This is a genomic window from Paracoccus sp. S4493, assembly GCF_000967735.1.
Lineage (GTDB): Bacteria > Pseudomonadota > Alphaproteobacteria > Rhodobacterales > Rhodobacteraceae > Paracoccus > Paracoccus marcusii.
Map to the genome: position 1 here is coordinate 1 of NZ_JXYF01000002.1, position 54,884 is coordinate 54,884.

Annotated in this window: 58 protein-coding genes and 3 tRNA genes (1 of these 61 running past the window's edge); 33 read left to right on the forward strand and 28 right to left on the reverse strand. The window is 67.9% G+C overall.

All coding sequences use genetic code 11. From position 1 onward, the window contains the following. A partial coding sequence (locus tag TW83_RS00405; RefSeq protein ID WP_343251959.1) for a D-alanyl-D-alanine carboxypeptidase family protein occupies positions 1–993 on the reverse strand: 993 nt, incomplete at its 3' end. 331 nt (positions 994–1,324) lie between these two features. On the opposite strand from TW83_RS00405, the gene clpS reads away from it, so the two are divergent. The 3 genes from clpS to TW83_RS00420 are packed head-to-tail and all read left to right on the forward strand — an operon-like array spanning position 1,325 to position 3,463. Continuing rightward, entirely contained in the window at positions 1,325–1,642 is a 318-nt protein-coding gene (gene clpS, locus TW83_RS00410) for an ATP-dependent Clp protease adapter ClpS (RefSeq protein ID WP_045980873.1), read from the forward strand. A gap of 4 nt (positions 1,643–1,646) precedes the next feature. Beyond that, positions 1,647–2,660, forward strand: a complete 1,014-nt coding sequence (locus tag TW83_RS00415) for a class I SAM-dependent methyltransferase (RefSeq protein ID WP_045980799.1) — start codon at positions 1,647–1,649, stop codon at positions 2,658–2,660. Further along, positions 2,657–3,463: an SDR family oxidoreductase gene (locus TW83_RS00420; RefSeq protein WP_045980800.1), complete on the forward strand. Its 807-nt coding sequence runs from the start codon at positions 2,657–2,659 to the stop codon at positions 3,461–3,463. Before TW83_RS00415 ends, TW83_RS00420 begins: the two co-directional genes overlap by 4 nt. Here TW83_RS00420 and TW83_RS00425 read toward each other — a convergent pair. After that, on the reverse strand, positions 3,460–3,876 hold the full coding sequence (locus TW83_RS00425) for a hypothetical protein (protein ID WP_045980801.1): 417 nt from the start codon (positions 3,874–3,876) through the stop codon (positions 3,460–3,462). The genes TW83_RS00420 and TW83_RS00425 overlap by 4 nt on opposite strands. Before the next feature lie 62 nt (positions 3,877–3,938). On the opposite strand from TW83_RS00425, the gene hemF reads away from it, so the two are divergent. Then, positions 3,939–4,805: an oxygen-dependent coproporphyrinogen oxidase gene (gene hemF / locus TW83_RS00430; protein ID WP_045980802.1), complete on the forward strand. Its 867-nt coding sequence runs from the start codon at positions 3,939–3,941 to the stop codon at positions 4,803–4,805. A 10-nt stretch (positions 4,806–4,815) separates the two neighbouring features. Here the strand turns inward: hemF and TW83_RS00435 are convergent, their stop codons facing one another. From TW83_RS00435 to TW83_RS00450, 4 genes are all read right to left on the reverse strand, one after another. Then, complete coding sequence (locus tag TW83_RS00435) at positions 4,816–5,139, reverse strand: YnfA family protein (RefSeq protein ID WP_045980874.1); 324 nt, start codon at positions 5,137–5,139, stop codon at positions 4,816–4,818. Further along, a complete protein-coding gene (gene parE / locus TW83_RS00440; RefSeq protein WP_045980875.1) occupies positions 5,139–7,100 on the reverse strand; it encodes a DNA topoisomerase IV subunit B in 1,962 nt (653 codons plus the stop codon). Before parE ends, TW83_RS00435 begins: the two co-directional genes overlap by 1 nt. Positions 7,101–7,200: 100 nt before the next feature. Further along, positions 7,201–7,860, reverse strand: coding sequence for a glutathione S-transferase family protein (locus TW83_RS00445; RefSeq protein ID WP_045980803.1), 660 nt, complete (start codon positions 7,858–7,860; stop codon positions 7,201–7,203). 63 nt (positions 7,861–7,923) lie between these two features. Next, on the reverse strand, positions 7,924–8,883 hold the full coding sequence (locus tag TW83_RS00450) for an alpha/beta hydrolase (RefSeq protein ID WP_084697148.1): 960 nt from the start codon (positions 8,881–8,883) through the stop codon (positions 7,924–7,926). Positions 8,884–9,037: 154 nt separating this feature from the next. On the opposite strand from TW83_RS00450, the gene TW83_RS00455 reads away from it, so the two are divergent. Then, a complete protein-coding gene (locus tag TW83_RS00455) occupies positions 9,038–9,703 on the forward strand; it encodes a DUF1007 family protein (RefSeq protein ID WP_052714515.1) in 666 nt (221 codons plus the stop codon). Beyond that, positions 9,700–10,608, forward strand: coding sequence for a hypothetical protein (locus TW83_RS00460; protein WP_045980805.1), 909 nt, complete (start codon positions 9,700–9,702; stop codon positions 10,606–10,608). Before TW83_RS00455 ends, TW83_RS00460 begins: the two co-directional genes overlap by 4 nt. Positions 10,609–10,624: 16 nt before the next feature. Here the strand turns inward: TW83_RS00460 and hisG are convergent, their stop codons facing one another. From hisG to hisS, 3 genes are read right to left on the reverse strand one after another with little or no spacing between them, the layout of a single operon-like run. Then, on the reverse strand, positions 10,625–11,320 hold the full coding sequence (gene hisG / locus TW83_RS00465; protein WP_045980806.1) for an ATP phosphoribosyltransferase: 696 nt from the start codon (positions 11,318–11,320) through the stop codon (positions 10,625–10,627). After that, entirely contained in the window at positions 11,317–12,375 is a 1,059-nt protein-coding gene (locus tag TW83_RS00470; RefSeq protein WP_045980877.1) for an ATP phosphoribosyltransferase regulatory subunit, read from the reverse strand. Before TW83_RS00470 ends, hisG begins: the two co-directional genes overlap by 4 nt. Beyond that, a complete protein-coding gene (gene hisS, locus TW83_RS00475; protein ID WP_045980807.1) occupies positions 12,375–13,856 on the reverse strand; it encodes a histidine--tRNA ligase in 1,482 nt (493 codons plus the stop codon). Before hisS ends, TW83_RS00470 begins: the two co-directional genes overlap by 1 nt. A 58-nt stretch (positions 13,857–13,914) precedes the next feature. On the opposite strand from hisS, the gene TW83_RS00480 reads away from it, so the two are divergent. From TW83_RS00480 to ispG, 5 genes are all read left to right on the forward strand, one after another. After that, the gene (locus tag TW83_RS00480; RefSeq protein WP_045980808.1) at positions 13,915–14,130 is read left to right on the forward strand and encodes a SlyX family protein; all 216 of its coding nucleotides are present in this window, start codon (positions 13,915–13,917) and stop codon (positions 14,128–14,130) included. A 164-nt stretch (positions 14,131–14,294) separates the two neighbouring features. Further along, complete coding sequence (locus TW83_RS00485) at positions 14,295–15,587, forward strand: adenylosuccinate synthase (protein WP_045980809.1); 1,293 nt, start codon at positions 14,295–14,297, stop codon at positions 15,585–15,587. Between the two features lie 87 nt (positions 15,588–15,674). Then, complete coding sequence (locus tag TW83_RS00490; protein WP_045980810.1) at positions 15,675–15,884, forward strand: DUF2842 domain-containing protein; 210 nt, start codon at positions 15,675–15,677, stop codon at positions 15,882–15,884. An 11-nt stretch (positions 15,885–15,895) separates the two neighbouring features. After that, complete coding sequence (locus TW83_RS00495; protein WP_239441252.1) at positions 15,896–16,555, forward strand: thiamine diphosphokinase; 660 nt, start codon at positions 15,896–15,898, stop codon at positions 16,553–16,555. Between the two features lie 62 nt (positions 16,556–16,617). Beyond that, positions 16,618–17,751 (forward strand): flavodoxin-dependent (E)-4-hydroxy-3-methylbut-2-enyl-diphosphate synthase, encoded by a 1,134-nt coding sequence (ispG, locus tag TW83_RS00500; RefSeq protein WP_045980812.1) that lies wholly within the window; start codon positions 16,618–16,620, stop codon positions 17,749–17,751. 62 nt (positions 17,752–17,813) lie between these two features. Here ispG and moaA read toward each other — a convergent pair whose 3' ends face one another. Beyond that, positions 17,814–18,815: a GTP 3',8-cyclase MoaA gene (gene moaA, locus TW83_RS00505; protein ID WP_084697158.1), complete on the reverse strand. Its 1,002-nt coding sequence runs from the start codon at positions 18,813–18,815 to the stop codon at positions 17,814–17,816. A gap of 123 nt (positions 18,816–18,938) precedes the next feature. On the opposite strand from moaA, the gene TW83_RS00510 reads away from it, so the two are divergent. Further along, positions 18,939–19,412, forward strand: a complete 474-nt coding sequence (locus TW83_RS00510; RefSeq protein ID WP_045980814.1) for a hypothetical protein — start codon at positions 18,939–18,941, stop codon at positions 19,410–19,412. Here TW83_RS00510 and TW83_RS00515 read toward each other — a convergent pair. Then, positions 19,400–20,113 (reverse strand): DNA alkylation repair protein, encoded by a 714-nt coding sequence (locus TW83_RS00515; protein ID WP_052714517.1) that lies wholly within the window; start codon positions 20,111–20,113, stop codon positions 19,400–19,402. The genes TW83_RS00510 and TW83_RS00515 overlap by 13 nt on opposite strands. 119 nt (positions 20,114–20,232) lie before the next feature. Between TW83_RS00515 and aroA the strand changes: the two genes are divergently transcribed. Continuing rightward, entirely contained in the window at positions 20,233–21,564 is a 1,332-nt protein-coding gene (aroA, locus tag TW83_RS00520) for a 3-phosphoshikimate 1-carboxyvinyltransferase (RefSeq protein WP_045980815.1), read from the forward strand. Here aroA and TW83_RS00525 read toward each other — a convergent pair. Then, positions 21,561–23,447, reverse strand: a complete 1,887-nt coding sequence (locus TW83_RS00525) for a propionyl-CoA synthetase (RefSeq protein WP_045980816.1) — start codon at positions 23,445–23,447, stop codon at positions 21,561–21,563. The two genes, aroA and TW83_RS00525, sit on opposite strands and share 4 nt — an antisense overlap. A 174-nt stretch (positions 23,448–23,621) precedes the next feature. Continuing rightward, positions 23,622–25,901: an NADP-dependent malic enzyme gene (locus TW83_RS00530; protein ID WP_045980817.1), complete on the reverse strand. Its 2,280-nt coding sequence runs from the start codon at positions 25,899–25,901 to the stop codon at positions 23,622–23,624. A gap of 142 nt (positions 25,902–26,043) precedes the next feature. Here TW83_RS00530 and TW83_RS00535 point away from each other — a divergent pair, with 142 nt between their 5' ends. The 6 genes from TW83_RS00535 (at position 26,044) to TW83_RS00560 (ending at position 31,532) form a co-directional block, all read left to right on the forward strand. Continuing rightward, positions 26,044–26,442: a cytidine deaminase gene (locus TW83_RS00535; RefSeq protein ID WP_045980818.1), complete on the forward strand. Its 399-nt coding sequence runs from the start codon at positions 26,044–26,046 to the stop codon at positions 26,440–26,442. Further along, the gene (locus tag TW83_RS00540; protein ID WP_052714519.1) at positions 26,439–27,722 is read left to right on the forward strand and encodes a thymidine phosphorylase; all 1,284 of its coding nucleotides are present in this window, start codon (positions 26,439–26,441) and stop codon (positions 27,720–27,722) included. The genes TW83_RS00535 and TW83_RS00540 overlap by 4 nt, the downstream gene beginning before the upstream one ends. Continuing rightward, positions 27,719–28,897 carry a phosphopentomutase gene (locus TW83_RS00545; RefSeq protein WP_045980819.1) on the forward strand — a complete coding sequence of 393 codons (1,179 nt, stop codon included), beginning with the start codon at positions 27,719–27,721 and terminating at the stop codon, positions 28,895–28,897. The genes TW83_RS00540 and TW83_RS00545 overlap by 4 nt, the downstream gene beginning before the upstream one ends. Further along, positions 28,888–29,853, forward strand: a complete 966-nt coding sequence (locus TW83_RS00550; RefSeq protein WP_204245701.1) for an adenosine deaminase — start codon at positions 28,888–28,890, stop codon at positions 29,851–29,853. Before TW83_RS00545 ends, TW83_RS00550 begins: the two co-directional genes overlap by 10 nt. Beyond that, positions 29,853–30,482, forward strand: a complete 630-nt coding sequence (upp, locus tag TW83_RS00555) for a uracil phosphoribosyltransferase (RefSeq protein WP_187427352.1) — start codon at positions 29,853–29,855, stop codon at positions 30,480–30,482. Before TW83_RS00550 ends, upp begins: the two co-directional genes overlap by 1 nt. 69 nt (positions 30,483–30,551) lie before the next feature. Further along, positions 30,552–31,532, forward strand: coding sequence for an SPOR domain-containing protein (locus TW83_RS00560; RefSeq protein WP_045980821.1), 981 nt, complete (start codon positions 30,552–30,554; stop codon positions 31,530–31,532). On the opposite strand, the gene hemE is transcribed toward TW83_RS00560, so the two are convergent. Further along, a complete protein-coding gene (gene hemE / locus TW83_RS00565) occupies positions 31,529–32,557 on the reverse strand; it encodes a uroporphyrinogen decarboxylase (protein ID WP_045980822.1) in 1,029 nt (342 codons plus the stop codon). The two genes, TW83_RS00560 and hemE, sit on opposite strands and share 4 nt — an antisense overlap. 74 nt (positions 32,558–32,631) lie before the next feature. On the opposite strand from hemE, the gene hemC reads away from it, so the two are divergent. Then, positions 32,632–33,570 carry a hydroxymethylbilane synthase gene (hemC, locus tag TW83_RS00570; RefSeq protein WP_045980881.1) on the forward strand — a complete coding sequence of 313 codons (939 nt, stop codon included), beginning with the start codon at positions 32,632–32,634 and terminating at the stop codon, positions 33,568–33,570. A gap of 32 nt (positions 33,571–33,602) precedes the next feature. Here hemC and lexA read toward each other — a convergent pair whose 3' ends face one another. The 7 genes from lexA to TW83_RS00605 form a co-directional block, all read right to left on the reverse strand. Further along, on the reverse strand, positions 33,603–34,319 hold the full coding sequence (gene lexA, locus TW83_RS00575; protein ID WP_045980823.1) for a transcriptional repressor LexA: 717 nt from the start codon (positions 34,317–34,319) through the stop codon (positions 33,603–33,605). An 89-nt stretch (positions 34,320–34,408) separates the two neighbouring features. Next, positions 34,409–35,590, reverse strand: coding sequence for a gephyrin-like molybdotransferase Glp (gene glp, locus TW83_RS00580; RefSeq protein WP_045980824.1), 1,182 nt, complete (start codon positions 35,588–35,590; stop codon positions 34,409–34,411). Continuing rightward, positions 35,587–36,060 (reverse strand): cyclic pyranopterin monophosphate synthase MoaC, encoded by a 474-nt coding sequence (gene moaC / locus TW83_RS00585; RefSeq protein WP_045980825.1) that lies wholly within the window; start codon positions 36,058–36,060, stop codon positions 35,587–35,589. The genes glp and moaC overlap by 4 nt, the downstream gene beginning before the upstream one ends. After that, positions 36,057–36,848 (reverse strand): indole-3-glycerol phosphate synthase TrpC, encoded by a 792-nt coding sequence (trpC, locus tag TW83_RS00590; protein WP_045980826.1) that lies wholly within the window; start codon positions 36,846–36,848, stop codon positions 36,057–36,059. Before trpC ends, moaC begins: the two co-directional genes overlap by 4 nt. A gap of 48 nt (positions 36,849–36,896) precedes the next feature. Next, positions 36,897–37,532: a uracil-DNA glycosylase gene (locus TW83_RS00595; protein WP_045980827.1), complete on the reverse strand. Its 636-nt coding sequence runs from the start codon at positions 37,530–37,532 to the stop codon at positions 36,897–36,899. Beyond that, the gene (gene trpD, locus TW83_RS00600; protein WP_045980828.1) at positions 37,529–38,548 is read right to left on the reverse strand and encodes an anthranilate phosphoribosyltransferase; all 1,020 of its coding nucleotides are present in this window, start codon (positions 38,546–38,548) and stop codon (positions 37,529–37,531) included. The genes TW83_RS00595 and trpD overlap by 4 nt, the downstream gene beginning before the upstream one ends. Beyond that, a complete protein-coding gene (locus TW83_RS00605) occupies positions 38,545–39,135 on the reverse strand; it encodes an aminodeoxychorismate/anthranilate synthase component II (RefSeq protein WP_045980829.1) in 591 nt (196 codons plus the stop codon). Before TW83_RS00605 ends, trpD begins: the two co-directional genes overlap by 4 nt. 122 nt (positions 39,136–39,257) lie before the next feature. On the opposite strand from TW83_RS00605, the gene TW83_RS00610 reads away from it, so the two are divergent. The 4 genes from TW83_RS00610 (at position 39,258) to trpE (ending at position 44,424) form a co-directional block, all read left to right on the forward strand. Continuing rightward, the gene (locus TW83_RS00610; protein ID WP_045980830.1) at positions 39,258–39,797 is read left to right on the forward strand and encodes a hypothetical protein; all 540 of its coding nucleotides are present in this window, start codon (positions 39,258–39,260) and stop codon (positions 39,795–39,797) included. A gap of 1 nt (position 39,798) precedes the next feature. Then, positions 39,799–40,974, forward strand: coding sequence for an aminotransferase (locus tag TW83_RS00615; RefSeq protein ID WP_045980831.1), 1,176 nt, complete (start codon positions 39,799–39,801; stop codon positions 40,972–40,974). Positions 40,975–41,041: 67 nt separating this feature from the next. Next, the gene (locus TW83_RS00620) at positions 41,042–42,919 is read left to right on the forward strand and encodes a SurA N-terminal domain-containing protein (protein WP_045980832.1); all 1,878 of its coding nucleotides are present in this window, start codon (positions 41,042–41,044) and stop codon (positions 42,917–42,919) included. Beyond that, complete coding sequence (gene trpE / locus TW83_RS00625; RefSeq protein WP_045980833.1) at positions 42,919–44,424, forward strand: anthranilate synthase component I; 1,506 nt, start codon at positions 42,919–42,921, stop codon at positions 44,422–44,424. The genes TW83_RS00620 and trpE overlap by 1 nt, the downstream gene beginning before the upstream one ends. A 54-nt stretch (positions 44,425–44,478) precedes the next feature. Here the strand turns inward: trpE and TW83_RS00630 are convergent, their stop codons facing one another. The 4 genes from TW83_RS00630 to fabI all read right to left on the reverse strand — a co-directional run bounded on the left by TW83_RS00630 (position 44,479) and on the right by fabI (position 47,348). Further along, a complete protein-coding gene (locus TW83_RS00630) occupies positions 44,479–45,246 on the reverse strand; it encodes a PRC-barrel domain-containing protein (protein ID WP_045980834.1) in 768 nt (255 codons plus the stop codon). 137 nt (positions 45,247–45,383) lie between these two features. Continuing rightward, positions 45,384–45,884: a xanthine phosphoribosyltransferase gene (gene gpt, locus TW83_RS00635; RefSeq protein ID WP_045980835.1), complete on the reverse strand. Its 501-nt coding sequence runs from the start codon at positions 45,882–45,884 to the stop codon at positions 45,384–45,386. Positions 45,885–45,895: 11 nt separating this feature from the next. Next, positions 45,896–46,504, reverse strand: a complete 609-nt coding sequence (locus tag TW83_RS00640) for a LysE family transporter (RefSeq protein ID WP_206692642.1) — start codon at positions 46,502–46,504, stop codon at positions 45,896–45,898. Positions 46,505–46,520: 16 nt separating this feature from the next. Further along, the gene (gene fabI / locus TW83_RS00645; protein WP_045980836.1) at positions 46,521–47,348 is read right to left on the reverse strand and encodes an enoyl-ACP reductase FabI; all 828 of its coding nucleotides are present in this window, start codon (positions 47,346–47,348) and stop codon (positions 46,521–46,523) included. A 79-nt stretch (positions 47,349–47,427) separates the two neighbouring features. Here fabI and pdxH point away from each other — a divergent pair, with 79 nt between their 5' ends. From pdxH to TW83_RS00665, 4 genes are all read left to right on the forward strand, one after another. Next, positions 47,428–48,042 carry a pyridoxamine 5'-phosphate oxidase gene (pdxH, locus tag TW83_RS00650; protein ID WP_045980837.1) on the forward strand — a complete coding sequence of 205 codons (615 nt, stop codon included), beginning with the start codon at positions 47,428–47,430 and terminating at the stop codon, positions 48,040–48,042. Between the two features lie 148 nt (positions 48,043–48,190). Continuing rightward, complete coding sequence (locus TW83_RS00655) at positions 48,191–48,772, forward strand: cold shock domain-containing protein (RefSeq protein WP_045980838.1); 582 nt, start codon at positions 48,191–48,193, stop codon at positions 48,770–48,772. A 16-nt stretch (positions 48,773–48,788) separates the two neighbouring features. After that, complete coding sequence (locus TW83_RS00660) at positions 48,789–49,274, forward strand: DUF192 domain-containing protein (RefSeq protein WP_343251958.1); 486 nt, start codon at positions 48,789–48,791, stop codon at positions 49,272–49,274. A gap of 40 nt (positions 49,275–49,314) precedes the next feature. After that, positions 49,315–49,391 (forward strand) — tRNA-Pro (locus tag TW83_RS00665). Between the two features lie 88 nt (positions 49,392–49,479). Here TW83_RS00665 and TW83_RS00670 read toward each other — a convergent pair. The 3 genes from TW83_RS00670 to tyrS form a co-directional block, all read right to left on the reverse strand. Beyond that, entirely contained in the window at positions 49,480–50,427 is a 948-nt protein-coding gene (locus TW83_RS00670) for a hypothetical protein (RefSeq protein WP_045980840.1), read from the reverse strand. Between the two features lie 208 nt (positions 50,428–50,635). Next, positions 50,636–50,788 carry a hypothetical protein gene (locus TW83_RS20355; RefSeq protein ID WP_157001283.1) on the reverse strand — a complete coding sequence of 51 codons (153 nt, stop codon included), beginning with the start codon at positions 50,786–50,788 and terminating at the stop codon, positions 50,636–50,638. A 121-nt stretch (positions 50,789–50,909) separates the two neighbouring features. Next, complete coding sequence (tyrS, locus tag TW83_RS00675) at positions 50,910–52,151, reverse strand: tyrosine--tRNA ligase (protein WP_045980841.1); 1,242 nt, start codon at positions 52,149–52,151, stop codon at positions 50,910–50,912. Positions 52,152–52,208: 57 nt separating this feature from the next. On the opposite strand from tyrS, the gene TW83_RS00680 reads away from it, so the two are divergent. The 5 genes from TW83_RS00680 to TW83_RS00700 form a co-directional block, all read left to right on the forward strand. Continuing rightward, complete coding sequence (locus TW83_RS00680) at positions 52,209–53,315, forward strand: anhydro-N-acetylmuramic acid kinase (protein ID WP_045980842.1); 1,107 nt, start codon at positions 52,209–52,211, stop codon at positions 53,313–53,315. Positions 53,316–53,364: 49 nt separating this feature from the next. Continuing rightward, entirely contained in the window at positions 53,365–53,985 is a 621-nt protein-coding gene (locus tag TW83_RS19195; protein WP_157001285.1) for a PRC-barrel domain-containing protein, read from the forward strand. A 194-nt stretch (positions 53,986–54,179) separates the two neighbouring features. Beyond that, a tRNA-Asp gene (locus tag TW83_RS00690) sits at positions 54,180–54,256 on the forward strand. 28 nt (positions 54,257–54,284) lie between these two features. Next, positions 54,285–54,361 (forward strand) — tRNA-Asp (locus tag TW83_RS00695). A gap of 68 nt (positions 54,362–54,429) precedes the next feature. Next, positions 54,430–54,884, forward strand: partial view of a glutamate-5-semialdehyde dehydrogenase gene (locus tag TW83_RS00700; RefSeq protein WP_045980843.1) — the 5' end (the start) only. Its footprint extends 811 nt past the window's final position; only the first 455 of its 1,266 coding nucleotides appear in the window; it begins with the start codon at positions 54,430–54,432; the stop codon falls past the right edge of the window.

The window sequence follows — 54,884 nt, forward strand, 5'->3', positions numbered from 1 at the left end:
TGCGACGGGCGCCGCGGTCGCGCCGGCAAGGCGCAACGCCTCGGTCAGATCGACCTTGGGCGCTGCGGCGACAAGGGTCGACGCGGCGGCGGCAGGGCGGGTCACGGGGGGCGGCGATGCCTGCAGCACCAGGCGCTGCGGTTCTGCCTGGGTCGCGGCGGGGCTGGCGGCGACCTGCGCGCGGCGCGTCGTGGCCTGCACTAGCAGGCGCGGAGGCTGCGGACGGACCTCGCGCACGCGGTCGGGGATGCGGGTGAAGCTGCTGTCCAGCAGCTCGGTCATCACCTGGTTGCGATGCGCCGTGGACGTGCCGCCGAAGACGGTGGCGATCAGGCGACGGCTGCCGCGCTGTGCCGAGGCCGTCAGGTTGAAGCCCGCAGCCCGCGTATACCCCGTCTTGATCCCGTCGGCACCGGCATAGGCATCCAGGAAGCGGCGGTTCGTCGACGCGACCTGAGCGATGCCCGCATCGGCCGACCGGCGCGAGAACAGGTTGTAGTACTGGGGGAAGTCGTAGAACAGGTGGCGTCCCAGAACGCTCATGTCATGGGCGGTCGAATAATGCCCCTCGGTCGTCAGGCCATGGGCGTTGCGGAACTGGCTGTTGTTCATGCCAAGCGCCCGCGCCATCTGGGTCATCTGCTGGGTGAAGGCCTGCTCAGAGCCTGCCAGCCCCTCGCCGATGGTGGTCGCGGCATCGTTGGCCGACTTGATCGCGGCGGCGCGCAGAAGATAGCGCAGCTCGATCTGCTGACCGGCGCGCAGGCCCAGCTTGGAGGGGGGCTCGTTCGCGGCCTTGGAGGACACGGTGAATTTCGAATCCAGCCTCACCTGACCGCGTTCGATGGCAGAAAACGCCATGTAGAGCGTCATCATCTTGGTCAGCGAGGCAGGATGCAGTCGCGTATCCGAATTCTGGCGATAGATGGGTTGCCCGGTCCGGGCGTCCATCACATAGGCCGCGAAAGGTGCCGCGGCAGCCGGAAGCCCCAACAGGGCAACGGCCAGGACGGCATGACAAAGCAGCCGGAAGGCATGGGTAAATCGGGTCACTGTCGCTGTCTCTCTGCCTCAAGCGGGCGCGTCGTTTGTCGCACGTCCGTCGTTAATCAACCTATAATAGCACGGCTCTTTTCACCTTGAAACCGGGCAATCGCGCTAATTTTGTCTGCACTGTAGGCGACGCCGTCCGGACCCGGATCGCGGCGCATCCGCGCGGGGGGCTTTCATCCGGGCGCGATTGCGCTATATTTCCGGGGATGGCGACAGCGCCCACCCCCTCGCCTCAGCATTCAGGAACGACCGCAGCCCGATGACGCACTGGATGACCGCACCCGACAATCCCGACGACCAATCCGATCTGGCGGTCAAGCCGCGCGCGAAATCGCAGCGGCCGCCGATGTACAAGGTCCTGTTGCTGAACGACGACTTCACCCCGATGGAGTTCGTCGTTCACGTGCTGGAGCGGCTGTTCCACATGACCCATGCCCAGGCGATCGAGATCATGTTGACCGTGCACCGTCGCGGTCTGGCCGTCGTCGGCGTCTTTTCACACGAGGTGGCCGAGACGAAGGTCGCCCAGGTGATGGAGCTGGCCCGCCGCCAGCAGCATCCCCTGCAATGCACCATGGAAAAAGAGTAGTCGCGTGACCCAATCACGACTGGACCTGGCCTTTCCAGACGGCCATCCCGGGGGTCGGGTGCTGTTCATCGGCGCCACTGCCGCCGATGACCTGTCCCCCCTCGACCCCGCACAGCTGACCATCGTCCAAGGGAACTTTCCCGACCATGACGGACTGACCGCCCGCGGATTCGATGTCCGGACGGAGCCGGAGGGCCGTTTCGACGCGGCCCTCGTCCGCCTGCCGCGCGCCAAGGCCGCCGCACGCGCGCGCCTTGCGCTAGCCGCGGCGCATCTGGCGCCTGGCGCGGCCCTTTGGGTCGATGGGCAGAAGACCAACGGCGTCGATTCCCTGCTGAAGGAACTGCGCGGCCATGCCGAGGTGCGCGATGTCATCAGCAAAGCCCATGGTAAGATCTTTCAGGTGACGCTGCCAGAGGCGGGCCTGCCTGCCGACTGGACCGCGACCGAGCGTCAGGTCGAGCCGGGCTTCGTGACCCTTCCGGGCGTCTTCTCGGCCGACGGGATCGACCCGGGGTCGCGGATGCTGGCCGATAACCTGCCGCCCAAGATGCCCACCCGCGTGGTCGACCTGGGCGCGGGATGGGGCTGGCTGTCCGCGCAGGCGCTGGCCCGACCGGGCATCGCCGAGCTGCACCTGGTCGAGGCCGACCACGCCGCCCTGACCTCGGCCAAGCGCAACGTCACCGATCCGCGGGCACAGTTCCACTGGGCGGACGCGCGCAATTTCACCCTGCGGGAGCCGGTCAACGGCGTCATCATGAACCCCCCGTTCCACGAGGGGCGACAGGCCGACCCGCGGCTTGGGGCCGACTTCATCGCCACCGCCGCGCGCATCCTGACCGGCGCGGGTCGGCTGTGGATGGTGGCCAACCGGCATCTGCCCTACGAATCGGTCCTGGCGCAGCATTTCGGCCAGGTCCATGAGGTCGCGGGCGACACGCGTTTCAAGGTGATCGAGGCGACCGCGGCGGGCAAGGGCACTGCCACGGTCCTGGCCCGGGGGGCACGGCGGTGACGCTGTCGATCCAGGGCAAGACGGCCATCGTCACCGGCGCCGGGCGCGGCGTGGGCCTGGCCATCGCGCGGCACCTGGCCGAACGCGGCGCATCGGTCATGTTCGCGGACGGTGACGAACAGGCGCTGCAATCGGCGGTGTCGGATTATGCCGACGAGGAAAGCCAGGTGCGCCATTTTGTCGGGAACATGTCGGAAAAGCTGGCGATGGCGAACCTGCTGTCGGCCACGCTGGATGCGTTCGACCGCGTCGACATCCTGGTGAACGCCCATCGTTTCGTTCGGGGCAGCGATCCGCTGGACACCGACATGGACGCGCTGGAGGAGATGCTGCGCCAGAACATGCTGGCCAGCCTGCGTCTGTCGCAGATGGTCGCAAAGCGCATGATCCGTCAGGCCGAAGGCGAAGGGCCAAGCGCCCAGACCGGGGCGATCGTCAACATCTCGACCCTGGCGGCGCGGCGGCCGATTCCGTCGATGCTGGGCTATTCCATCGCCTGTGCGGCGCAGGAACAGGCCACGCGCGGGCTGGCGCTGGCCTTGGCGCCGCACCGCATCCGCGTGAACGGTGTCAGCTTCAGCAGTGTCATGTCGCATGAACTGCAATGCGCGCTGAAGGACAACCCCGACCAGCGGGCGCAGATCATTGCAGGCACGCCCCTGGGCCGCATCGCCCCGGCCGAAGAACTGGCCGAAACGGTGCATTACCTGGTCAGCGACGGCGCGCGCTTTGTCACCGGCCAGATCGTCACCGTCGACGGCGGACGCAGCCTGGCCGACCCGGTAACGTCACAGGTGCTTTAGGCTTCCTCGGGATAGGCGGCGCGGCACGCGGCTACGGCGGCATTCGCGCTGCGCGTCAGGGCCGCCTGGCGCGCGACCAGGCCGTCGCGCTTGCGCGTCTCGGCCGCGGGGTCGATGGGCACGCGGAACCGTTCGACATCGACATAATCGCGCCAGCAGCCATAGGTGCTGATCTGCGCCTTGCCCTCGTGGTCGCGGATCACGCGTTCGCATTGCGCGAACCGCGTCCGCACGACTTGGCGTTCGTCCCAGGCATAGCCCCGCGACAGATTGCCCTCGACCTCGGCCAGCAGGCTGCTGACGGTGCGGTATTCGCTGGTGTTCCGGCTGATGCAGCGTTCCTGCGGCGTGCCGCAGGCGGCAAGGGCCAAGACCGGTGCAAGGCAAAGGGCAAGGGCGGTGTTGCGGCGCATGGCGGCTCTCTTTATGGACGCAGGCGATGCTAGTCGCGATGCCTGGGGCTGGCAAATCACGAATGAGGCCCGCCATGGATGAACAACGCCACCGCGCCGCGCTTTGGTTCCGCGAGCTGCGCGACCGCATCACCGCCGCCTTCGAGGCGCTGGAGGACCGCGCTCCGGGCGACGCCCACGCGGGCCGGTTCGAGGTGACGCCCACGGAACGCGCCGACAACGGCGGTGGCGGCATCATGTCGGTGATGCGCGGCGGCCGCGCCTTCGAGAAGGTCGGCGTGAACTGGTCCGAGGTGCATGGCGCCCTGGCCCCCCGCGCCCAGGCCGCGATGGCCGCCCGCGGCGTGCCGGGCATGGAGGATGACCCGCGGTTCTGGGCATCGGGCATCAGCCTGGTCGCGCATATGCGGAACCCGCACGCGCCGGCCGTGCACATGAACACACGCATGTTCTGGACCCCGGGGGCGTGGTGGTTCGGCGGCGGGTCAGACCTGAACCCCTGCATCGAATACGCCGATGACACCGCGCATTTCCACAACACGCTGCGCGATGCCTGCCTGCCGCACGGGGCGGACTACTATGACCGCTTCAAGGCCTGGGCGGACGAGTATTTCTTCATCCCCCATCGCGGGCGGGCGCGGGGCGTCGGCGGCATCTTCTATGACGACCTGAACACCGGGGACTGGGAGGCGGATTTCGCCTTCACCCGCGACGTGGGCGCGGCGTTCCTGCCGGCGTTCCTGCCGCTGGCAGAGGCGCGGATGGCGCAGGCGTTCGACGATGCCGACCGCGACACGCAGCTGATCCATCGGGGTCTCTATGCGGAATACAACTTGGTCTATGACCGCGGCACGAAATTCGGGCTGGAGACCGGCCACAACGCCGACGCCGTCCTGATGAGCCTGCCGCCCTTGGCCAAGTGGGTCTAGGCCCGTCCGCCTACGGGCGGGCGCCTGCCAGGATCACCGCGGCCCCGACGATGCACAGCCCGGCCCCCAGCAGGTCCAGCCTGCCGGGGGTCTGACCCTCGACCAGCCACAGCCATGCCAGCGACGTGGCGATATAGATGCCGCCATAGGCTGCATAGGCGCGCCCCGCGAAATCGACCTGAACACGCGTCAGCGCCCAAGCGAACAGCGCCAGCGCGACCACGCCCGGCACCAGCCACAGCGCCGACCGGTCCAACCGAAGCCAGGCCCAGAAGGCGAAACAGCCCGCGATCTCGGCCATGGCGGCCGCGACATACAGGCCGATCGTGGGGATCACACGTCCAGTTCCTCGACGAAGCGGGCGTTTTCCTGGATGTATTCGAACCGCAGCTCTGGCTTCTTGCCCATCAGGCGTTCGACCAGATCACCGGTCTCGCCGCCTTCATCGTCGTCGATGCTGACGCGGATCAGCTTGCGGGTGGCAGGGTTCATGGTCGTGTCCTTGAGGTCCTTGGCGTCCATCTCTCCCAGACCCTTGAAGCGCTGGACGTCGATCTTGCCGCGGCCGCCCAGGCCCTTGGCGATCATCCGATCCTTTTCGGCGTCGTCGGCCACGTACAGGCGGTGGGCCCCCTGCGTCAGACGGTACAGCGGCGGGCAGGCCAGATACAGGTGCCCCTTGTCGATCATCGGCCGCATTTGCGTGAAAAAGAACGTCATCAGCAGCGACGCGATATGCGCGCCGTCGACATCGGCGTCGGTCATGATGATGACCTTGTCATAGCGCAGGTCATCGACGTTGAAACGCGTGCCCATGTTGACGCCAAGCGCCTGGCACAGGTCGTTGATCTCCTGGTTGGCACCCATCTTGGACGATGCTGCGCCCAGCACGTTCAGGATCTTGCCGCGCAGGGGCAGCAGGGCCTGCTTGGTGCGGTCGCGGGCCATCTTGGCGGAACCGCCGGCGCTGTCGCCCTCGACGATGAACAGTTCCGTCCCGTCGCGGTTGGTGGCGCTGCAATCGACCAGCTTGCCGGGCAGGCGCAGCTTTTTCGTGGCGGTCTTGCGCGCGGTCTCCTTTTCCTGGCGGCGACGCAGGCGCTCCTCGGCGCGCAGCACCAGGAAATCCAGGATCGCTCCCGCGGATTTGGTGTCAGACGCCAACCAGGTGTCGAAATGGTCGCGCACCGCGCCCTCGACCAGGCGCGCAGCCTCGGTCGTGGCCAGGCGGTCCTTGGTCTGGCCCACGAATTCCGGTTCACGGATGAAGCAGCTGACCAGCGCGCAACCGCCGATGATCAGATCCTCACGCGTAATCTGGGCGGCCTTCTTGTTGCTGACCCGCTCGCCATAGCTGCGGATGCCCTTCAGGATCGCGGCCCAGAATCCCATCTCGTGGGTGCCGCCCTCGGGGGTGGGGACGGTGTTGCAATAGGACTGGATGAAGCCGTCGCGCGCGGGCGTCCAGTTGATCGCCCAGTCCACCTTGCCCGGAACGCCGAACTTGGCGTTGAAGTCGATGCTGCCGGAAAACGGGCGGTCGGCATAGGTGCTGGTCCCGGTCAGGGTCTCGGTCAGGTAATCGGCCAGGCCGCCGGGGAAATGGAACGTGGCCTCGCGCGGGGTCTCTCCGTCGTCGATCTCGGTCTTCCAGCGGATCTCGACGCCGCTGAACAGGTAGGCCTTGGATTTTACCATCTTCATCAGCCGCGCGGGCTTGAAGCGGTGATGGCCGAATATCTCCTCGTCGGCGTGGAAGGTCACGGTAGTGCCGCGCCGGTTCGGGGCCGCCCCGATCTTGGCGACCGGCCCCTGCGGGATGCCGCGGGAAAAGCGCTGCTCGAACAGCTCCTTGTTGCGCGCGACCTGCACGACCATCAGGTCGGACAGCGCGTTCACGACCGACGCACCCACGCCGTGCAGACCGCCCGAGGTCTGATAGGTGTCGCCCGAGAACTTGCCCCCCGCATGCAGCGTGCACAGGATCACCTCCAGCGCGGACTTGCCGGGGAACTTGGGGTGCGGGTCGATGGGAATGCCGCGGCCGTTGTCGCGCACGATGACGCTGAAATCTGCCAGCAGCTCGACCTCGATGCGCGTGGCGTGGCCTGCCACGGCCTCGTCCATCGAGTTGTCCAGGATTTCCGCGACCAGGTGATGCAGCGCGCGTTCGTCGGTGCCGCCGATATACATGCCGGGACGCTTGCGCACCGGCTCCAGCCCCTCCAGCACCTCGATCGAGGATGCGGAATAGGCGTCGCTGGCGGCGTTGCCGGAGAGAAGGTCGTCGGCCATGGGGTCGCTCACTGATTTGGATCGCGGCGCTTATCTCATGGCGCGGGGGCGGGCGGCAAGGGGTTGTGTCCCCTGCGCGGCCCGCCCCAAAGGATTGCGCCTATTCCGGCTCCGCCATGCGGGCGGCCCACATCGCCTGGAACGCCGGGCGGTCCTGGCAGGCGGACAGCCAGGCGCGGATCGTGGGAAACCCCTCCATCAGCGCGCCGTGCCCCTGGGCATAGCGGACGATCTCGGCCAGGTTCAGGTCGGCCACGGTGAAACGGCCGCCCACCAGATAGGCATGCGTTGCCAGATGGTCCTCCAGCACCTTCAGCGGCCGGACCAGCCGTTCGGCCGCGTCCGCCACGATCCCCACGTCATCGGCCGATTGCAGCGTGCCGCGGTTGTGCAGCATCAGGATGGTCAGTGCATCGGGCTCGATCGCGGTGGCGCCATAGATCGACCACTGGGTCATCAGCGCGTCTTCGGCATAATCCTGCGGGCCTGCGGGGCCGCCATGCTTGCGCGCCAGATGCAGTGTGATCGCCAGCGATTCGGACAGGACCAGCCCTTCGTCCTCGATCACCGGGATGGCGCCTGCGGGGGACAGGGCCAGGAAATCGGGGCTGCGGGTGTTGGGCGGTGCATCGGGCGCGTCGGCATTGCCGATGCGATAGGCCTGGATGACGGGCACCTGCCGGAAGGGCAGGTCCAGTTCGTGACAAAGCCACACGACACGCGATGCACGCGAGCGGGTGACGCCGTGGATGGTCAGCATGATGGCCCCCGGTTTGGTTTGGCGGCCACCTTGGGACGCGGGCGCGGGCGCTGCAAGCCCCCGTCAGCGGAGGCCCGCGCGGGTGCTGGCGCGGTCGACGGCGTCGATGATCGCCTGCGGATCGCCATGCTGGGGCATGTGGCCCTGATCGGGCAGGATCGTCAGCGCGGCGTTGGGCAGCGCCTCTGCCAGGGGCAGGGCGTGAATGTCGGCAGGCACGATGCTGTCTTGACCGCCATGGATCACCTCGACCGGCATCGTCAGGCGCGGATACTGCGGCGCCATCACGCGAAGATAGGCGCGCAACCCGTTGATCTGCGACGCATTCGCGCGATAGTTGCTGCGCCGCGCGGCCAGCCCCACGCCGATATAGTCGGCGTATCCCGGGGGTACGGGCTGGGGCGCGAAGATGCCCGCCATGATCCGGTTGCCCAGGGACACCGGCGCCAGGGCGGTCAGCAGCGGTGGCCCGACACGGTCGCCCAGGGGCGTCTCCAGGAATGCGTACCATCCGGTCAGCGTGCCGGGCCAGGGCATCGTCGCCCCGGACACGATCACCAGCGCCGCCGTGTCGCCCGGTGCGCGCAGACCCCAGGCCATCGCGACCGCGCCACCATAGCTGTGGCCCAGCACCACGGGTCGGCGCACGCCCAGCTGGTCGGCGGCGGCGCGCAGCAGTTCGGCCTGGGCGATGGGGTTGTCGGTCTGTGCGCCGATCGCGTCCGTCCAGCCCAGCCCCGGCCGGTCGAAGGCCAGGACGCGGTACCGGGTCGCCAGGCGGTCGGCCAGGGAAAAGGTGAAATCGCGGCTGTTCCCGCTGGCCCCGTGCAGCAGGATCAGGTCGGGACCGCTGCCGCGGATGTCGACATGCACGGTGCGGCCCTGCACCTGGATCAGTTGCCCGGTGGGGGGGAATTCGGCCTCGAACGCGGTTTCGCGCGCGGTGGCGCGGGCATCGACGATCCGCCCGCACCCGGTCAGCGCCAAGGCCAGCCCCGCCATCGTGAATGCCCGTCGTTTCATGCCGTCCCCTGTTCCTCTGCATCCAGACACGTCCGAACCCGGCCTGGGGTTGCGGCGCCCGCGTGGTTTTCCGCCGGGCTGGCAAAGCGGTGATTTGCAAGCCGCGCCGCACGCGGGTAACTGGAACCGCCGTCCTTGCCAAGGTGTCCTGCCGATGTCGCCGCGCGTGTCCTGCCTGTCCGCCCTGCTGATCGTCGCGCCGCTTGGTGCGTCGGCCCATCCGCATGTGTTCATCGACGCGGGCCTGTCCTTGCGTCACGACGCGGCGGGGGCGCTGACCCATGTGGGTGTCGAATGGGCCTATGACGAATTCTATTCCCTGCTGATCATCGAGGATCTGGGCCTGGACCCCGATGGCGACGGCGTCCTGACCACCGACGAACAGGCGGCCCTGCAGGGCTTCGACGCGGACTGGGAGCCGGGCTTTGACGGACGGCTGTTTCTGGACGCGGACGGCCGCAGGCTGGCGCTGGACGGCCCGCAGGATTTCGCCGCGCGCTATGAGGACGGGCGGGTGATCTCGGCCCATGTGCGGCCGCTGGCCGAGCCGCTGGACGGGGACCGGCCGCTGACGATCCAGGTCTATGACCCCGAATACTATGTCCAGTTCAGCATCCCCGAACCCCCGGCCATCGCGCGGGACGATTGCGCTGTCGATCTGCGCATGGGCGACCCCTATGCCGCCGCCGATGCCTATGCCCGCGCAGTGGGCGAGGCCCTGGGCGACGGCCAAAGCGCCGAGGAGGCGGACCTGATCACCGTGGACATCGGCGCCACCGGCGCGGATTCGGTACAGGTCCGCTGCGGCCCGGGATCATGAGGCGCGCCGTCGCCCTGACGGGGCTGGTTGTCGCCCTGACGCTGGTGGCGCTGTGGCTGGGCGGCGGTCTGGCCGGGATCGAGCGGTGGGCCACCGACCAGCAGCGCGCCGTCCAGAACGCGATGGCCGGGGCCTTGCGGGCGCTGCGGTCGGGCCAGTCGGGGGCGGTCGCGTCGCTGCTGGGGTTGTGCTTTGCCTATGGCGTCGCCCATGCGGTCGGGCCGGGGCATGGCAAGGTTGTCATCGGCAGCTATGGGTTCGGCGCCCAGGTTCCGCTGGCCCGGCTGGCCGGGCTGTCGGTCGCGTCGTCGCTGGCGCAGGCAGGCACGGCCATAGCCCTGGTCTGGGGCGGCATCACCATCCTGGACCTGGGGCGCCAGACCCTGACCGACCTGTCGGAGGTCGCGATGGTGCAGGCCAGCACGGTCCTGGTCGCGTCGGTCGGCCTGTGGCTGGCATGGCGCGGCCTGTCGATGCTGCGCGCGCAGGCGCGGGCGGATCGCCACCACCATCACCACCACGGCGACGCCTGCGGCTGTGGCCATGCGCATGGCCCCACGCCGCAGCAGGTAGCGCAGACGCGGTCGCTGCGCGACGGGGTGCTGGTCGTGGCGGGCATCGCGCTGCGGCCCTGCACCGGAGCGCTGTTTCTGCTGATCCTGACCTGGCGGATGGGCATCTTCGGGATGGGCATCCTGGGGACGTTGGCGATGGGTCTGGGCACCGCGGTGGTGACGGTCGCGGTCGCCTGCCTGGCGGTCTGGGCGCGACGCGGCAGCTTTGCCCTGATGCCCGAACACGGCCCCTGGGCAGGCGCCGCGCGCTGGCTGCCCGGAACGCTGCAACTGGGCGCAGGGGTGCTGATCGCCGCGATCTCGGTCGCGGTGCTGCTGCCGTGGCTTTGACGCGGGCACCGCGGGGTTAGGCTGACCGGTCTGCCTGCGGCGGCACCAGCCGTGCGATCAGCGCGTCCATTGCCGGGCCCATCGCCGCGCGGCTGGCGAACAGCGTCGCCTGCGACCGTAGGATCGGCGCCTCGTCCAGGATGCGCAGGTTGTTCGCGCGCAGCGTCTCGCCCGACGAGGTGATGTCGGCGATCGCTTCGGCGGTCAGGTTGGCAACCGTGCCCTCGGTCGCGCCCTGGCTGTCGACCAGCTGATAATCCGCGACCTCATGGGCGGACAGCCAGGCGCGGACCAGGCGGTGATATTTCGTGGCGATGCGCAAACGGAATCCATGTTCGGCCCGGAAATCGCGCGCGATGGCGGCGAAATCGTCCAGGTCCGTGCAGTCGCGCCAGCAATCCGGCACGGCCAGGATCAGGTCGGCATGTCCAAACCCCATCGGCGTGACTTCGACCAAGTCGCTTGACCATCCGGCCAGCTTTTCGCGCACCAGGTCGGTGCCGGTCACGCCCAGTTCGATCCGGCCGGCGGCCAGTTCGCGGGGAATCTCTCCGGCCGACAGCAGGACCAGCGACACGCCCTCGACCCCGTCGACCCGGCCCGCATATTCGCGGTCGGACCCGGCCCGCGACAGACGCACGCCGCGGTCGGCGAACCAGTCGAAGGTCTGTTCCATCAGCCGCCCCTTGGACGGCACGCCAAGACGGATCATGCCTGCGCCTCCAGTTCGGCAACAAGGCCGGGGCGGATGATGCCACCCACGGCGGGGATCTCGCGGCCACGGCCCAGCACGCGGGTCAGCGCGTCATAGCGCCCGCCCGACGCCACCGGCGGCCATCCGGCGCGGTCGGCCTGGAACGTGAAGGTGAAGCCGTCGTAATATTCCATCGTGGTGCGCCCGTGGCTGGCGTCGAAGATCACCGTCTGCAGGTCGATGCCGCGCGCGGCGATGGCGTCCAGGCGGTCGCGGATGCGGGCCACCGCCGGCGCGATGGCGGGCATGTCGCGGGCCAGGTCGGCCAGCGTCGACAGCGCCTGCGGCGCCGGGGCGCGCAGGGCGAACAGACGCTCCAGCCGGTCGGTCCAGACCGGGGCCAAGGGCGGCACCGCCACGTCCGACTGCAGACGTGCGATGCGGCGGATCATTTCGTCCTCGGTCCGCATCCCGGCCCAGGACATGGTCACGTCGGGAAACTCCCGTGCGATCGACGGGGCCGAGAACCGCGCCAGCAGGCGCGCGAAGCGGCCCGGCCGCCAGATGTGGTGCAGCAGCGCCACCGAACGCGCCTCGGTCAGGGGCAGGCCGCGCACCGCATCCAGCAGCAGGCCCATGTCGCCCATGCGCGCCTGCAGGCCCAGGGGCGCCAGCGCATCGTGAAACAGCGCAAAGACCTCGGCATCGGCCTGGGGATCGCGGGTGAACAGCTCGAACCCGCATTGCAGGTATTCGTGGTCGCGCGGCGTGGCGGGGCGGGTGTCGCCCGTGTCCTGCTTGCGGAACACCTCTCCCAGATAGCAGTAGCGGGCCGGATCGGCGCCGTTCTGCATGTGCGCCTGGACCACCGGCACGGTGAAGTCGGGGCGCAGCATCATCTCACCACGGATCGGGTCCTGGGTGACATAGGCGCGGGCGCGGATGTCCTCTCCGTACAGGTCCAGAAGGTCGCCCGCGGGCAGCAGGATGTCGGGCGCGATCTCGGTCGCACCGGCGTCGCGGAACCGCGACAGCAGCCGCTGTCCGACCGCCTGCTTGGCCTGCTTCGGGATCATCCGATGATCCTGCGGACTTCGGCAACCAAGTCGGCGCGCGCGACCTCGGTCTGGGCGGGCTGGGATTTCCATTCCTCGACAGAGGCTTCTGCGGCGATCTTCGCGCCCAGGATCAGGTCCTTGACCTGCACGACGCCGCGTTCCGCCTCATCCCCGCCCTGAATGATCGCGACGGGTGCGCCGCGCTTGTCCGCGTATTTCAGCTGGTTGCCAAAGTTCTTGGGGTTGCCCAGATAGACCTCGGCACGAATGCCGGCGGCGCGCAGGTCGGCGGCCATGGACTGGTAATCCGACATGCGGTCGCGGTCCATCACGGTCACGACCACGGGACCGGCGACCTCGGCCCCGGCCAGACCCTTGGCGCGCAAAGCGGCCAGCAGGCGGTCTACTCCGATGCTGACCCCGGTGGCCGGGACCTTCTGCCCGGTGAAACGCTCCACCAGCCCGTCATAGCGGCCGCCGCCCGCGACCGATCCGAACTGCCGCTTGCGGCCCTTTTCGTCAAGAATCTCGAAGGTCAGCTCGGCCTCGAAGACCGGGCCGGTGTAATAGCCCAAGCCCCGGACCACGGCCGGATCGATCACGGCGCGATCCTCGGCCACGCCCATCGCGGCCAGCATCGTGGCGATCTGGCGCAGCTCGTCCACACCCTCGGCGCCGATGGCCGATCCGCCGACGGCGGCCGACAGGTTGTCCAGAGTCGCGGCGTTGTCCGCGCCCTTGGCCTCCAGGAAGGCCAGCACAGGCCCCGCCTGCGCCTCGGACAGGCCCACGCCATCGATGCGCGCGCCGCTGTCGTCCAGGCGACCCGTGGTCAGCAGGGCCAGCACGCCCTCGCGGCCGACCTTGTCGAACTTGTCGATCTGGCGCAGCACATCCTCGGCCTGATCCTCGCGAACCTGGGCCGCCTCCAGGACTCCGTTCAGAACCTTGCGGTTGTTGATCCGCACCAGATAGTCGCCGCGGTCGATGCCCACGGCCTCCAGCGCATCGGCCAGCATGCCGCAGATCTCGGCATCCGCCGCCACCGAGGCTGACCCGACCGTGTCCGCGTCGCATTGATAGAATTGGCGGAACCGACCCGGCCCCGGTTTTTCGTTGCGCCAGACCGGCCCCATCGCAAAGCGGCGGTACGGGCTGGGCAGGTCGTTGCGGTACTGCGCCGCGACGCGCGCCAAGGGCGCCGTCAGATCATAGCGCAGTGCCAGCCAGTCGCCCGCCGTGCCGCCGCCGGGCACCGCCTCCTCCTGCCAGGCAAAGACGCCGGCATTGGGCCGGTCCACGTCGGGCAGGAACTTGCCCAGGGCCTCGACCGTCTCGACGGCGCTCGTCTCCAGCGGATCGAAGCCATGGCGGTGATAGACCTGCGCGATGCGGTCCAGCATGTCGCGCCGTTCGGTCACGTCCTGCCCGAAATAGTCGCGGAACCCCTTGGGCGTCTCGGCCTTGGGACGGGGCTGCTTCTTGTCTTTTGCCATGGTATCAGTCGCCTTTTCGGGCCCATATTCAGGCGCCGCTGTAACGGAAGGTGACGACATGGACAAGCAGCAGGACCGCCTGCATCAGCTGGAGGAGGCCTTGGCCCATCTGACGCGGCTGACGGATGAACTGTCCGAGGTCATCGCCCGACAGGACCGCGACCTTGCCCGCGTCACCCGCCGCCTGGATCAACTGCTGCTGGCCGAGGCCGAGCGTCAGGCCGATGCGGCGGGCAGCGTCGCGCTGGCCGACCAGCGCCCGCCGCATTACTGAGACCGGCCGCTTCTTCTTTGACCAAATACCCTCCGGGGGTCCGGGGGGCGAAGCGCCCCCGGCGGCCGCCCCCCGGCAGGGTCCCGACAAAGCGGCTTTCCCCGCCGTGCCCGATGCGCTAATGCCGGGCTGAAAAGAACTTCGGACAACGAAAAGGATCGCTCATGGCCAATGTTGTGGTTGTCGGAGCCCAGTGGGGCGACGAGGGCAAGGGCAAGATCGTCGACTGGCTTTCGGAACGCGCCGATGTCATCGCGCGCTTTCAGGGCGGTCACAATGCCGGCCACACGCTGGTCATCGGCGACAAGGTCTTCAAGCTCTCGCTGCTGCCCTCGGGGATCGTGCGCGAGAACAAGCTGGCCGTGATCGGCAACGGCGTCGTGCTGGACCCCTGGGCGCTTTTCTCGGAGATCGACAAGCTGGCGGGGCAGGGCGTCGCCATCTCGACCGAGAACCTGATGATCGCAGAGAACACGCCGCTGATCCTGCCGTTGCACCAGGACCTGGACAAGCTGCGCGAGGAGGCCGCCGGCAAGGCCAAGATCGGCACGACCGGCCGCGGCATCGGCCCCGCCTATGAGGACAAGGTCGGCCGCCGCACGATCCGCGTCGCCGACCTGGCCGACGAGGAGACGCTGGACAGCCGTCTGGACCGCCTGCTGGCCCACCATGACGCGCTGCGCGCGGGTCTTGGCGCCACGCCGATCGACCGCGCTGAACTGAAGGCCAAGCTGATGGAGGTGGCGCCCAAGCTGCTGCCCTATGCCCAGCCCGTCTGGAAGATCATGGGCGACGCCCGCAAGGCCGGAAAACGGATCCTGTTCGAGGGCGCGCAGGGATCGCTGCTGGACATCGATTTCGGCACCTATCCCTATGTGACCTCGTCCACGACGACCTCGGGGGCGGCGGCCAGTGGCACGGGCGTGGGGCCGGGCGCGATCGGCTTTGTCCTTGGCATCGTCAAGGCATACACCACCCGCGTGGGCGAAGGTCCGTTCCCGTCGGAACTGGACGACGCCGACGGCCAGCGCCTTGGCGAGCGCGGCCACGAGTTCGGCACCGTCACGGGCCGCAAGCGCCGCTGCGGCTGGTTCGATGCGGTGCTGGTGCGCCAGACCTGCGCGATCAGCGGCGTGAACGGGATCGCGCTGACCAAGCTGGACGTGCTGGACGGGTTCGACACGCTGAAGATCTGCACCGGCTACGAGATCGACGGCGTGACGTATGACTATCTGCCGACGGCGGCCGCGCTGCAGGCCAAGGTACGCCCGATCTATGAGGAGATGGAGGGCTGGCACGAATCGACCGCCGGGGCGCGCAGCTGGGCCGACCTGCCGGCCGCCGCGATCAAGTACGTGCGCCGCGTCGAGGAATTGATCCAGTGCCCCGTGGCGATGCTGTCGACCAGCCCGGAGCGTGACGACACGATCCTGGTGACCGATCCCTTCGCCGACTGATTGCGTCCCGCGACGTGCCGGGGGACATCCTGTCCCCCGGACCCCCTTGGGGCGCGTTCGGGGATACCGAGAAAAGGGCCAGACGACATGGAACTGAAGACCCGCAAGCGGCTATCAATCCTGATCCTGGTGATCGGCATGCCCGCCTATGTCGTCGCGGCGGTGTCGCTGATGAACTGGCTTGACGGGCGGTTCGGCCGCCAGCCGATCTGGATCGAGCTGCTGATCTATGTCGCGCTTGGCGTACTGTGGGCGCTGCCGTTCAAGCGCGTCTTCAGCGGCGTCGGCAAGGGCTGAGGGCGGGAATGGTGGACCAGCCCCGACCGGTCCGCCACCTGCGCGGGGTCACCGTGATCGGCGGCGGCATGGTGACGCCCGCCGATCTGTCGGTGGCGCTGTCGGTCGCGCCCCTGCTGGTCGCCGCGGATGGGGGTGCGGACCGGGCGCTGGCCCTGGGGCACGCGCCGGACTGGGTGATCGGGGACCTGGACAGCATCTCGGACCCGGCGCGGCGGTCGGTTCCGGCCGCCCGCGTGCTGGAGGTAGCCGAGCAGGACAGCACGGATTTCGCCAAATGCCTGGGACGAATCGACGCGCCGCTGGTCATGGCGGTGGGTTTTGCGGGGCTGCGCCTGGACCATACCCTGGCCGCGCTGACGGTGATGGTCCAGCCCGGCGTTCCGCGCGTCGTCATGCTGGCCAGCGATGACGTGATCGTGCTGTGCCCGCCGCGCCTGACCCTGCCGCTGATGCCCGGGACGCGGGTGTCGCTGTACCCGATGGGACCGGCGCGCGGCAGCAGCCAGGGCCTGGAATGGCCCATCGACGGGATCGATTTCGCACCGGGCCAGCGGGTCGGCACCTCGAACCGGGCGACGGGGCTGGTCAGCCTGCGGGTGCAGGGGCCGATGCTGCTGATGCTGCCCCGAGACTGTCTTGGAACGGTACTGACGGCGATGCAGCGCTGAGGGGGCGGTTGTCGTTGCGGCCTGCATGGCTTATCTGAGGGGCGAACCCCCGGAGGCCTGCCATGTCGCTGAACCCGATCCGTCCCTGGCGCAACATCGAGCGCCGCAAGTCGCGCCAGATCATGGTGGGCAAGGTCCCCGTCGGTGGCGATGCCCCGATCAGCGTGCAGACCATGACCAACACCAACGGTCACGACGTCAAGGCGACCCTGGCCCAGGTCATCGCCGCCGCAGATGCTGGCGCCGACATCGTGCGCATCAGCGCCCCGGACCAGGAGACGACGCGCGCGCTGCGCGAGATCTGCCGCGAGAGCCCTGTGCCGATCGTCGCCGACATCCATTTCCACTACAAGCGCGCCATCGAGGCTGCCGAGGCGGGCGCCGCCTGTCTGCGCATCAACCCCGGTAACATCGGGGACGAAAGCCGCGTGCGCGAGGTCATCAAGGCGGCCAAGGACCACGGCTGTTCGATCCGCATCGGCGTGAATGCAGGCAGCCTGGAAAAGCACCTGCTGGAGAAATATGGCGAGCCCTGTCCCGACGCGATGGTCGAGAGCGGGCTGGATCATATCAAGATCCTGCAGGACAACGATTTCCATGAATTCAAGATCAGCGTGAAGGCCAGCGACGTGTTCCTGTCGGCCGCGGCCTATCAGCAGCTGTCCGAGGCGACGGACGCGCCGATCCATCTGGGCATCACCGAGGCGGGCGGTTTCGTCGGCGGCACCGTCAAGTCGGCGGTGGGCCTGGGCAACCTTCTGTGGATGGGGATCGGCGACACGATCCGCGTCAGCCTGTCGGCCGATCCGGTCGAGGAGGTCAAGGTCGGCTTCGAGATCCTGAAATCGCTTGGCCTGCGGACGCGCGGGGTGCAGATCATCAGCTGTCCCAGCTGCGCACGGCAGGGCTTTGACGTGATCCGCACGGTCGAGGCGCTGGAAAAGCGGCTGGAGCACATCAAGACGCCGATGAGCCTGTCGATCATCGGTTGCGTGGTGAACGGACCGGGCGAGGCGCTGATGACCGATCTGGGATTCACCGGTGGCGGGGCCGGGTCGGGCATGGTCTACATGGCCGGCAAGCAGAGCCATAAGCTGTCGAACGACCAGATGGTCGATCACATCGTCCGACTGGTCGAGGAACGGGCCGAGGTCCTGGACGCCGAGGCGCGCGCTGCGGAAGCCGCCGCCGAGTAGGGTTGCGTCCCGCGAGGGCCGGGGGCGCTGGCGCCCCCCGGACCCCCCGCAGGCGCGCCCTGTCAGCCGCCGGTATGGCTCATGTGGCGGGTCATCTGGCCTGCGACGCCTTGGCGGGAATAGTCGAAGTCGTGACCCTTGGGTTTGCGCGCGATGGCCGCGCGGATCGTCTGGCGCAGGGCCTCGTCGTCGGCGCTGGCGCGCAGGGGCGCGCGCAGGTCGGCGTTGTCCTCCTGGCCCAGGCACATGAACAGCTCTCCGGTGCAGGTGACGCGCACGCGGTTGCAGCTTTCGCAGAAATTATGGGTCAGGGGCGTGATGAAGCCGATCTTCTGCCCGGTCTGGGCCAGCCTGACATAACGGGCCGGGCCACCCGTGCGTTCGGCAAGATCCAGCAGCGTAAAGCGTTCGGCCAGCCGGGCGCGCAGGTCGGATAGGGGCCAGTACTGGTCCAGCCGGTCCTCCTCTCCCATCTCGCCCATGGGCATCACCTCGATGAAGGTCAGGTCGTGACCCTCGTCGCCGCACCATTGCACCAGATCGAACAGCTCGCTGTCGTTGACGCCCTTGAGGGCGACGGCGTTGATCTTGACGCGCAGGCCGGCAGCGGTCGCGGCGCAGATCCCCTCCAGCACCTGGGGCAGGCGGCCCCACCGGGTGATCGCCGCGAACTTGTCGGCGTCCAGCGTATCCAGCGACACGTTCACGCGCCGCACGCCGATATCGGCCAGTTCCGCCGCGTGGCGGGCCAGCTGGCTGCCATTGGTGGTCAGGGTCAGCTCGTCAAGGCCGTTCCCCAAGTGACGCGACACGTTGCGGAAAAAGCCCATGATGCCACGACGGACCAAAGGCTCTCCGCCGGTGATGCGCAGCTTGCGCACGCCCAGCCCGATGAAGGCGGTGGACAGGCGGTCAAGCTCCTCCAGCGTCAGGAGGTTGGCCTTGGGCAGGAACTGCATGTGTTCCGCCATGCAATAGACGCATCGGAAATCGCAGCGGTCGGTGACCGACACCCGCAGATAGGTGATGGGGCGGGCAAACGGGTCGATCAGGGGCGGGTGCATGTCCATCCCCCTTATCTAGGCGCGCCGGACTGCGGTCACAAGGCGGGGATTCGTGGGTCGGGTGGTGGACCTTGCCACGCTGGCGTGACTAATCTGCGGCAACGATGATTGAAGGAGACGCCGATGCGCCTGATCCCCCTTGCCGTCCTGGGCCTGTCGCTGGCCGGATGCACCCAGATGGCTGCGACGATGAGCCGGCCCGAAGCGCCCAAGGCGACGGCGGCCCAGACCGCGGCCGCGACGGCCGTGACGCGCGCGCCCAGCCCCCGGCCCGCGGCACGCGCGACACCCGCACAGCTGGACACCACGACGCCCGAACAGCGCGTGGCCGCCGCCCAGGCCCCGGCCACGGCCGAGACGCGGCTTGGCACGACCGTCGGATCGCTTGGCAACCCGTCCGAGGGTGGGTTCTGGATGAAGACGCCCCTGGTCGATGCGCCCGTGCAGGGGCGCATCGTGAACCCCGCTACAGGCAAGTCGGCGCAGGTCGAGTTGCGGCCCCTGTCGGGATCGGGCAGCCAGGTCTCGCTGCCGGCGCTGCAGCTGCTGGGCGTGCCGCTGACCGATCTGCCGACGCTGGAAGTCTACCGCTCCTGATCGCCGTCGGGACGCGGCGCGTCGTCGGATTGCGGCGCGTCCTCGGCCTGGGGTTCAGGCTGCGGTTCGGGCGCGGCCATCGCCTCGTGGGCGCTGAGCCAGACGGCGACGCGGTCCGGGTCGCGCTTTTCCAGGTTGCGCAGCCACAGCTTGGCCGCCTGACGCACGCCGCCGTGACGGTCGGACGCCAGGCGCAGCATCAGCTGCATAACCTTTTCCCGAATCTCCAGATCCTTGGGCTTGGGGTTGTTCATCTTGGCCCAGGGCAGCGTGGCCAGCATCACGCCCCGGCGCAGCCACGGGTTCCGGCTGCCGGCCCATGCCGTGATCTGATCCAGGCGGGTCGGATCGGCGACCACGCGACGCGCGGCGGCGGTCATCACCGCATCGTCGATCTCGGCCCCGTCGATCTGCGGCGCCCAGTCCATGATCGCGGACCAGGCCGCGTCGTCGGGCCGCATGCGGGCCTGCACCAGCAGGCCGGCGGCGGCCAGGCGGGCCTCGTGGACGTCGCTGTCCCACAGCGCCTCGGCCAGCGCGATGCGCGCGTCCAGATCGCGTTCCGCGCGCCATTCGGCGACGACCTCCTCCAGCGCGGCGGGGGTGATGCCCAGGGTCTCTCGTTCACGCTTGTGGCGTGCACTGGCGCGGGCGGCGCGTTCGGGGTCGGCCAGGTCGCGCAGCCGGTCCAGTTCCTGCATGGGATTCTCCAATCCGTGATTGGCCCCCTTCTATGGCGCGGGGGCGCCGGCCTCAAGATGATGGTGGCAGGGGCGCGCCGGGCGGGCTAAAAGGCGCGGCAAAACCACGAGGTAGGCCCATGTCGCATTCCGCAGACCCCCGTCCGATGACCGCCCGCCGCACCGGCCCCCTGTCGGGCGAGGCGCTGGTGCCGGGGGACAAGTCGATCAGCCACCGCGCCCTGATCCTGGGCGCGATGGCCATCGGAGAGACGCGCATCACCGGCCTGCTGGAAGGCCAGGACGTGCTGGACACTGCCCGCGCTATGCAGGCGCTTGGCGCGCAGGTGACGCAGCACGGGCCGGGAGAGTGGTCGGTGCATGGTGTGGGCGTGGGCGGCTTCTCCAGCCCGGCCGATGTGATCGATTGCGGCAATTCGGGCACCGGCGTGCGTCTGATCATGGGTGCGGTCGCGACCACGCCGATCAGCGTGACCTTCACCGGCGACGCCAGCCTGTCGCGTCGTCCGATGGCGCGGGTGACGGACCCGCTGTCGCAGTTCGGCACCCAGGTCACCGCGCGCGAGGGGGGGCGTCTGCCCATCACCATCCAGGGCGCGGCCGATCCGGTGCCCGTCACCTATCGCACCCCCGTGGCCAGCGCCCAGATCAAGTCGGCGATCCTGCTGGCCGGGCTGAACGCGCCGGGGGACACGGTGGTGATCGAATCCGAACCGACGCGCGATCATTCCGAACGCATGCTGGCCGGGTTCGGCGCGCAGATCCGGACCGAGACCACGTCCGAAGGCCACAAGATCACCCTGACCGGCCGCCCTGAACTGCGCCCGCAGCCCGTGGCCGTGCCGCGCGATCCGTCCAGTGCGGCCTTTCCGGTGGCTGCGGCGCTGATCGTGCCGGGGTCCGAAATTCGCGTGCCGGGCGTCAGCCGCAACCCGACGCGGGACGGCCTGTACGTGACCCTGCTGGAGATGGGCGCCGACATCACCTTCGAGAACCCGCGCGAGGAGGGCGGAGAGCCCGTGGCCGACCTGCTGGTGCGCCACGGCCCGCTGAAGGGCGTGACCGTGCCTGCCGATCGTGCGGCCAGCATGATCGACGAATTCCCGATCCTGTCGGTGATCGCCGCGTTCGCCGACGGCACCACGGTGATGAACGGCGTCGCGGAACTGCGCGTCAAGGAAAGTGATCGCATCGATGCGATGGCCGTGGGCCTGCGCGCGAACGGCGTCACGGTCGAGGACACGCGCGACACCATGACCGTTCACGGCGCGGCGCAGGTGGCGGGCGGCGGCCATGCGGTGACCCATCTGGACCACCGCATCGCCATGAGCTTCCTGATCCTGGGCCTTGCGACCCAGCAGCCCGTCACCATCGACGACGCGGGGCCGATCACCACGTCCTTCCCCGACTTCGTGCCGCTGATGACCCGCTTGGGCGCGACGCTGGACTAGGCGGGATAGCCGATCCCGGCCAGGGATCGGCGGATCTCGTCCAGGATGGCGGGGTCGTCGATGGTGGCGGGCGCCTTGACCGTCTCGCCGTCGGCGATCTTGGCCATGGTCGCGCGCAGGATCTTGCCCGACCGCGTCTTGGGCAGGCGATCGACGACGCAGGCGGTCTTGAAGGCCGCGACGGGCCCGATGCGGTCGCGGACCATGCGCACCACTTCGGCCACGACCTGGGCATGCTCGGTCTCGACCCCCTTCTTCAGGCACAGAAGGCCCAGAGGCGCCTGTCCCTTCAGCGGATCGGCGACCCCGATCACCGCGCATTCCGCGACGGCAGGATGGCTGGACAGAACCTCCTCCATGCTGCCCGTGGACAGGCGGTGGCCCGCGACGTTGATGACGTCGTCGGTGCGCGCCATGATCCAGACATAGCCGTCATCGTCGACGTAACCCGCATCCCCGGTCTCATAGAAGCCGGGGAAATGCTGCAGATAGGCGCGGTTGAACCGATCCTCGGCGTTCCACAGCGTGGGCAGGGTGCCGGGCGGAAGGGGCAGCTTGATCGCGATCGCGCCCAGGGTGCCGGGGGCGACCGGGTGCCCGGCCTCGTCCAGGACCTGCACGTCGTAGCCGGGCATGGGCAGGGTCGGACTGCCCTTCTTCACGGGCATCAGCCCCGCGCCGAAGGGGTTCGCGGCGATGGGCCAGCCGGTCTCCGTCTGCCACCAGTGGTCGATCACCGGAACCTTGACCCGATCCTCGGCCCAGGTGACGGTGTCGGGGTCGGCACGTTCGCCTGCCAGGAACAGGGCCTGCAGGCCGGACAGGTCGTACTTGCCGACCAACCGGCCGTCCGGGTCGTCGCGCTTGACCGCACGGATGGCGGTGGGCGCGGTGAAGAAGGACTTGACCTTGTGATCCGCGATCACCCGCCAGAACGTACCCGCGTCGGGGGTGCCGACGGGCTTGCCTTCGAACACCACGGTCGTCGCGCCCGCGATCAGCGGTCCATAGACGATATAGCTGTGCCCCACGACCCAGCCCACGTCGGACGCGACCCAGAACACGTCGCCCGGCCCGATGCCATAGATGTTCGGCACGCTCCACGCCAGGGCGACCAGATGCCCCGCGGTATGACGCACGACACCCTTGGGCTGGCCTGTCGTCCCCGAGGTGTAGAGGATATAGGCCGGGTGGTTCCCCTCGACCGGGACGCAGTCGGCCGGGTGCGCGTCCGCCACCCCCTGGCGCCAGTCCAGATCGCGGCCCGCCACCATGTCGGCCGCGCATTCGGGGCGCTGGAACACGATGGTGAAGTCGGGCTTGTGGGCGGCCTCGTCAATGGCGCGGTCCATCAGCGGCTTGTAGGGGACGACGCGACCCGGCTCCAGCCCGCAGCTTGCGGCGATGATCGCGCGGGGCTTGGCGTCGTCGATGCGCACCGCCAGTTCATGCGCGGCGAACCCGCCGAAGACGACCGAATGGATGGCCCCAATCCTGGCGCAGGCCAGCATCGCCTGCAGCGCCTCGGGGATCATCGGCATGTAGATGATGACCCGGTCGCCCTTGCCGATGCCGCGCGCGGCCAGCACACCCGCCAGCCGGGCCACCTGGTCCTGCAGCTGGGCATAGGTCAGGCGACTGACGCTGCCGGTCATCGGGCTGTCGTGGATCACCGCCAGGCGGTCGCCGTGACCGCCCGCGACATGGCGGTCGATGGCGTTCCAGCAGGTGTTCACCATGCCGTCGGCGAACCATTCCCCGGCGGGGCCCTGGTCGAAATGCGCGCGGCTTGGGGGCTGGGTCCAGTCGATGGCATCGGCGGCCTGCATCCAGAACGCCTCGGGATCGGCCTTCCAGCGCGCGTAGAGATCTTGATAGGACATGGACTCCCCTCCCTGAACCTGGGTTTTGTTACGCAGGAAGGGGGGCGTCGCGCAACCTTGTTAGCGGCGTGACCATGCGCTGATTAGCAGAAATCCGGCGATCGTGTTTGCAAACAGAACGGCGCAGCAAATCCTCCTTTGCCGCGCCGCAGTATTTGCAAAAATGTCGCCGAATCAGCCGTAATGCGTGACCGGAGTGCCGGCCAGCACAGACATGTTCAGCAGGCCGCGCGTGGTGATCGAGGGTGTCACGATATGGGCGCGGTTGCCCATGCCCATCAGGATCGGCCCGACCTCCAGGCCGCCCGCGCGCATCTTCAGCGCGTTGCGGACGCCCGATGCGGCGTCGGTGCCCGCAAAGACCAGCACGTTCGCCACACCCTGCAGCCGCGAGGTCGGGAAGATGCGTTCGCGCAGCTCGGGGTCCAGGGCCGCGTCCACATGCATCTCGCCGTCATACATGAAGTCGGGCTCGCGTGCGTCCAGCAGCGTCAGGGCGTCGCGCATCTTGCGGCCAGAATAGCTGTCGGTGTTGCCGAACTGCGAATGGCTGCACAGGGCGATCTTGGGCGTCAGGCCGAACCGGCGGACGTGACGCGCGGCGCCCATCACCGTCTCCATCACCTGCTGGGGCGTGGGGTCGTTGTGGCACTGGGTGTCCGCGATGAACAGCGGCCCGTCTTCCAGGATGATCATCGACAGTGCGCCGACCGGGTGCAGCCCGTCACGGGCCAGGATCTGGCGCACGTATTGCAGGTGCCAGCTGTACTGTCCGAACGTGCCGCAGATCAGGCTGTCGGCCTCGGCCCGGTGCACCATGACGGCGCCGATGGCGGTGGTGTTGGTGCGCATGATCGCGCGGGCGATGTCGGGGCTGACCCCGCGCCGCGCCATGATGCCGTGATACGTTTCCCAATAGTCGCGATAGCGGGGGTCGTTCTCGGGGTTCACGATCTCGAAGTCGACATCCGGGCGGATCGGCAGGCCCGCGCGTTCGGCGCGGGTGGCGATCACGTCGGGGCGGCCGATCAGGATCGGGACGTCGGTCGTCTCCTCCAGCATGGCATTGGCGGCGCGCAGGACACGTTCGTCCTCGCCCTCGGCAAAGACGATGCGGCGCGTGGCGGTGGCCGCGGCCTCGAAGACCGGGCGCATGATCAGCGCCGATCGGAAGACCGATCCGTCCAGCTTCTGCTTGTAGGCGGCCATGTCGTCCAGGGGCCGGGTCGCAACGCCCGTCTCCATCGCGGCGCGGGCCACGGCGGATGACACGACGCCCATCAGGCGCGGATCGAAGGGTTTGGGGATCAGATAGTCGGCGCCGAAGGTCAGCGTCTCGCCGCGATAGGCCGCGGCGGCCTCGGCCGCGGTGGTCGCGCGGGCCAGGGCGGCGATGCCCTCGATGCAGGCGATCTTCATCTCGTCGTTGATGGTGGTCGCGCCGACGTCCAGCGCGCCGCGGAAGATGAAGGGGAAGCACAGGACGTTGTTGACCTGGTTCGGGAAATCGCTGCGCCCGGTGGCGATGATCGCGTCGGGGGCAACGGCGCGGGCCGCGTCGGGGTCGATTTCCGGGTTCGGGTTCGCCAGCGCGAAGATGATCGGGCGCGGGGCCATGCGGCCGACCATCTCGGGCGTCAGAACGCCCGGACCGGACAGGCCCAGGAACAGGTCGGCGCCGTCGATCACCTCGGTCAGGCTGCGCTTGTCCGAGGCTTGGGCATAGGCGGCCTTCTGCGGGTTCATGTCGATGTCGCGGCTCTCATGGACCAGCCCGTGGATGTCGCACAGCCAGACGTTCTCGCGCTTGACGCCCAGTTTCAGCAGCATGTTCAGGCAGGCGATGCCCGCCGCCCCGCCGCCGGTCGAGACGATCTTGATGTCCTCGAACCGCTTGCCGGCGATGCGCAGCGCATTGGTCGCGGCCGCGCCCACCACGATGGCGGTGCCGTGCTGGTCGTCGTGAAAGACCGGGATGTTCATCCGCTCGCGGCAGATCTGTTCGACGATGAAGCAGTCGGGGGCCTTGATGTCCTCAAGGTTCACCGCGCCGAAGGTCGGCTCCAGCGCGCAGACGATCTCGGCCAGCTTGACCGGATCGGGCTCGTTCACCTCGATGTCGAAGCAGTCGATGTTGGCGAATTTCTTGAACAGGACCGCCTTGCCCTCCATCACCGGCTTGGAGGCCAGCGCGCCGATGTTGCCCAGGCCCAGGACGGCCGTGCCGTTCGAGATGACGGCCACCAGGTTGCCCTTGGTGGTATAGCGTGCGGCGGTTGCGGGATCGGCCTTGATCTCCAGGCAGGCTTCGGCGACGCCGGGGGAATAGGCGCGGGCCAGGTCGCGGCCATTGGCCATCGGCTTGGTCGCGCGGATCTCCAGTTTGCCCGGTCGCGGGAACTCGTGATAATCCAGCGCGGCCTGTCTTGCGCTGTCCTGCCTGCGGTCTTCCATCTTTCGCCCCTCCGGTTTCGGAATTGGTTTACCGTTAAACCATTCTGACGTCGGGGAACAGCGGGGTTCTGCGCGCCCGCGCGCGTCTTGCACAACCCCGCCCGCGGGCGCAGATTGGCGGCCAGATCGAACGGGGTGAACCATGACGACGTCATTGCTGGATGCGGCGCGCGACGTGCGCGAACGGGCCTATGTGCCCTATTCGAAATTCAAGGTCGGCGCGGCCATCCGCGGCGCGTCGGGCACTGTCTATCGCGGCTGCAACGTCGAGAACGTGGCCTATCCCGAAGGCACCTGCGCCGAGGCCGGGGCCATCGCCGCGATGGTCGCCGCCGGAGAGACGGAGTTGATCGAGGTCGCCGTCATCGCCGACAGCCCGACCCCCGTGCCGCCCTGCGGCGGCTGCCGCCAGAAACTGGCTGAATTCGCATCCGCAGAGGTGTCGGTCCTGCTGGCCACGACCGACGGCGCGCAGATGCACACGACCGTGGGCGACCTGCTGCCCGGCCGGTTCGACGCGGGCCACATGGCGCGCACATGACGGATCCGCGTCCTGTCATATCGGCGATCCGCGACGGGCGGGGCCTGGACGGGCCGGGCGCGGCGCTGATCGCGCAGGGGCTGGCCGACGGGTCGGTCAGCGACGCGCAGGCGGGTGCCTTTGCGATGGCGGTACTGACCAAGGGCGTCGGACCTGCGGGCCGCGTGGCGCTGACGCGCGCCATGCGCGATTCGGGGCATGTCCTGCAATGGGACCTGTCGGGCCCGGTGGTGGACAAGCATTCGACCGGCGGCATCGGCGATACGGTGTCGCTGGTGCTGGCGCCGCTTCTGGCCGCGCGCGGGGTGTTCGTGCCGATGATCTCGGGTCGCGGCCTGGGCCATACGGGTGGCACGCTGGACAAGCTGGAGGCGATCCCCGGCTATCTGTGCGACCAGCCGGAGGATGACTTCCGCCGCATCGTGCGCACCGTCGGCTGCGCGATCGTGGCGGCCACGGGCGACGTGGCCCCTGCGGACCGTCGCCTGTACGCGATCCGCGACGAATCGGGGACAGTGGAATCGATCGACCTGATCACCGCGTCGATCCTGTCGAAGAAGCTGGCGGCGGGGCTGGATGCGCTGGTCCTGGACGTAAAGGCGGGGTCGGGCGCCATCCTGAAGAAGGCCGACAGCGCCGGCCGGCTGGCCCAGGCCCTGGTCGAGACCGCGAACGGGGCGGGCTGCCGCACCTCTGCCTTCATCACCGACATGGATCAGCCACTGGCCCGCAGCGCCGGCAATGCGCTGGAGATCCACGAGGCGATCCGCGCCCTGCGGGGCGAGGCCGGGGCGCTGCGCGACCTGACGCTGGCGCTGGCGGCGGAATGCCTGACGCTGGCGGGACGGTCCGCGGACGGTCTGGCCGACACGCTGGACAGCGGCGCCGCGGCCGAGGTGTTCGGCCGCATGGTCGCGGCCCAGGGCGGACCGCGCGACCTGCTGGACCGCCCCGAGGCGCATCTGGCCCGCGCGCCGCTGATCCTGCCCATTCCCGCGCCAGACGCGGGGCGCGTGGGGCGCATCGACGTGACCGCGCTTGGCCACGCGGTGCTGGCGCTTGGCGGCGGACGCGTGCGCGCGGCCGAGGCGATCGACCACCGCGTGGGCCTGGACCGCCTGGCCAAGCTGGGAGAGGAGGTCGGCCCCGACCGCCCCCTGGGCATGGTCCACGCCGCCGACGACACGGCGGCACAGGTGGCCATCGCCGCCGTGCAGGCCGCCTATGTCCTGGGCGACGGCCAGCCCGGCCCACTGATCCGCGACCGGATCGGCGCATGAGCCGGGCGTTCCTGATCGTCATGGACAGCGTGGGCATCGGCGGCGCGCCCGATGCCCACGCCTTCTTCAACGACGGTCGCCCCGATACCGGTACGAACACCGTCGGGCATATCGCGCAGGCGCGTCCGTTGCGGATGCCGGTGCTGGACGGGCTGGGGCTTGGGGCGGCGGTGCGGCTGGCCTCGGGCGCGGATGCACCGGGTCTGGGCGCCGAACCCCGCGGCCTGTGGGGCGCGGCATCCGAGGTGTCGCGCGGCAAGGACACCCCCTCTGGCCACTGGGAGATCGCGGGCGTCCCCGTGCCGTGGGGCTGGACCTATTTCCCCGACACCGATCCCGCCTTTCCCGCCGACGTGACTGCCCGGATCTGCCAGTTGGCGGAGACCGACGGCATATTGGGCAACTGCCATGCATCTGGCACGCAGGTCATCGACGACTTCGGCGCCCGGCATCTGCAGACCGGCTGGCCGATCTGCTATACCTCGGCCGACAGCGTGCTGCAGATCGCGGCACATGAGGAGGCGTTCGGCCTGGACCGCCTGATCGCGCTGTGCCGCGACCTGTCACCGATGCTGCACGCGATGCGCGTGGGCCGGGTCATCGCGCGCCCCTTTGTCGGCCAGCCCGGCGCGTTCCGTCGCACCGGCAACCGCCGCGATTTCGCGATCGCGCCGCCGGGCGACACCATCCTGGACATCGCGCAGGGTGCGGGGCGGGTCACCCATGCCATCGGCAAGATCGGCGACATCTTCAGCCATCGCGGCATCACCCGCCTGCACAAGGGCGAAGATGACGCGGCCCTGGCCGAACACCTGGTCCGGCTCGGCACCCAGGCCGAACCCGGCAGCCTGACATTCGCCAACTTCGTCGAATTCGACACCAATTTCGGCCACAGGCGGGACATTCCCGGCTATGCCACGCAACTGGAATGGTTCGACGGCGTCGCGGGCCGGTTCCTGGCGACGCTGTCGCCCGGCGATCTGGCAATCTTCACCGCCGATCACGGCAATGACCCGTCCTGGTCCGGCACCGATCACACCCGCGAGCGCGCCCCCGTGCTGGGCTGGGGCGCGGGCGTGCGCGGCGTGGGGCAGGTGGGCTTTGCCGATATCGGCGCCTCGATCCTTGCGCATCTGGGGCTGCCCGCCCCCCGACACGGGACATCATTCCTATGAAGAAGATCGAACTGCACCTGCATCTGGAGGGTGCCGCGCCACCCGATTTTATCCGCGGCCTGGCCAAGGAAAAACGCGCCGACCTGTCCGGCGTCTTCGACGAGCGCGGGCATTACGCCTATGACGACTTTCCGGGCTTCCTGCGCTGCTACGAGGCCGCGACCAGCGTCATCAACGGCCCGCGCGACTACGCCCGCCTGCTGGCCGAGGTGCTGGACCGCTGCGCCGAGGAGGGCGTGGTCTATGCGGAACTGTTCGTCTCGCCGGAGTTCTGCGGCGGTGCGGACCTGTCGGCCTGGCGCGATCATCTGGCCGCGATGACCGAGGTCGCGGACCGCGCCCGGGCGGATGGCATCGACAGCCGCGGCATCGTCACCGCGATCCGTCACTTCGGCGCGGATCGTGCGCGCAAAACTGCGCGCTGTGCTGCCGAGACCGCGGGCGGCTGGATCACCGGCTTCGGCATGGGCGGGGCCGAACAGGTCGGTCGGGCCACCGATTACGCCTGGAGCTTTGACTGCGCGGCAGAGGCCGGGTTGGGCCTGACCTGCCATGCAGGCGAATGGGGCGGCCCCGACAGCGTCCGGCAGGCGCTGGACCTGGGCTGCACCCGCATCGGGCATGGCGTGCAGGCGATCGACGACCCTGCGCTGGTGCGCGACCTGGTCGAGCGCGGCGTGACGCTGGAGGTGTGTCCGGGATCGAACATCGCGCTTGGGGTCTATCCATCCTGGGGCGCCCATCCCATCGCGCGGCTGGCCGATGCCGGGGTGCGGGTCACCGTGTCCACCGACGATCCGCCGTTCTTCCACACGACGATGCGCCATGAATACGATCGGCTTGCGTCGACCTTTGGCTGGGGCGATACCGAGTTCCGACAGATCAACCAGTGGGCTGCCGACGCCGCGTTCTGCGATGCGTCCACCCGCGACTGCCTGAAAAAGGAATTCGCCTGATGCAACACCTGACCGTCGTCGACCACCCGCTGGTTCAGCATAAGCTGTCGATCATGCGCCAGAAAGAGGTGTCCACCGCCGGTTTCCGCCGCCTTCTGCGCGAGATCAGCCTGCTTCTGGCCTATGAGGTCACGCGAGAGCTGGAACTGACCACCATGCACATCGAGACGCCCATGTGCGAGATGGAGACCCCCACGCTGGAGGGCAAGAAGCTGGCCCTGATCTCGATCCTGCGGGCCGGAAATGGGCTGATGGACGGCATCCTGGAGCTGATCCCCGGCGCGCGCGTGGGCTTCGTCGGTCTCTATCGCGACCCCGAGACGCTGAAGCCGGTCGAATACTACTGCAAGGTGCCGCGCGAACTGGACGCGCGGATGACCATCGTGGTGGACCCGATGCTGGCCACGGGCAATTCGTCGGTCGCGGCGCTGGACATGTTGAAGGAGCGGGGGGCCAAGAACATGCGCTTCCTGTGCCTTCTGGCCGCGCCCGAAGGCGTCGCGCGCATGCGCGAGGCGCATCCGGACGTGCCGATCTTCACGGCGGCGCTGGACGAACGACTGGACGATCACGGCTATATCGTCCCGGGCCTGGGCGATGCCGGTGACCGGATGTTCGGCACGAAATAAGGCCGCCCGTTAACCGCCGTTTCACGGTTCTGCGCTAGGTCTGGGGCAGGACAACGAACTGGATGGCAGATGATCGGGCACTTGCGGGTTTTGGCGATGCTTTTGCTGGGCGGGGCGGCGCAGGCCGCTCCGACGCCACCGCCCCCCGCCGATTTCGCGGGGACGCAGTATATCGACGGCAACGGCTGCGTCTTCACCCGCAGCGGCGCCGACTGGACCGCGCGCCAGGATGGGCAGGGGCAGGCGCTGTGCGGCTTTCCCCCCAGCCTGGACGTCCGGCGCACGGACCCGCTGACGGAACGGGCGCTGCCACTGACCCAGGCACCGCCGCCCGATGTCGAAACCATGCTGCTGGAACAGCTGTCGCGCGACCTGCGCCCCGGCGAATGGACCGCGGACCCGGCCCCGGCCGAAACCCGCGCGGAACCGGCCGCGTCGCGGGTGCCCGATCCGATCCACACCGCGCTGCAGGATGCCCTGACCATGGCGCCGACGCTGCGCGAGGCCACCGGCCTTTCGGGCAGCCCGGAGCTGTGCGCGCGCCTTGGCTACAAGCCGGACCCGTCGGCATCCGCGCAGGGTTCTACCTTGGGGCTGTGTCCCGGCATGCGCGCGGCCACCGCGACGGCGTCGTTGACCACGGGAGTGACCGCGGCACCGCCACGGCCAGAGCCGGCAGCCGTCAGGACGGCCCAGGCGGCGCGGCCAACCGTTGCCGCGACACCGCGTGCCACGACCCGTCGTGCGGCTTCGCCGACCCCTGCGGCGCCCATCGTCGCCACGCCCACGCCGGTGGCTGTGCCGGGACCCGAGATGATCCCGGCATCGGCGCGGTATGTTCAGGTCGGCGCCTATGGCGACGAGGGGAACGCGATGATCGTGCTGCGGGCGCTGGTTGCGCGCGGCTATCCGACGGGGCAGGGGCGGACAACGGACGGAACGAAACCGCTGCGGCTGATCATGGCGGGACCCTTCACCGACCGGCAGGCCCTGATCGCCGCGCTCAACGATCTTCGGGCGAACGGCTATCCCAAGGCGGTGGCGCGCTAGGCGCTGCGCACCGCCTCGATCATCCGGGCGACGTTGTCGGGATCGGCGTCAGGGGTGATCCCGTGACCCAGGTTAAAGACATGCGGACCGCCGCGCAGGGCGCGGGTGATCCGCTGCGCCTCGGCGACAAGTTCGGGCCCGCCCATGACCATGTGCCGCGGGTCCATATTGCCTTGGACGCAGCCCTCGGTCTGGACGTGGCGGGCGGCCCAATCGGTCGACACCGAATTGTCCAGCGCGACGCAGTCGGCTCCGACCGCCGCCCGAAACCCGACATAACGCTCGCCCGCCTCACGGGGGAATGCGATGACAGGCACGCCGGGATGACGCGCCTTCAGCGCGGCGATGATCCGCTTGGCCGGAGCGATCGCGAAGTCGTCGAAATCCTGGCCCTTCAGGCTGCCGGCCCAGCTGTCGAACAGCTTGACGACTTCGGCCCCGGCCTCGATCTGACGTGACAGGTAATGGATCGTGGCATCCGTGATCAGGTCGATCAACGCGGCGAATGTCGCGCGGTCCTGATCCTTCAGCAGATGCGCAGGTCCCTGATCCTTGGTGCCGCGGCCCGCAACCATGTAGGTCGCGACCGTCCATGGCGCGCCGGCAAAGCCGATCAGCGTGGTTTCCCGCGGCAGTTCGCGTGACAGGATCTGCAGCGTCTCATAGACGGGTGCCAGCTGCGCATCGACCTGATCCGCCGGTTTCAGCCGCGCGAAATCCGACGCGCTGGTCACGGTGGACAGCCGCGGTCCTTCTCCGGTGACGAACCACAGGTCGGCGCCCAAGGCCTGGGGGATCAGCAGGATGTCGGCAAAAAGGATCGCGGCATCAAAGCCAAAGCGGCGGATCGGCTGCAGGGTGACCTCGGCGGCAAGGTCGGGATTGTAGCACAGCGACAGGAAATCGCCCGCCTGCGCGCGCGTCGCACGGTATTCGGGCAGATAGCGCCCGGCTTGACGCATCATCCAGATCGGCGGGGTGGAAAGTGTCTCGCCGGCCAGGGCGCGCAGCAGAAGTTTGGTCATGGGGCCTCCTGCGCCCCTTGAAGGTCAGGCGACAGGCGTTGTCAAGCGCAGCCCCGGCGGCTATGCCGTGGCGCATGACACAGATGCCCACCCCCACCCGACCGCTTCGGATCGGCACGCGCGGATCGGTCCTGGCCCTGGCGCAGGCCCATGAGACGCGCGATCGCCTGATGGCTGCGCATGGCCTGCCGCAGGACGCGTTCCAGATCATTCCGATCAAGACCACCGGCGACCGGGTCTTGGACCGCCCCCTGTCGCAGATCGGCGGCAAGGGCCTGTTCACCCGCGAGATCGAGGAGGCCTTGACCGAGGGCGCGATCGACATCGCCGTGCATTCGATGAAGGATATGCCCACGCTGCAACCGGACGGCTTGGTGATCGACTGCCTGCTGCCGCGGGAGGATGTTCGGGACGCCTTTGTCAGCCCGCACGTAGCCTCGATCACCGCGCTGCCGCAGGGCGCGGTCGTGGGCTCCTCCAGCCTGCGCCGGCGCGCCCAATTGGCACACCGTCGTCCCGATCTGCAGTTGGTGGAATTTCGGGGGAATGTGCAGACGCGCCTGCAGAAGCTTGCAGACGGGGTGGCCGTGGCGACCTTCCTGGCAATGGCAGGACTGTCGCGGCTGGACATGCGTCATGTCGCCCAAAGCGCCATCGATCCGGACGAGATGCTGCCCGCTGTCGCACAGGGGGCCATCGGTATTGAGCGTCGTGTCGACGATCAGGGCTGTGCGATGCTGCTGTCGTCGATCAACGATCCGCTAACGGCGCTACGGATCGAGGCAGAGCGCGCGTTCCTGCGCCGCTTGGACGGGTCGTGCCAGACGCCTATCGCGGGGCTTGCCACACTGGATGGTGACCGCATGAGGCTGCGTGGTGAAATCCTGCGCCCGGATGGCAGCGAGGTCGTCGCCGGTGTCCGTGATGGTCTTGCGTCGGATGGTGCGGCCATGGGAACGGATCTGGCAGAAGAACTGCTGTCCCGCGCCGGACCCGGCTTTCTGATGGCCTGAGGATATGCCGGGGCAATGCCCCGGCAAGCGAGTCAATAGCTGCGGATCAGTCCGACCAGCCGGCCCTGGATGCGCACGCGGTCTTCGGGAAGAAGACGCGTCTCGTAGGCCGGATTGGCGGCCTCCAGCGCGATCATCGATCCTTTGCGACGATAGCGTTTCAGGGTGGCTTCCTGATTGTCCACCAAGGCCACGATGATGTCGCCCGTCTCCGCAGTGTCCTGTTCGCGAATCACCACGACGTCGCCATCGTTGATGCCGGCCTCGATCATTGAATCACCCGTCACCTCAAGCGCGTAATGATGTTCACGGCCCGACAGCATCGTTCCCGGCACCGCGACATGGTGCGACACTTCGGAAATTGCCTCGATCGGCACACCGGCGGCGATACGGCCCATCAGGGGCAGCTGAACCGCAGGGCTGTCGACGACCGTCATGGCGCCGCGCGGGCGGGCGGGGCGCGTGTTCGAGATGACGCGCGGCGTGAAGGCCGGACGCGTCTCTTCGGGGGCGGCGTCGGTCAGGTGGGACAGGGCGTCGGGCAGGCGAAGCACCTCGAGCGCGCGGGCGCGATGCGGCAGGCGCCGGATGAAGCCTCGCTCTTCCAGCGCGGTCACAAGCCTGTGGATGCCGGACTTGGACCGCAGGTCCAAAGCATCCTTCATCTCGTCGAAGGAAGGCGGCACGCCGTCCCGTGCCATCCGCCTCTGGATGAACTCAAGCAGTTGGATCTGCTTTTTCGTCAACATGGCCCGCCCTTTTCTTCGTGTTCCGCGTCTGTTCTAGCTTATCCACAGAATCGCGTCAATCAGTTGACCGTGAAAGGGTGAAAAAACAGTTAACTAGCGGCAAGGGGAATGTAATCGACCGAATCGCCCGCCGATCTGGCCGGATCATGCGGCGGACGAACCAGCAGCGCATTCGCCTGCGCCATCAGCGCCAGCCGTGCCGAATCCTGATCCGCAAAGGGCGCGATCAGGGGCAGGTCCTCGCCCGCAGCCAATGTCGCCCGCAGGTAGTGCTGACGGGGTCCTTCAGCCGGCAGGTCATGGGCCAGCCTTGCCTTGCGCAACGGCGCATCCGCCGGAAGCCCCTGCATCGCACGGATCAGGGGCTGCATGAACAGAACCGCGCAAACCATTGCCGAAACGGGATTTCCCGGCAGGCCCAGCATGGCGCCTTCCGCCATCCGGCCCGCCATCAGCGGCTTTCCGGGACGCAGCGCGACCTTGTAGAAGGCCTGGTCGATACCGTGTTCCTGCGCCATCTTGCCGATCAGGTCATGGTCGCCGACCGATGCGCCGCCGATGGTGACCAGCAGATCCGCGTCCGCCGCCGCGCGAAAACTGGCACGCAGGCTGTCCTCGGTGTCGCGCGCGATCGGCAGGATATGCGGCTCACCGCCAGCATCACGGACCATGGCCGCAATGGCCAGGTCGTTCGAGCTGATGATCTGACCCTCCGCAGGGTCCGTGCCGGGGGGAACCAACTCGTCTCCGCCCGCCAGGATGACGACGCGGGGGCGCGCGGCGACCGTGACATTGTCAACGTTCATCGCAGCCAGCAGACCGATATGAGCGGCGCCCAAGATGATCCCCGGCGCGACGGTATCGCCTTGCGCAAAATCGTTGCCGCGCGCCCGGATGTTGCTGCCCCCGGATTGGGTCACAACGCGGATCACGTCGCCGTCGCGGTCCACGTTCTCTTGCAGTTCGACATGGTCAAAGCCTTGCGGCACCGGTGCACCGGTGAAGATGCGGATGGCGGTGCCCGGGCAGGCAGTGCCGCCCCACGGATGGCCTGCCGCGCTGGTGCCGATCACGGTCAGGGCGTCGTCCAGATCGACCGCCCGCATCGCATAGCCGTCCATCGCGGACGCATCGAAGGGGGGCTGGGTCAGCCGGGACACGGCGGGCTGCAGCAGGGCGCGGCCATGGGCGCCGGCCAGGGACACAATCTCGGGGCGCGGCGGGTTGGAAAGGGCCAGAACGCGTTCAAGGGCCTCGGCGACCGAGATCATCGCGGCGCCTCGTAGGGGCCGGACTTGCCGCCGTCCTTGCGCAGCAGGCGGATGTCCTGAATTTCCATCGACTTCTGAGCTGCCTTCAGCATGTCGTATACGGTCAGGCAGGCGGTGGTGACGGCGGTCAGCGCCTCCATCTCGACCCCGGTGCGGCCGGTGGTGCGGACGGTCGCGGTGACGCGGATACCGGGCAGGTCTGGATCGGCCACAAGGTCGACCGCGACCTTGGCCAGCGCCAGCGGATGGCACAGCGGGATCAGATCGGCGGTGCGCTTTGCGCCCATGATGCCCGCCAGGCGCGCCACGCCCAGCACGTCGCCCTTGGCCGCGCCCCCCTGCGCCAGGGATAGCGTTTCCGGTGTCATGATAACGCAGCCCGTGGCCACAGCTTCGCGCGCGGTTTCGGACTTGGCCGAGATGTCGACCATATGCGCCTGACCGGCGGCGTCGAAATGCGTCAGGGTCATGCTGCGACGTCCAGTATGGCGCGGGTGGCGGCGGTCACGTCGGCCTGACGCATCAGGCTTTCCCCGATCAGGAAGCGCCGCGCGCCGGTCTGCATCATCGCGCCCAGGTCCGCCGGGGTGAACAGCCCGCTTTCGCAAACCAACTGGCGGTCGTCGGGGATGCGCGGTGCAAGGTCGCGCGTTACGTCAAGTGTGACCTCGAAGGTCTTGAGATTGCGATTGTTCACGCCGATCAACGGCGATTTCAGGCGCAGGGCGCGGTCCAGTTCGGGCGCGTCATGCACCTCGATCAGGACATCCATGCCCCAGCCCATCGCCGCATCCTCCAGGTCGCGGGCCTGGGCGTCGTCGACCGAGGCCATGATGATCAGGATGCAGTCCGCGCCCCAGGCCCTGGCCTCGGTCACCTGATAGGTGTCGTAGAGGAAATCCTTGCGCAGCGCCGGCAGGTCGCATGCGGTGCGCGCAGCCGTCAGGAACGCGGGCGCGCCCTGAAAGCTGGGGCCGTCGGTCAGCACCGACAGGCAGGCCGCGCCGCCCGCCTGATAGGCACGGGCCAGCGATGGCGGATCGAAATCGGGCCGGATCAGGCCCTTGGACGGGCTGGCCTTCTTGATCTCGGCGATCAGGGCGGGGCCGCCAGTTGCGGCCCGGTCCAGCGCGCGGGCAAAGCCGCGGGGGGCGTCGGCCGCACGGGCCTGCGCGTCGAGGTCGGCCAGCGGACGCGCGGCCTTGGCGGCGGCGATCTCTTCCAGCTTGTAGGCCTTGATCTTGTCCAGAATATCCATGCCCCCGTTCTATCCCCACCGCGCGGGCGGGGAAAGGGGGCGCGGCGGTCAGCCGGTCCAGTCGATGGCCGCACGCCCCTGGTCCGTCAGCCAGTCGTTGATGCGGCTGAAGGGCCGCGATCCAAAGAACCCGCGCCGGGCCGACAGGGGCGAGGGATGGGCCGTGGCGATCACCAGATCCTGCGCGCGCGGCAGGCCCGCCACCGCTTTCCGCGCGTGATTGCCCCACAGCACGAAAGCCAGCGGACCGTGCGCCAGCGCCTCGGCAACGGCCTGTCGGGCCAGCCTTTCCCAGCCCCAGCCCGCATGGGCTCCTGCCTGTCCGGGCACGACCGACAGCGCGGTGTTCAGCAGCAGCACGCCCTGACGCGCCCAATGCAACAGATCACCTGTTTCGGGCGCATCGCCCAGATCGTCGCGCAGTTCGGCAAAGATATTGCGCAGGGACCGGGGCAGCGGCGTGTCGGGCGTGACCGAGAATGCCAACCCGTTCGCATGGCCCGGTGTCGGATAGGGATCCTGACCCAGGATCACGACCCGCACATCCCGCGGCGATGTCGCCTGCAGGGCCGCGAAGATCCGATCAGGCCCGGGCAGGAACGCCGTGTTCGACAGTCGGTCGCGGATCACCGGCCAGTCGTCCCGAAAGAACGGCAGATGCGCCCAGTCCGACGGGGGCGTCATGATTCGGGTGCGCCGGTGACCTGCGCCAGCGCCACCAGCCGCGCCTTTGCCGCGCCGCTGTCCAGCGATTCGGCGGCCATCCGGGCTCCGTCGCGCAGGTCGGAAACCCGCCCCGCGATCAGCAGCGCAGCGGCCGCGTTCAGCAGGACCGCGTCGCGATAGGCGCCCCGTTCGCCGTCCAGCAGGGCCCGGAAGGCTGCGGCATTGTGCGACGGCTCTCCGCCCACGATCGCGGCGAAGGGATGGCGGGAAAGGCCCGCATCCTCGGGGGCGATGGTGAATTCGGTGATCTGGCCGTCCTGCAGCGCGGCCACGTGGCTGTTCTCGGCGATCGACAGCTCGTCCGTGCCGTCGCCGCCATGCACCAGCCAGGCCGATGTCGATCCCAGGTCGCGCAGCACCTCGGCCATGGGGCGCAGCCAGTCGGCACTGAACGCGCCGGTCAGCTGGCGGCGGACCCCGGCCGGATTGGTCAGCGGTCCCAAGAGGTTGAAGACGGTGCGCGTGCCCAGTTCGGTCCGGGGCGGGCCGACATGGCGCATCGCCGGATGGTGCATCGGCGCCATCATGAAGCAGATGCCCGCCTGGTCCAGCGCGCGCTGCGCCACGGCGGGGCCGCCCAGCACGTTGATGCCCATCTGGGTCAGCGCATCGGCCGCCCCGGACTTCGACGACAGGTTTCGGTTGCCGTGCTTGGCCACCGGCACGCCGGCCCCCGCCACGACAAAGGCCGTCGCGGTCGAGATGTTCAGCGTCCCCTTGCCGTCGCCGCCGGTGCCCACGATATCCATCGCGCCGTCGGGGGCGGTGACGCGGTTCATGCGGGCGCGCATGGCGCGGGCGGCGGCTGCGATCTCGTCCACGGTTTCGCCGCGCACGCGCAAGGCCATCAGCAGGCCGCCGATCTGGGCGGGGGTCGCCGCACCGTCGAACAGCGCGGAGAACGCGGCCTCGGCCTCGGATCCCGTCAGGGGGCGTTCAGCGGCAAGGCCGATCAGGGGTCGGATGTCCGTCATGCGGCGTCCTTGCGGACGGTGCAGCGGTCCAGGAAGTTGCGGATCATCTCGTGTCCGAACTGCGAGGCGATGGATTCGGGGTGGAACTGGACGCCCTCGATCGGCAGGTCGGAATGGATCAGGCCCATGATCGTGCCGTCGTCCGACGTCGCGGTGACGCGCAGGCAGTTCGGCAGGGTCTCGGGTTCGACGGTCAGCGAATGATAGCGGGTGGCGTTCAGCGGCGATTGCAGCCCCGAAAAGACGCCCGTGCCGTCATGGCTGATCGCGTCGACCTTGCCGTGCAGGATGCGGTTGGCGCGCACGACGCGACCGCCGAACGCCTCTCCGATCGCCTGGTGGCCCAGGCACACCCCGAACAGCGGCACGGCGCGGTCCGCGGCCGCGCGGATCAGGTCCAGGCAGATCCCGGCCTGCGCCGGATCGCACGGCCCCGGAGAGATCACGATCCCGTCCGGCGCCATCGCCAGGGCCTCGTCCACGGTGATCTGGTCGTTGCGGCGCACGACGACCTCGGCCCCGGCCTCGCCCATGTAATGGACAAGGTTCCAGGTGAAGCTGTCGTAATTGTCGATCAGAAGGATCATCGATGCACCTTGCGGCCAGAAGAAGGGGGGCGGTTTCCCCCGGAAAAAGCGTCCGCTATAGATGGGCCAAAGCGCCACCGGGGGTCAAGACCGGGCGGACGCACAGCACGGGCGGGGCAGGGATGGCACGGGGTTTTCTGGCGGGGGCGGCGACGGGCGGGCTGGTTGGGGCCCTGGCGCTGGCCGGGCTGTCGCTGGCGGTGCCGCTGGCGCCGCCGGGGCGCGACGCGCTGTCGATCGGCATGCCGATCGGGTCCGAATTCGGACGCGGGGGCGACGTCTCGCCGACCTTGCCCGCGCCCAGTGCGGCCAGCCTGCGCGATGCGGCCACGCCCGCCGCGGTGCCCGCACCCCAGGATGAACCGGCCCCCGTGACGAATGACACGATGCGTCCCAGCCTGCAGCCCACGGACCGGATGCCTGCGCAACCCGCGCCCGACATGGCCGCCGATGCGCCCGGCCTGACCCTGCGCGGCGATACGCCGGTGACGGTGACCGGCCCCGCGCCCCAGCCCGCGATCCGCGCGGCGCAGGACGGATTGCCGCGGATCGCGCCGTCGGACGATGTGCCCATGGACCGGGCGCCCGCGATGCCCGCCCCGGCGCTGGACCTGTCGCTGCCACCGGACCTGACCGACCTTCGCAGAATGGAACGAAACTGACATGCGCCCGCTGAACCCCGCCCTCGCCGCGACCTTTGCCCCCCCGGTGATGGAGGCGCGCCGCTGGCTGAGCGGCGTCAGCTTTCCCGTCGACCGACCCCTGATCAATGTCAGCCAGGCCGCCCCCGTCGATCCGCCGCCCGAAGGGCTGCGCCGGGCCATCGCCGAGGCGGCCCTGCACCGACCCGAGGCGCATCTGTACGGCCCCGTCCTGGGCAACAGCGATCTGCGCGATGCCGTGGCGGCGCAGTTTTCTGCCGCCTATGGTGGTGCTCTGACGGGGACCAACGTCGCGATCACCCAAGGGTGCAACCAGGCGTTCTGCGCGGTCATGGCGACGCTGGCCGGGCAGGGCGATCAAGTGATCGTGCCGACGCCGTGGTACTTCAATCACAAGATGTGGCTGGACATGGCGGGCGTCGCCACGGTCCCGCTGCCCTGCGGGGCCGACATGCTGCCCGACCCCGATCACGCAGCGGCGTTGATCACGCCCGCCACGCGGGCGATCGTGCTGGTCACGCCGAACAACCCGTCGGGCGCGGAGTACCCGGCCGATCTTGTGGGGCGGTTCTTCGATCTGGCGCAGGCGCACGGGATCGCGCTGGTGGTGGACGAGACCTATCGCGATTTCGACAGCCGCGACGGGGCACCGCATGACCTGCTGACCCGGCCTGACTGGGACGGGACGCTGATCCAGCTCTACAGCTTTTCCAAGGCCTATCGCCTGACCGGGCATCGTGTCGGCGCCATCGTCGCCGGCATCGAGCGGTTGCAGCAGGTCGAGAAGTTCCTGGACACCGTGGCCATCTCTCCGTCGCAACTGGGTCAGATCGGCGCGGTCTGGGGGATGGAGCACCTGCAGGACTGGCTGGCCGGAGAGCGGGCCGAGATCCTGGCGCGCCGTGCCGCCGCCGCGGCCGCCCTTGGCGCCTTGCCCGGCTGGCGGTTGAAAAGCGCGGGGGCGTATTTCGCATGGGTCGAACACCCGTTCGCCGAAGGCTCGGCCGATCTGGCGCGGCGGATGGTGCGGGACGCAGGCGTCCTGGCGCTGCCCGGAACGATGTTCACGCCCGAGGGCGACGCCACGGGCCCGCGCCACCTGCGCATTGCGTTCGCCAATGCCGACGCGGCCGGAATCGCGGCGCTGGCGGACCGGCTGGCCGGCCTTTCGGCCTGATCCACTTGTGGCTGACCCGCCCGCGCCCTAAAGACGGGCGGGACACGACCACGAGGAAGGCCGCGCCATGTCACAGCTGCGTACCAAGGGCAAATCGACCATCGTCTGGATCCTGATGGGTCTGATGGTGCTGGGGCTGGGAGGCTTTGGCATCACCAGCTTTTCGGGCGGCACGACCGAGATCGGATCGGTCGGCGACACCAAGATCACCGCCGACGACTATGCCCGCGCCCTGCAATCGGAAATGCGCGCCTTTTCCCAGCAGACCGGCCAGCAGATCACCATGCAGCAGGCCCAGCAGATGGGGCTGGCGCAGTCGGTGCAGGCCAACCTGATCGCGGCGGCAGCGCTGGCGGAACAGGCGCGCGCCATCGGCGTGTCGGTGGGCGATGCGCAGGTCGCGCAGACGATCATGCAGGCGGGCGCGTTCCAGGGCCCGAACGGGTCGTTCGACCGTGCCGCCTATGCCGAGGTGCTGCGCCGCGAGAATCTGACCGAGGCCGATTTCGAGGCGACCGTGCGCGACGACGAGGCGCGCCTGCTGCTGCAGCGCGCCGTCGTGGGCGGCGTGACCGCGCCGGCGCCGATGGTCGACCAGACCGCGCGCTGGCTGCTGGAGACGCGCGATTTCAGCTGGCGCGAACTGACCGAGGACGAGTTGCCCGCGCCCGTGGCCGAGCCTGACGACGCGACGCTGCGCGCCTGGCATGCTGCCAATGGGGACCGCTTCACCGCACCCGAGACGCGCGCGATCACCTATGCCTGGGTGACGCCCGACATGCTGTCCTCCGAGGTGCAGCTGGACGAGGCCGCGCTGCGCGACACCTATCAGCTGAACATCGACCAGTTCCAGCGCCCCGCGCGCCGGATGGTCAGCCGCCTGGTCTTCCCCGACGAGGCACAGGCGCAGGCCGCCCGCGAGCAGATCGACGCCAACACCGCGCCGTTCGAATCCTTCGTCCTGCAGCGCGGACTGACGCTGGATGACGTTGATCTGGGCGAGGTGACCGAGGCGCAGCTGGGTTCGGCGGCCGAGGCCGTGTTCGCGCTGGACCAGCCGGGGGTCGTGGGTCCGCTGCCGACCGATCTGGGCCCTGCGCTGTTTTCGGTGAACGCGATCCTGGACCCCGTCGACATTCCCTTCGAGGAAGCGCGCGAAGGCCTGCGCGGAGAGGCGGCGCTGTCCGCCGCCGCGCGCCAGATCCAGGACCGCATCGCGGATTTGGAGGACGCGCTGGCAAGCGGCGCGACGCTGGAGGAGCTGGCCGAGGATACCGAGCTGGAACTGGGCCAGGTCGACTGGACCGCCGACGCGGTGCCGGCCGAGGGCAGCATCGCCGGATACGAGGCGTTTCGCGAACGTGCCGCCCAGATGGAAAGCACCGATTTCCCCGAACTGGCCGAACTGGCGGATGGCGGCGTCTTCGCGATGCGCCTAGACGAGATCGTGCCCCCGACCCTGCGCCCCTTCGAGGAGGTCCGCGACGAGGTTCTGGCCGATTGGCGCCGCGCCGAGGTCCAGCGCCAGCTGCTGGAACTGGCCGCCGATCTGAGCCTGGCCGAGGTCGCCCAGACCGAGGCGACCCCGGACGAGGCGCAGGCCGACGACGCCTCCGCCTGGACGACCGAAACCGGCCTGGCGCGCAGCGACTGGATGGACGGACTGCCCCCGCAGCTGCTGTCGCAGGCCTTTGCCGTGACCGAACCCGGTCAGGCCGAGGTCGTCGATGCGGGCGACCGGGTGTTCGTCGTGCGGCTTGACCAGATCAACGATGCCGACCTGTCCCAGCCCGATGCGGCGCAGGTGCTGGACGGGGTGCGGTCGCGTCTGGATCAGTCGCTGCAGGTCGACCTGTTCGACTATTACGCCCGCTATGCGCAGCGCCAGTCCGCGGTCGAATTGAACCAGTCCGCGATCAACGCCATCAACGCCCAGGTCCAGTGATGCAGCTGACGCCGGAATTTCCGCAGTTCGAGGCCGAATGGGCCGCAGGCCGCAACCAGCTGGTGACCATCCGGCTGGCCGCGGACCTGGACACCCCGGTCAGCCTGATGCTGAAGCTGGCCGAGGCCGCACCGCAGAGCTTCATGCTGGAATCGGTCACGGGCGGAGAGCTGCGCGGCCGCTATTCGATCGTCGGCATGAAGCCCGACCTGGTCTGGGAATGCCGCGACGGTCGGGCGCGGATCAACCGGCAGGCGCGGTTCTCTCAGGACTTCGAGGATGATACCCGCCCGGCGCTGGACAGCCTTCGGGCCCTGATCGCGGAAAGCCGGATCGACGCGATGCCCGAGGGCGTGCCGCCGGTCGCGGCGGGCCTGTTCGGCTATCTGGGCTATGACATGATCCGGCTGGTCGAAGATCTGCCGGATGTGAATCCCGATCCGCTGGACCTGCCGGACGCGATGATGATGCGCCCGTCGGTTGTGGCCGTGCTGGACGGCGTGAAGGGAGAGGTGACCCTGTGCGCCCCGGCTTGGCATGACGGTACCGACAATGCGCGCGCGGCCTATGCGCGCGCCGCGGAACGGGTCATGGATGCGCTGCGCTCGCTTGATCGGCAGCCGTCAGAGCCGCGGGTGATGGGCGACGACACGCAGATCGGCGCGCCGGTGTCCAATTTCGCCAAACCCGATTATCTGGCCGCGATTGAGACCGCCAAGGATTACATTCGCGCGGGCGACATCTTTCAGGTCGTTCCCAGCCAGCGGTGGCGGATGGACTTTCCGTTGCCGCCCTTCGCACTTTACCGCAGCCTGCGGCGGACCAACCCGTCGCCCTTCATGTTCTTCCTGAACATGGGCGGTTTCCAGATCGTCGGTGCAAGCCCCGAGATCCTGGTCCGCCTGCGCGACGGAGAGGTGACGATCCGCCCCATCGCCGGAACGCGGCCCCGCGGCGCGGACGAGGCGGAGGATCGTGCGCTGGAGGCCGATCTTCTGTCCGACCAGAAGGAATTGGCCGAACACCTGATGCTGCTGGATCTGGGCCGCAACGACGTGGGTCGCGTCGCTAGGCCCGGCACCGTCCGCCCGACCGAGCAGTTTGTGATCGAACGCTATAGCCATGTCATGCACATCGTGTCCAACGTGGTCGGAGAGCTGCGGGAGGGCGAGGACGCGCTGTCCGCGCTGTTGGCGGGCCTGCCTGCCGGGACGGTGTCGGGCGCGCCCAAGGTCCGCGCGATGCAGATCATCGACGAGTTGGAGCCTGAAAAGCGGGGCGTCTATGGCGGTGCTGTCGGCTATTTCGCGGCCAATGGCGAGATGGACATGTGCATCGCGTTGCGTACCGGCGTGGTCAAGGACAAGGCGCTGTATATTCAGGCTGGCGGGGGCGTCGTCTACGACAGCGACCCCGAAGCGGAGTTCGAGGAAACGGTGAACAAAAGCCGTGCCCTGCAGCGCGCCGCAGAAGGCGCGTCGCGGTTCGTCCGCGGAAACAGTTGAGCGCAACGAAAAACGGCGGCCAAAGGGCCGCCGTTCTTTTGTCAGGATCGCAACTCAGTTGGCGGGTGCGGTCTCGGTCGTCGCGCCGTCGGCCGGTTCCGTTGCCATCGTGTCCGCTGGCTCGGTTGCCATCGTGTCGGCGGGTTCAGCCATACCGTCGGCGGGTTCGGCCGCCATGTCACCTGCAGGTTCCGTCGCCATCGTGTCGGCAGGCGGGGTCGCGGTGCCGGTAGCCATCGGATCTGCGGCAGGGGCCGCTGCCGGATCAGCCGCCGGGTCGCTCATCATGTCGCCGGCCGGGGCTTCCTGATCGCGGAACACGTATTCGGGTGCGGCCTCAGCCTCTTCGCGGGTCAGATCACTGGTGATCTCTTGCGCGTCCGAGTTGATGGTCAGGTCAGCCCACGGCAGGGCGATCTGCTTCTGGCCGATGCCGAGGAAACCACCCACGCCGATGATCGCGGCCTTCATCTCGCCGGTGTCGCCATCGACGATCAGGTCGCTGATCGAGCCGATGTCAGTGCCATCAGGCGACGTCACGCTGGCGCCGGTGATCCAGTCGATGCGCCATTCGTTTTCAGCCTGCTGAACCTCGACCTTTTCTGCAGCGGATGCGGCGGCGGCGGCTTCATCGGCGTCTTCGGTGGCCATGTCATCCGTGGCCATGTCACCCGTCGCCATGTCGCCGGTTCCGGCGTCGGTCATGGGGGCGGTTTCGGCAGGCTCCATCGCGGGATCAGCGGCGGGTGCCGTGTCTTGCGCGAATGCCGCGCCAAGGGTCAGAGGCAGAGCAAGGGTGGTGGTCAAAAGCAGCTTACGCATGTCTTTGGTCTCCTGTGTGTGCCTTGCGGGTTGCTTGGGCAGCCCGCCATTGGGTGCTTAATGCACCGGCATCACGTCAGGTTCCCGCCCTGTCGGTGACAGAAATGTCAGGGGTTCGCCAAGCCCCTGATATCGTTTCAGTCTTCGCCGCGGAAAGGTTGCACGTACTGCAATGCCATGTCCCACGGGAAGAAGATCCAGGTGTCCTGGCTGACCTCGGTCACATAGCTGGCGACCATCGGCTTGCCCTTGGGCTTGGCATAGACGGTGGCTAGATGTGCCTTGGGATACATCTCGCGGATCAGTTCCAGCGTGCGTCCCGAATCAACCAAGTCGTCCACGACCAGGATGCCCTCGCCATCGCCCATCAGTTCGGGGTCGGGGCGCTTGAGGACCTCCAGCTGGCCCTGGCCCGCTTCCGTGCCGACGCCCTTGTAGGAGCGGATCGAGATCGTGTCGATGGTCCGGATGTCCAGTTCCCGCGCGACGATCATCGCGGGGACAAGCCCGCCGCGCGTCACGGCGACCACGGCCCGCCATTCGGTGCCGTCCATGCGCCATGCCAGGGCGCGCGCGTCGCGGTGCAGCTGGTCCCAGCTGACATGGAAGCCTTTTTCGTGCGGCAGGCGGTCGTTCATCGTTGTCTCCTTCACGGGCGCAGGACCAGGGACAGGCCGAGGGCGGCGATCGCCAGCCCGGCCCCCCGGTCGATCCAGAATTTCAGGGCCGCATAGCGCCGCCGCAACAGCGGCAGGGCCATCAGGCTGGCCAGTGCGGTATAGAAGAACAGCTCGACCGACAAGGCCACGGCATAGATGGCGCCCTTGTCGGCGACACTCAGCGCTGCGGGGAAGATCGACAGCAGCACGGCGGAGTAAAACAGCGCCGGTTTCGGGTTCGACAGGTTCAGTGCCATGCCTGACCACAGGCTCATCCCGCCCGCCGCGGCGTCGGGCATCGGGTCGCGGGCGTGGATCCACATCAGGATGCCGATGCGGATCAGATAGGCCCCGCCCAACAGTTTCAGCAGGATCAGGGTCCAGGGGGCGACGCGGAACAGGGCTGTCAGTCCCAGCAGCGCGACCAGGCACCAGACCGACGCGCCGATCGCCAAGCCCCACCCATAGGTCAGCGCGCGTCTGCGCCCCAGGGCAAAGGCGCCCTGGCTGACGGCGATCACGCCGGGTCCGGGCGACAGGATCGCGGCCGACAGCGTGGCCACGAAGATGCCCATCTGTTCGGCCGTGATCTGGATCATCGGGGCTGCGTGTCCGTCAGTCCTTCTTGACGGTCGCGATGTCGGGGGCGTCGACGGCCTTCATGCCCACGACGTGATAGCCGGCATCGACGTGATGCGTCTCGCCGGTCACGCCGGCGCCAAGGCGCGACAGAAGGTACAGGGCGGAATTGCCGACATCTTCCTGCGTGACATTGCGACGCAGCGGAGAGTTCAGTTCGTTCCACTTCATGATGTAGCGGAAGTCGCCGATGCCGCTGGCGGCCAGCGTCTTGATCGGACCGGCGCTGATCGCGTTGACGCGAATGTTGTCCTTGCCGAAATCCTCGGCCAGATAGCGGACCGAGGCCTCCAGCGCGGCCTTGGCGACGCCCATCACGTTGTAATGCGGCATGACGCGTTCGGCGCCGTAATAGGTCAGCGTCAGCATCGACCCGCCATCCTTCATCATCGCGGCCGCGCGGCGCGCGACGGCGGTGAAGGAATAGACCGAAATGTCCATCGTCATCAGGAAGTTGTCGCGTGTCGTCTCCGCATAGCGGCCGCGCAGCTGGTCCTTGTCCGAAAAGCCGATGGCATGGACGACGAAATCCAGCCCGTCCCATTTCGCGCCCAGATCCGCGAACAGGGTATCGATCGATGCCTCGTTCGACACGTCGCAGGGCAGCACCGTGTCCGACCCCAGCTGCGCCGCCAGCGGATCGACGCGCTTCTTCAGCGCATCGCCCTGATAGCTGAACGCCAATTCCGCACCCTCGGCCGCCAGGGCCTTGGCGATGCCCCAGGCGATCGACTTGTCGTTGGCCAATCCCATGATGAGACCGCGCTTGCCGGCCATCAGGCCGGGCCTCTGCTCGCTTGACATGTCCTGTCCCTCACGCTTTCAACCGTTTCAAAGGTGATTAGGGCAAGTGTCCTGTCGCAGCAAGCACAAGGAATGCGCGATGAGTGATCGGACCGGAATCTTTGCGGGCGACGACCCGTTCGACATCGCCCGCGCCTGGCTGGAAGAGGCGCGGGCGTCCGAGCCCAACGACCCGAATGCCATCGCGCTGGCCAGCGTCGATGCAGACGGGCTGCCGGATGTGCGGATGGTCCTGCTCAAGGATATCGACGGGCAGGGGCTGGACGGATCCTTCGTCTTCTATACCAATTATGACAGCGCCAAGGGTCGCCAGATCGAGGCCTCGGGCAAGGCGGCCTTCGTGATGCACTGGAAATCGCTGCACCGGCAGATCCGCGTGCGCGGCACCGTCACGAGAGAGGACGGACCCCAAGCCGACGCCTATTACGACAGCCGAGCGCTGCAGAGCAGGTTGGGGGCTTGGGCCTCGCGCCAGTCGCAACCGCTGGATGCCCGCGCGACGCTGGTGGCCGAGGCCGCCAAGGCCGGACTGCGCCACGGTCCGCGCCCCGCGCGGCCGCCGTTCTGGGGCGGCTATCGCATCACTCCGTCACATCTGGAATTCTGGGCCGACGGCGCGTTTCGCCTGCACGACCGGTTCCGGTGGACCCGCGACGCGGATGCCGGATGGTCGGTCGAACGGCTCTATCCATGACCCGCCGCGATATGTCGTCGCAGGAACGGAACCAACTTTTGTTAATCTCGTTGGCATAGTCTCGCCTCCAAGCCACTGTTGTGTTGTAGTCAGTCGAGGGGGTCATTACTGTCCTAGGACAATCGGCTAGCGTGAATACGGAAATGCGATGACAGAAGACGGCGGCCTCAAGCTGGTGACAGGGTTGGTCAAGTGGTTTGACCCCTCGAAGGGCTATGGCTTCATTCTGGACGAAAACGGCGGCAGCGATATTCTGTTGCATGGCAACGTGTTGCGCAATTTCGGCCGCAGTTCCGTCGCCGATCAGTCACGCGTGCAGGTGCTGGTGCAGCATACCAGCCGCGGCGTGCAGGCCGCAGAGGTCGTTTCGGTCGAGCCACCCGCCACCGACGGACAGGCCCCCATCGCCGACCTGGACATCGACATCATCGAGAACCTCGACAGCCTTCCGCTGCGACCGGCGCGTGTGAAATGGTTCGACAAATCCAAGGGCTTCGGGTTCGCCAACATCTTCGGTTACTCCGAGGATGTCTTCATCCACATCGAGGTCCTGCGCCATTCCGGTTTTGCAGACCTTGCCATCGGGGAGGCGCTTTGCCTGCGCATCGTCGAGGGCCCCCGTGGCCTCATGGCGGCACAGATCGCGGCATGGGATGCGGCGCAGACGGCCCATGACGAAAAGGCGCAGGCCGAATCGCTTCACAACTCGCTTCCCCATGTTGCGGAGTAGCCTTGCAGTCGCCCTGTTGCTGGCGCTGGCTGCGCCGCTTGCGGCCCAACCCATCGTCCCGGCAGCCGATGCGCAATGCAGGTCTGATGCGGCGCTGATTCGCACAACTGGCGACACGGCTCTGTCCTTTCAAATCGAGGTTGCCGACACACCCGAATCACGGGCCCAAGGCCTGATGTTCCGCAGAAACCTGCCTGCGGGAGAGGGGATGCTGTTCGTCTATCCCGAACCCCAGCCGGTCAGTTTCTGGATGCGCAACACGCTGATCCCGCTCGACCTGATCTTCTTTGACGAAATCGGCGTGATCCGTCATATTCACCGCAACGCTCGCCCCTTGGACGAAACGCCGATCCCCGGCGCCGCCGTCGGCGATCCGCGGCCGGACCGCCTGATGGTCCTGGAAATCGCAGGAGGCGAGGCGGCAAGGTTGGGCCTTGCCGCCGGCCAGCAACTGGCTCATCCCGCGCTGGATCGCACTACCGCAGCTTGGCCATGCCGCTAGGGCTTTCCACCGCCGCGCCCTTGCGCTAAAGCGCGGGTGTCGGGGCGTAGCGCAGCCTGGTAGCGCGACGGTTTTGGGAACCGTAGGCCGTAGGTTCGAATCCTATCGCCCCGACCACTGAACACCGCGCTTCTATTGATGCGTTGCGCGCCCGCTTACGCGGTATTCTCTCGATCTTTGTTCAGAACCTATCGCGATCAAACGATCATCTGTTCAATGCCAAGGCGTTGGCATCGATCATCTCGTCCCAAAGCGTGGCGAACATCGCATCGGGAGCGGTGCTTCGGCCGTGCATCAGGGGATAGGCAAGAAAGTGCGGTCGTTCGGTGTCGGGCCGGGTGGAGGCGAAATAGCGTTCCGCCAGCCCGCACAGAACGTCGTCCGGCTTGACCGCCGCCATCATCTCCTGATGAAAGAACGGCGTGCGGCAGAAGATGATCTTGCGCCAGTAACGTGCCAACTCTGTCAACAGCGAGCGAAAGAACGAGTCGCCAAAAATCATTAGCGTCCGCGGCGTTACCGATTTCGGGGACGATATCAGGTGCATGATTCCCATGTTCCCGGCCTGAACCCCATTGGCAGCCGAGGTGATCTGGGGGTGTGCCATCGGCGAACGCCTGATCTCGCTGATTTTCGGCGTACATTGCACACCCAGGTCCCCCACGTATTCTCTTTCCGGACCCATGCTGGATGTAAGATCAGCCAGAACCTTGCTTGCATCGATATGCAAAGTCCGTTCAGCCACATCGGCGGCCAGGTGCATGTTCGCGACGGGAGTGTAGTGACTGTCAGTCATGCTCAGCCGATCATTCCGCCCGAACAGATGGTCGATCGGATAAAGCAGATCGTTGGGCCGCGCGTCAGATGGCATCGAGCGTTCGAATATCGATCGATACCCGAGCCCTGCCGTGACGGCGTTCAGAACGATCGGATCGGGAAACACCCATTGGGAATAGGTGCAGCCGTTCTCATCCGCCCACTGCTTCCGCATGCGATGATTGCGTCTGAAAATCTCGATGCGCTCCTCCGGCACCGTGGAACTGCCGCGTTCGAACATCTGCGCGACCCCGTGATTTCCCCCGACAAGCACAAGCCGCCCGTCCTCCAGGCGACGTATATTGGGCGGCACCGTCGCGTCGTGTTGCGCAATCATCGGGATGTGTCCTTTTCGACTGTCATGCCCCTCTCAGTACCGTTCCGCAGCCTGACGTTTCAAGTTGTGACAGAACCGCATGGCGGGCCTCACCGCGACGCCCAATCGAACCCGTGCTGAGGCATCGGGTGGCAGCCGCGGTTCTTCCGCGGTCAGGACATGGAAAAGGGGCCGCGTGGGCCCCTTGCTTTCGGCGATCTTTCCGGCGTTATGCAGCCTTCTGAGCGTCCAGTTCGCTGACGACGGGACGGGTGCCGTCTTCGCGGGCATAGTATCCGTACATCTGATCCAGTGCGGCATCGGCCTGCTGGCTGCGCTTGCGGTCCGCGATGCTCAGCGGCTTCTGGGTCTGGTTCGACATTGTCATTCTCCGATCAGGGCGTTTCCTCCCGTGACCGTCAGATATTGACTGCCCAGTCAAAATGAAACCGCCCTGACGCAAGGTCAGGGCGGGTGCAGGGCAGCCATGCAATGCGGTCAACTCAGCCGATGCGCAGCATCCGATGCTTTTTCTTGCCGACCGAGATCTTGATGCCGCGCTCCAGTGCAGCCTGTTCAAAGGGCATCTGCGGATCGGTGACAGGCGCGTTGTCGGCGCGCAGGCCGCCTTCGGCCACCAGTCGCTTGACCTCCTTGCCGCTGGCGACGATGCCCGACTGGACCAGGGCCTGCGCGATGGTCACGCCTTGCGCCTGATCGGCGGGCAGCACCGCGACCTCCAGATCGCCGCCCGCGCCGCCGTCCTGAAAGACGCTGCGCGCGGTCGCCTCGGCGCTGGCGGCGGCATCGGCGCCGTGCAACAGGGTCGTCACTTCGTTGGCCAGACGGACCTTGGCCTCGTTGATCTCGGACCCCTGCAGCGCGCCCATGCGGTCGCATTCGTCCACCGGCAGTTCGGTGTACAGCTTCAGGAACCGGCCCACATCGGCATCGGTTGTGTTGCGCCAGAACTGCCAGAACTCATAGGGCGACAGCATGTCCGCCGACAGCCAAGTCGCTCCGCCCGCCGACTTGCCCATCTTGCGCCCGTCGCTGGTCGTCAGCAGCGGAGAGGTCAGGCCCCAGACCTGCCGGTCGTCCACGCGCCGCGTGAGGTCGATGCCGTTGACGATGTTGCCCCACTGGTCCGACCCGCCCATCTGCAGAACGCAGCCATGGCGGCGGTTCAGCTCCAGGAAGTCGTAGGCCTGCAGGATCATGTAGTTGAATTCCAGGAAGCTCAGCGACTGTTCCCGGTCCAGCCGGGACTTGACCGATTCGAAGGACAGCATCCGGTTGACGCTGAAATGCCGGCCGATGTCGCGCAGGAAGGTCAGGTAGTTCAGGCCGTCCAGCCATTCGGCATTGTTCAGCATCACCGCGCCGTCGGGGCGGTAATCCAGATAGCGGGCAAAGACCCGGCCCATGCCGTCGATATTGGACTGGATCGCGGCATCGTCCAGAAGCGGGCGTTCGTCGCTGCGGAAGGACGGATCGCCGACCTTGGTCGTGCCGCCGCCCATCAGGGTCAGGGGCTTGTTGCCGGTCTTCTGGAACCAGCGCAGCATCATGATGTTCAGCAGGTGCCCGACATGCAGGCTGGCTGCCGTCGCGTCATAGCCGATATAGGCCGTGATCGGTCCCGCCAGCAGCGCCTGATCCAGCCCGGCGTAATCCGTGCAGTCGGCCAGATAGCCGCGTTCGGACATGATGCGCAGGAAGTCGGATTTGGGCTGGTATGTCATGGGCTTCATCCTTGTGTATCCGCGCGATATACAGGCAGGAGCAGCAAAGGAAAAGCGATGATCCGGGCTTTGGGGATGATGTCGGGCACGTCGCTGGACGGTGTCGACGCGGCGATGATCGAAACCGACGGAGTGCGGATCGGCGGCTTTGGGGACAGCGCCTTTCATGCGTTCGGCGACAACGAATCGGCCGTGCTGCATGCGGGGCTGGGCCTGTGGCCCGGCGCACCGGACGTGGCGGAGCTGGCGCAGCTGGTCCAGGCGGCCCATGCCGATCTGGCACGGCAGTTTCCAGATGCGCAGCTGATCGGGTTTCACGGCCAGACGCTGGCCCACGATCCGCGCGGGCGCGGCACGCATCAGGCGGGTGACGGCGCGGCGCTGGCGCGCATGACGGATCGCCCCGTGGTCTGGGATTTCCGGTCCGAGGATGTGCGTCAGGGAGGCGAGGGCGCGCCATTGGTGCCGTTCTTTCATTGGGCCTGCGCGAACTGGGCCGTGGGGCAGGGGTGCCTGCCCGCGGCCCCCGTGGGGTTCCTGAACCTAGGCGGCGTCGGCAACATCAGCTGGGTGGATCCCACGGCCCCCGCACCCGAGACCGCCGGTGCCTGCGTCGCCTTCGACACGGGGCCTGCGAACGCGCCATTGAACGACCTGATGCGCCGGCGCCGCCGTCAGTCGCGGGACGAAGGCGGCGCACTGGCGGCCAGCGGCACCGCCGATCAGGACATCGTCGCGGCGTTCCTGGATGATCCGTGGTTCCGGCGACCCGCCCCTAAATCCTTGGATCGCGATCAGTTCGCTGGCCTGACCCGCGCGGTTGCCCCGCTGTCCGATGCCAATGCGGCAGCGACGCTGGTGTCGGCACTGGCCGGATCGGTTGCGGCAGGCATGGCGTGGCTGCCCGCGATGCCTGCGCAGGTTCTGGTCTGCGGCGGGGGGCGCCACAATACGGCCATCATGGACTCGCTGACAGCAGCGTTGCCCGTGCCCGTCCGGCCGGTCGAGGCGATCGGTCTGAACGGCGACATGCTGGAGGCGCAGGCCTTCGGCTGGCTTGCGGTGCGCGTGCTGCGGGGGCTGCCCATATCGGGGCCGATGACCACGGGCGTTCCGGCACCGGCCTGCGGAGGACGGATCAGTCACCCACGATCACGTGACTAGATCAGACAAATGTTTAGGGAACGGTCTTCGAAATGCCCGCGTTAATGCCGTGAAGATGACGAAAAGACGTCATCGAAACAAAGAATTGATGCGGAGATCTAGAATGAAAACCCTCATGATGACGACGGCTGCTGCTCTGGCATTTGCGGCTCCGGTGTTCGCACAGGACGCGGCGACGCCCCCGGCCACCGACGCCATGCCGGCCGAGACGATGCCCGCAGAAACGATGCCCGCAGAGACCATGCCGGCGGATGCCATGCCTGCCGAGACGATGCCCGCCGACGACATGGCGACCGACATGAGCGACATGGAAGTGACGCTGTCGGCCGAGAATCCCGGCATCACCGCATCGTGGCTGCAGGGCCGCGCGATCTATACGACCAACCAACCGTCGACCACCGAATGGACCGATGCAACGGGCGATGCGGTTCCGGGTGACTGGAACGAGATCGCGACTGTGTCCGACATCGTGATGTCGCCGGACGGTCAGGTCATGGGTTACATCGCCGACATCGGCGGTTTTCTGGGCATGGGCACGCACACCGTGCTACTGGATCGTGATGTCCTGAACATGGCGATGTTCGGCGACGACACGGTTCTGGCGACCAACTACAGCCAGGAAGAACTGGAAGCGCTGCCGGAATTCGACATGGAAACCGTCCGCGACTGATCCCACCCTGTTTGTTTACAAGTTGCTTGGTTCATCGGGGCGCCCATCGGGCGCCCCGTTCGCGTTCTTTGCACTGTTATTTCAAAGATTTGCCCAAATGTGGCAAAATTCGTTCAACGCACCCTTGACGCCGCACGGCGGTCTGCGTAAACCACGGCCTACTCCGGCGGGCGATCGTCCGGGGGATGAGTTGGGCGGTTGTAGCTCAGTTGGTTAGAGTACCGGCCTGTCACGCCGGGGGTCGCGGGTTCGAGCCCCGTCAACCGCGCCACAACTCATCATTCGCCCGAAGGAAATGCGCGGTTGTAGCTCAGTTGGTTAGAGTACCGGCCTGTCACGCCGGGGGTCGCGGGTTCGAGCCCCGTCAACCGCGCCATTTCTTCCCTTCCCCTTCTCGGCAGGATCACGCTAAGACAGCGTCGATTTTGCGTATCGGAGGAAGCGATGACGGACATGGTCCAAGCCCGGCAACTGATCGACGCCCTTGGTGCCGCCGCCCGAGAGGCCGCGGTGGTTCTGGCGCAGACGCCAGCCGGACCGAAACGCATGGCCCTGCTGTCCGCCGCCGACGCCATCACCGCCCGTACCCCTGATATCCTGACGGCCAACGCCCGCGATCTGGACTTCGCGCGCGAAAAGGGGCTGTCGGATGCGATGCTGGACCGGCTGCGTCTGGACGGCGCACGCATCGCCGCGATCGCGCAAAGCCTGCGCGAAGTTGCCGAACAGGATGATCCGGTCGGGCAGGTCATCGCGGAGTGGGACAGACCCACCGGTCTGCATATCCGCCGCGTGCGCACGCCCATCGGCGTTATCGGGGTCATCTATGAAAGCCGGCCGAACGTGACCGCCGATGCGGGGGCGCTGGCGTTGAAGTCCGGAAATGCGGTGATCCTGCG

Coding starts and splice junctions, on each gene's coding strand:
- clpS (WP_045980873.1), top strand. CDS start 1,325: ATGACCGCACCCGACAATCCCGACGACCAATCCGATCTGGCGGTCAAG.
- TW83_RS00425 (WP_045980801.1), bottom strand. CDS start 3,876: ATGCGCCGCAACACCGCCCTTGCCCTTTGCCTTGCACCGGTCTTGGCC.
- hemF (WP_045980802.1), top strand. CDS start 3,939: ATGAGGCCCGCCATGGATGAACAACGCCACCGCGCCGCGCTTTGGTTC.
- parE (WP_045980875.1), bottom strand. CDS start 7,100: ATGGCCGACGACCTTCTCTCCGGCAACGCCGCCAGCGACGCCTATTCC.
- TW83_RS00445 (WP_045980803.1), bottom strand. CDS start 7,860: ATGCTGACCATCCACGGCGTCACCCGCTCGCGTGCATCGCGTGTCGTG.
- TW83_RS00450 (WP_084697148.1), bottom strand. CDS start 8,883: ATGAAACGACGGGCATTCACGATGGCGGGGCTGGCCTTGGCGCTGACC.
- TW83_RS00455 (WP_052714515.1), top strand. CDS start 9,038: ATGTCGCCGCGCGTGTCCTGCCTGTCCGCCCTGCTGATCGTCGCGCCG.
- TW83_RS00460 (WP_045980805.1), top strand. CDS start 9,700: ATGAGGCGCGCCGTCGCCCTGACGGGGCTGGTTGTCGCCCTGACGCTG.
- hisG (WP_045980806.1), bottom strand. CDS start 11,320: ATGATCCGTCTTGGCGTGCCGTCCAAGGGGCGGCTGATGGAACAGACC.
- hisS (WP_045980807.1), bottom strand. CDS start 13,856: ATGGCAAAAGACAAGAAGCAGCCCCGTCCCAAGGCCGAGACGCCCAAG.
- TW83_RS00480 (WP_045980808.1), top strand. CDS start 13,915: ATGGACAAGCAGCAGGACCGCCTGCATCAGCTGGAGGAGGCCTTGGCC.
- TW83_RS00485 (WP_045980809.1), top strand. CDS start 14,295: ATGGCCAATGTTGTGGTTGTCGGAGCCCAGTGGGGCGACGAGGGCAAG.
- TW83_RS00490 (WP_045980810.1), top strand. CDS start 15,675: ATGGAACTGAAGACCCGCAAGCGGCTATCAATCCTGATCCTGGTGATC.
- ispG (WP_045980812.1), top strand. CDS start 16,618: ATGTCGCTGAACCCGATCCGTCCCTGGCGCAACATCGAGCGCCGCAAG.
- moaA (WP_084697158.1), bottom strand. CDS start 18,815: ATGCACCCGCCCCTGATCGACCCGTTTGCCCGCCCCATCACCTATCTG.
- TW83_RS00510 (WP_045980814.1), top strand. CDS start 18,939: ATGCGCCTGATCCCCCTTGCCGTCCTGGGCCTGTCGCTGGCCGGATGC.
- TW83_RS00515 (WP_052714517.1), bottom strand. CDS start 20,113: ATGCAGGAACTGGACCGGCTGCGCGACCTGGCCGACCCCGAACGCGCC.
- aroA (WP_045980815.1), top strand. CDS start 20,233: ATGTCGCATTCCGCAGACCCCCGTCCGATGACCGCCCGCCGCACCGGC.
- TW83_RS00525 (WP_045980816.1), bottom strand. CDS start 23,447: ATGTCCTATCAAGATCTCTACGCGCGCTGGAAGGCCGATCCCGAGGCG.
- TW83_RS00530 (WP_045980817.1), bottom strand. CDS start 25,901: ATGGAAGACCGCAGGCAGGACAGCGCAAGACAGGCCGCGCTGGATTAT.
- TW83_RS00535 (WP_045980818.1), top strand. CDS start 26,044: ATGACGACGTCATTGCTGGATGCGGCGCGCGACGTGCGCGAACGGGCC.
- TW83_RS00540 (WP_052714519.1), top strand. CDS start 26,439: ATGACGGATCCGCGTCCTGTCATATCGGCGATCCGCGACGGGCGGGGC.
- TW83_RS00545 (WP_045980819.1), top strand. CDS start 27,719: ATGAGCCGGGCGTTCCTGATCGTCATGGACAGCGTGGGCATCGGCGGC.
- upp (WP_187427352.1), top strand. CDS start 29,853: ATGCAACACCTGACCGTCGTCGACCACCCGCTGGTTCAGCATAAGCTG.
- TW83_RS00560 (WP_045980821.1), top strand. CDS start 30,552: ATGATCGGGCACTTGCGGGTTTTGGCGATGCTTTTGCTGGGCGGGGCG.
- hemE (WP_045980822.1), bottom strand. CDS start 32,557: ATGACCAAACTTCTGCTGCGCGCCCTGGCCGGCGAGACACTTTCCACC.
- hemC (WP_045980881.1), top strand. CDS start 32,632: ATGACACAGATGCCCACCCCCACCCGACCGCTTCGGATCGGCACGCGC.
- lexA (WP_045980823.1), bottom strand. CDS start 34,319: ATGTTGACGAAAAAGCAGATCCAACTGCTTGAGTTCATCCAGAGGCGG.
- glp (WP_045980824.1), bottom strand. CDS start 35,590: ATGATCTCGGTCGCCGAGGCCCTTGAACGCGTTCTGGCCCTTTCCAAC.
- moaC (WP_045980825.1), bottom strand. CDS start 36,060: ATGACCCTGACGCATTTCGACGCCGCCGGTCAGGCGCATATGGTCGAC.
- trpC (WP_045980826.1), bottom strand. CDS start 36,848: ATGGATATTCTGGACAAGATCAAGGCCTACAAGCTGGAAGAGATCGCC.
- TW83_RS00595 (WP_045980827.1), bottom strand. CDS start 37,532: ATGACGCCCCCGTCGGACTGGGCGCATCTGCCGTTCTTTCGGGACGAC.
- trpD (WP_045980828.1), bottom strand. CDS start 38,548: ATGACGGACATCCGACCCCTGATCGGCCTTGCCGCTGAACGCCCCCTG.
- TW83_RS00605 (WP_045980829.1), bottom strand. CDS start 39,135: ATGATCCTTCTGATCGACAATTACGACAGCTTCACCTGGAACCTTGTC.
- TW83_RS00610 (WP_045980830.1), top strand. CDS start 39,258: ATGGCACGGGGTTTTCTGGCGGGGGCGGCGACGGGCGGGCTGGTTGGG.
- TW83_RS00615 (WP_045980831.1), top strand. CDS start 39,799: ATGCGCCCGCTGAACCCCGCCCTCGCCGCGACCTTTGCCCCCCCGGTG.
- TW83_RS00620 (WP_045980832.1), top strand. CDS start 41,042: ATGTCACAGCTGCGTACCAAGGGCAAATCGACCATCGTCTGGATCCTG.
- trpE (WP_045980833.1), top strand. CDS start 42,919: ATGCAGCTGACGCCGGAATTTCCGCAGTTCGAGGCCGAATGGGCCGCA.
- TW83_RS00630 (WP_045980834.1), bottom strand. CDS start 45,246: ATGCGTAAGCTGCTTTTGACCACCACCCTTGCTCTGCCTCTGACCCTT.
- gpt (WP_045980835.1), bottom strand. CDS start 45,884: ATGAACGACCGCCTGCCGCACGAAAAAGGCTTCCATGTCAGCTGGGAC.
- TW83_RS00640 (WP_206692642.1), bottom strand. CDS start 46,504: ATGATCCAGATCACGGCCGAACAGATGGGCATCTTCGTGGCCACGCTG.
- fabI (WP_045980836.1), bottom strand. CDS start 47,348: ATGTCAAGCGAGCAGAGGCCCGGCCTGATGGCCGGCAAGCGCGGTCTC.
- pdxH (WP_045980837.1), top strand. CDS start 47,428: ATGAGTGATCGGACCGGAATCTTTGCGGGCGACGACCCGTTCGACATC.
- TW83_RS00655 (WP_045980838.1), top strand. CDS start 48,191: ATGACAGAAGACGGCGGCCTCAAGCTGGTGACAGGGTTGGTCAAGTGG.
- TW83_RS00670 (WP_045980840.1), bottom strand. CDS start 50,427: ATGATTGCGCAACACGACGCGACGGTGCCGCCCAATATACGTCGCCTG.
- TW83_RS20355 (WP_157001283.1), bottom strand. CDS start 50,788: ATGTCGAACCAGACCCAGAAGCCGCTGAGCATCGCGGACCGCAAGCGC.
- tyrS (WP_045980841.1), bottom strand. CDS start 52,151: ATGACATACCAGCCCAAATCCGACTTCCTGCGCATCATGTCCGAACGC.
- TW83_RS00680 (WP_045980842.1), top strand. CDS start 52,209: ATGATCCGGGCTTTGGGGATGATGTCGGGCACGTCGCTGGACGGTGTC.